48 protein-coding genes and 1 tRNA gene (1 of these 49 running past the window's edge) are annotated in these 57,671 nt (G+C 59.1%); 42 read left to right on the forward strand and 7 right to left on the reverse strand.

The annotated features are described in order from the left end of the window. Window positions 1-134 precede the first annotated feature (134 nt). The 3 genes from OHD62_RS29465 (at window position 135) to OHD62_RS29475 (ending at window position 5,538) form a co-directional block, all read left to right on the forward strand. Window positions 135-857 (forward strand): DsbA family protein, encoded by a 723-nt coding sequence (locus tag OHD62_RS29465; RefSeq protein ID WP_263790398.1) that lies wholly within the window; start codon window positions 135-137, stop codon window positions 855-857. 123 nt (window positions 858-980) lie between these two features. Further along, window positions 981-4,439: a chromosome segregation protein SMC gene (gene smc / locus OHD62_RS29470; protein WP_263790399.1), complete on the forward strand. Its 3,459-nt coding sequence runs from the start codon at window positions 981-983 to the stop codon at window positions 4,437-4,439. Window positions 4,440-4,548: 109 nt separating this feature from the next. After that, complete coding sequence (locus OHD62_RS29475; RefSeq protein WP_263790401.1) at window positions 4,549-5,538, forward strand: NAD-dependent epimerase/dehydratase family protein; 990 nt, start codon at window positions 4,549-4,551, stop codon at window positions 5,536-5,538. Window positions 5,539-5,849: 311 nt separating this feature from the next. Here OHD62_RS29475 and OHD62_RS29480 read toward each other — a convergent pair. Together OHD62_RS29480 and OHD62_RS29485 are read right to left on the reverse strand one after the other, a co-directional pair. Next, window positions 5,850-5,924, reverse strand: a tRNA-Gln gene (locus OHD62_RS29480). A gap of 142 nt (window positions 5,925-6,066) precedes the next feature. Further along, window positions 6,067-6,411, reverse strand: coding sequence for a VOC family protein (locus OHD62_RS29485; protein ID WP_263790403.1), 345 nt, complete (start codon window positions 6,409-6,411; stop codon window positions 6,067-6,069). 209 nt (window positions 6,412-6,620) lie between these two features. Here OHD62_RS29485 and ppdK point away from each other — a divergent pair, with 209 nt between their 5' ends. From ppdK to OHD62_RS29500, 3 genes are all read left to right on the forward strand, one after another. Next, window positions 6,621-9,299, forward strand: coding sequence for a pyruvate, phosphate dikinase (gene ppdK, locus OHD62_RS29490; protein WP_263790405.1), 2,679 nt, complete (start codon window positions 6,621-6,623; stop codon window positions 9,297-9,299). 160 nt (window positions 9,300-9,459) lie between these two features. Next, window positions 9,460-10,557, forward strand: coding sequence for a glycosyltransferase family 9 protein (locus tag OHD62_RS29495; protein ID WP_412177436.1), 1,098 nt, complete (start codon window positions 9,460-9,462; stop codon window positions 10,555-10,557). Window positions 10,558-10,632: 75 nt separating this feature from the next. After that, window positions 10,633-11,373, forward strand: coding sequence for a polysaccharide deacetylase family protein (locus tag OHD62_RS29500; protein WP_263790409.1), 741 nt, complete (start codon window positions 10,633-10,635; stop codon window positions 11,371-11,373). Between the two features lie 25 nt (window positions 11,374-11,398). Here the strand turns inward: OHD62_RS29500 and OHD62_RS29505 are convergent, their stop codons facing one another. Both OHD62_RS29505 and OHD62_RS29510 read right to left on the reverse strand, forming a co-directional pair. Continuing rightward, on the reverse strand, window positions 11,399-11,788 hold the full coding sequence (locus OHD62_RS29505) for a DUF427 domain-containing protein (protein ID WP_263790411.1): 390 nt from the start codon (window positions 11,786-11,788) through the stop codon (window positions 11,399-11,401). Between the two features lie 155 nt (window positions 11,789-11,943). Beyond that, the gene (locus OHD62_RS29510; RefSeq protein WP_263790412.1) at window positions 11,944-12,297 is read right to left on the reverse strand and encodes a hypothetical protein; all 354 of its coding nucleotides are present in this window, start codon (window positions 12,295-12,297) and stop codon (window positions 11,944-11,946) included. Between the two features lie 177 nt (window positions 12,298-12,474). Here OHD62_RS29510 and OHD62_RS29515 point away from each other — a divergent pair, with 177 nt between their 5' ends. Further along, entirely contained in the window at window positions 12,475-14,103 is a 1,629-nt protein-coding gene (locus OHD62_RS29515; protein WP_263790414.1) for a fatty-acid--CoA ligase, read from the forward strand. Window positions 14,104-14,281: 178 nt separating this feature from the next. Further along, entirely contained in the window at window positions 14,282-15,061 is a 780-nt protein-coding gene (locus tag OHD62_RS29520) for a DUF1499 domain-containing protein (RefSeq protein WP_263790416.1), read from the forward strand. A gap of 48 nt (window positions 15,062-15,109) precedes the next feature. On the opposite strand, the gene OHD62_RS29525 is transcribed toward OHD62_RS29520, so the two are convergent. Next, a complete protein-coding gene (locus OHD62_RS29525; RefSeq protein WP_263790418.1) occupies window positions 15,110-16,108 on the reverse strand; it encodes a LacI family DNA-binding transcriptional regulator in 999 nt (332 codons plus the stop codon). Window positions 16,109-16,321: 213 nt separating this feature from the next. Between OHD62_RS29525 and OHD62_RS29530 the strand changes: the two genes are divergently transcribed. The 5 genes from OHD62_RS29530 to OHD62_RS29550 are packed head-to-tail and all read left to right on the forward strand — an operon-like array spanning window position 16,322 to window position 21,026. Then, on the forward strand, window positions 16,322-17,365 hold the full coding sequence (locus OHD62_RS29530) for an ABC transporter substrate-binding protein (protein ID WP_263790420.1): 1,044 nt from the start codon (window positions 16,322-16,324) through the stop codon (window positions 17,363-17,365). Between the two features lie 29 nt (window positions 17,366-17,394). Next, complete coding sequence (locus OHD62_RS29535) at window positions 17,395-18,432, forward strand: ABC transporter ATP-binding protein (RefSeq protein ID WP_263790421.1); 1,038 nt, start codon at window positions 17,395-17,397, stop codon at window positions 18,430-18,432. Window positions 18,433-18,434: 2 nt separating this feature from the next. Further along, window positions 18,435-19,319 (forward strand): ABC transporter permease, encoded by an 885-nt coding sequence (locus OHD62_RS29540; protein ID WP_412177437.1) that lies wholly within the window; start codon window positions 18,435-18,437, stop codon window positions 19,317-19,319. Then, window positions 19,312-20,103, forward strand: coding sequence for an ABC transporter permease (locus OHD62_RS29545; RefSeq protein WP_263790426.1), 792 nt, complete (start codon window positions 19,312-19,314; stop codon window positions 20,101-20,103). Before OHD62_RS29540 ends, OHD62_RS29545 begins: the two co-directional genes overlap by 8 nt. Before the next feature lie 14 nt (window positions 20,104-20,117). Further along, window positions 20,118-21,026 carry a 5'-methylthioadenosine phosphorylase gene (locus OHD62_RS29550; protein ID WP_263790428.1) on the forward strand — a complete coding sequence of 303 codons (909 nt, stop codon included), beginning with the start codon at window positions 20,118-20,120 and terminating at the stop codon, window positions 21,024-21,026. 36 nt (window positions 21,027-21,062) lie between these two features. On the opposite strand, the gene OHD62_RS29555 is transcribed toward OHD62_RS29550, so the two are convergent. Then, window positions 21,063-21,971 carry an MBL fold metallo-hydrolase gene (locus tag OHD62_RS29555; protein WP_263790430.1) on the reverse strand — a complete coding sequence of 303 codons (909 nt, stop codon included), beginning with the start codon at window positions 21,969-21,971 and terminating at the stop codon, window positions 21,063-21,065. 115 nt (window positions 21,972-22,086) lie between these two features. Between OHD62_RS29555 and OHD62_RS29560 the strand changes: the two genes are divergently transcribed. The 12 genes from OHD62_RS29560 (at window position 22,087) to OHD62_RS29615 (ending at window position 34,820) form a co-directional block, all read left to right on the forward strand. Then, the gene (locus OHD62_RS29560) at window positions 22,087-22,677 is read left to right on the forward strand and encodes a biotin transporter BioY (protein ID WP_263790701.1); all 591 of its coding nucleotides are present in this window, start codon (window positions 22,087-22,089) and stop codon (window positions 22,675-22,677) included. A 378-nt stretch (window positions 22,678-23,055) separates the two neighbouring features. Next, complete coding sequence (gene nusG / locus OHD62_RS29565; protein WP_263790432.1) at window positions 23,056-23,658, forward strand: transcription termination/antitermination protein NusG; 603 nt, start codon at window positions 23,056-23,058, stop codon at window positions 23,656-23,658. Between the two features lie 121 nt (window positions 23,659-23,779). Then, window positions 23,780-25,216, forward strand: coding sequence for a sugar transferase (locus tag OHD62_RS29570; RefSeq protein WP_263790434.1), 1,437 nt, complete (start codon window positions 23,780-23,782; stop codon window positions 25,214-25,216). Between the two features lie 123 nt (window positions 25,217-25,339). Next, window positions 25,340-26,434 (forward strand): GDP-mannose 4,6-dehydratase, encoded by a 1,095-nt coding sequence (gene gmd / locus OHD62_RS29575; RefSeq protein ID WP_263790435.1) that lies wholly within the window; start codon window positions 25,340-25,342, stop codon window positions 26,432-26,434. 21 nt (window positions 26,435-26,455) lie between these two features. Then, window positions 26,456-27,229, forward strand: coding sequence for a glycosyltransferase family 2 protein (locus OHD62_RS29580; protein WP_263790437.1), 774 nt, complete (start codon window positions 26,456-26,458; stop codon window positions 27,227-27,229). Between the two features lie 125 nt (window positions 27,230-27,354). After that, on the forward strand, window positions 27,355-27,972 hold the full coding sequence (locus OHD62_RS29585; protein WP_263790438.1) for an rRNA adenine N-6-methyltransferase family protein: 618 nt from the start codon (window positions 27,355-27,357) through the stop codon (window positions 27,970-27,972). Then, window positions 27,920-29,326: a lipopolysaccharide biosynthesis protein gene (locus OHD62_RS29590; protein ID WP_263790440.1), complete on the forward strand. Its 1,407-nt coding sequence runs from the start codon at window positions 27,920-27,922 to the stop codon at window positions 29,324-29,326. Before OHD62_RS29585 ends, OHD62_RS29590 begins: the two co-directional genes overlap by 53 nt. Next, window positions 29,323-30,057 carry an FkbM family methyltransferase gene (locus OHD62_RS29595; RefSeq protein ID WP_263790442.1) on the forward strand — a complete coding sequence of 245 codons (735 nt, stop codon included), beginning with the start codon at window positions 29,323-29,325 and terminating at the stop codon, window positions 30,055-30,057. The genes OHD62_RS29590 and OHD62_RS29595 overlap by 4 nt, the downstream gene beginning before the upstream one ends. A 32-nt stretch (window positions 30,058-30,089) precedes the next feature. Beyond that, complete coding sequence (locus OHD62_RS29600; RefSeq protein WP_263790444.1) at window positions 30,090-31,004, forward strand: hypothetical protein; 915 nt, start codon at window positions 30,090-30,092, stop codon at window positions 31,002-31,004. A gap of 63 nt (window positions 31,005-31,067) precedes the next feature. After that, entirely contained in the window at window positions 31,068-31,808 is a 741-nt protein-coding gene (locus tag OHD62_RS29605) for a class I SAM-dependent methyltransferase (protein ID WP_263790446.1), read from the forward strand. A 13-nt stretch (window positions 31,809-31,821) separates the two neighbouring features. Further along, window positions 31,822-32,898, forward strand: coding sequence for a glycosyltransferase (locus OHD62_RS29610; RefSeq protein ID WP_263790447.1), 1,077 nt, complete (start codon window positions 31,822-31,824; stop codon window positions 32,896-32,898). A 557-nt stretch (window positions 32,899-33,455) separates the two neighbouring features. Then, window positions 33,456-34,820: a hypothetical protein gene (locus OHD62_RS29615; protein ID WP_263790449.1), complete on the forward strand. Its 1,365-nt coding sequence runs from the start codon at window positions 33,456-33,458 to the stop codon at window positions 34,818-34,820. A 75-nt stretch (window positions 34,821-34,895) separates the two neighbouring features. On the opposite strand, the gene OHD62_RS29620 is transcribed toward OHD62_RS29615, so the two are convergent. Next, window positions 34,896-36,707, reverse strand: coding sequence for a right-handed parallel beta-helix repeat-containing protein (locus OHD62_RS29620; protein WP_263790452.1), 1,812 nt, complete (start codon window positions 36,705-36,707; stop codon window positions 34,896-34,898). Between the two features lie 640 nt (window positions 36,708-37,347). Between OHD62_RS29620 and OHD62_RS29625 the strand changes: the two genes are divergently transcribed. The 17 genes from OHD62_RS29625 to OHD62_RS29705 all read left to right on the forward strand — a co-directional run. Beyond that, a complete protein-coding gene (locus OHD62_RS29625; protein WP_263790454.1) occupies window positions 37,348-38,187 on the forward strand; it encodes a class I SAM-dependent methyltransferase in 840 nt (279 codons plus the stop codon). A gap of 4 nt (window positions 38,188-38,191) precedes the next feature. Beyond that, window positions 38,192-39,166, forward strand: coding sequence for an NAD-dependent epimerase/dehydratase family protein (locus tag OHD62_RS29630; RefSeq protein WP_263790455.1), 975 nt, complete (start codon window positions 38,192-38,194; stop codon window positions 39,164-39,166). Beyond that, entirely contained in the window at window positions 39,163-40,338 is a 1,176-nt protein-coding gene (locus tag OHD62_RS29635; RefSeq protein ID WP_263790457.1) for a glycosyltransferase family 4 protein, read from the forward strand. Before OHD62_RS29630 ends, OHD62_RS29635 begins: the two co-directional genes overlap by 4 nt. Then, window positions 40,335-42,584, forward strand: coding sequence for a mannose-1-phosphate guanylyltransferase/mannose-6-phosphate isomerase (locus tag OHD62_RS29640; protein ID WP_263790459.1), 2,250 nt, complete (start codon window positions 40,335-40,337; stop codon window positions 42,582-42,584). The genes OHD62_RS29635 and OHD62_RS29640 overlap by 4 nt, the downstream gene beginning before the upstream one ends. Before the next feature lie 42 nt (window positions 42,585-42,626). Then, window positions 42,627-43,100 carry a hypothetical protein gene (locus tag OHD62_RS29645; RefSeq protein WP_263790461.1) on the forward strand — a complete coding sequence of 158 codons (474 nt, stop codon included), beginning with the start codon at window positions 42,627-42,629 and terminating at the stop codon, window positions 43,098-43,100. A 445-nt stretch (window positions 43,101-43,545) separates the two neighbouring features. Continuing rightward, entirely contained in the window at window positions 43,546-44,055 is a 510-nt protein-coding gene (locus tag OHD62_RS29650) for a hypothetical protein (protein ID WP_263790463.1), read from the forward strand. 310 nt (window positions 44,056-44,365) lie between these two features. Next, on the forward strand, window positions 44,366-45,175 hold the full coding sequence (locus OHD62_RS29655) for a tyrosine-protein phosphatase (protein ID WP_263790465.1): 810 nt from the start codon (window positions 44,366-44,368) through the stop codon (window positions 45,173-45,175). Continuing rightward, window positions 45,175-45,963 (forward strand): polysaccharide biosynthesis/export family protein, encoded by a 789-nt coding sequence (locus tag OHD62_RS29660; RefSeq protein ID WP_263790467.1) that lies wholly within the window; start codon window positions 45,175-45,177, stop codon window positions 45,961-45,963. The genes OHD62_RS29655 and OHD62_RS29660 overlap by 1 nt, the downstream gene beginning before the upstream one ends. A gap of 51 nt (window positions 45,964-46,014) precedes the next feature. Next, window positions 46,015-48,387, forward strand: a complete 2,373-nt coding sequence (locus OHD62_RS29665; protein ID WP_263790469.1) for a GumC family protein — start codon at window positions 46,015-46,017, stop codon at window positions 48,385-48,387. After that, on the forward strand, window positions 48,275-49,528 hold the full coding sequence (locus tag OHD62_RS29670; protein ID WP_263790470.1) for a tetratricopeptide repeat protein: 1,254 nt from the start codon (window positions 48,275-48,277) through the stop codon (window positions 49,526-49,528). Before OHD62_RS29665 ends, OHD62_RS29670 begins: the two co-directional genes overlap by 113 nt. Continuing rightward, window positions 49,525-50,844 (forward strand): O-antigen ligase family protein, encoded by a 1,320-nt coding sequence (locus tag OHD62_RS29675; protein WP_263790472.1) that lies wholly within the window; start codon window positions 49,525-49,527, stop codon window positions 50,842-50,844. Before OHD62_RS29670 ends, OHD62_RS29675 begins: the two co-directional genes overlap by 4 nt. A 165-nt stretch (window positions 50,845-51,009) precedes the next feature. After that, window positions 51,010-51,891: a glucose-1-phosphate thymidylyltransferase RfbA gene (gene rfbA, locus OHD62_RS29680; RefSeq protein WP_263790474.1), complete on the forward strand. Its 882-nt coding sequence runs from the start codon at window positions 51,010-51,012 to the stop codon at window positions 51,889-51,891. Continuing rightward, window positions 51,892-52,446 carry a dTDP-4-dehydrorhamnose 3,5-epimerase gene (gene rfbC, locus OHD62_RS29685; protein WP_263790476.1) on the forward strand — a complete coding sequence of 185 codons (555 nt, stop codon included), beginning with the start codon at window positions 51,892-51,894 and terminating at the stop codon, window positions 52,444-52,446. It begins immediately after the preceding gene. Window positions 52,447-52,456: 10 nt separating this feature from the next. Continuing rightward, the gene (gene rfbB, locus OHD62_RS29690) at window positions 52,457-53,527 is read left to right on the forward strand and encodes a dTDP-glucose 4,6-dehydratase (RefSeq protein WP_263790478.1); all 1,071 of its coding nucleotides are present in this window, start codon (window positions 52,457-52,459) and stop codon (window positions 53,525-53,527) included. After that, window positions 53,524-54,432, forward strand: a complete 909-nt coding sequence (gene rfbD, locus OHD62_RS29695; RefSeq protein ID WP_263790479.1) for a dTDP-4-dehydrorhamnose reductase — start codon at window positions 53,524-53,526, stop codon at window positions 54,430-54,432. The genes rfbB and rfbD overlap by 4 nt, the downstream gene beginning before the upstream one ends. After that, window positions 54,429-55,358 (forward strand): class I SAM-dependent methyltransferase, encoded by a 930-nt coding sequence (locus OHD62_RS29700; protein ID WP_263790480.1) that lies wholly within the window; start codon window positions 54,429-54,431, stop codon window positions 55,356-55,358. Before rfbD ends, OHD62_RS29700 begins: the two co-directional genes overlap by 4 nt. Window positions 55,359-55,491: 133 nt before the next feature. Further along, on the forward strand, window positions 55,492-57,671 hold the beginning of the coding sequence (locus OHD62_RS29705) for a glycosyltransferase (RefSeq protein ID WP_263790481.1). The gene runs 2,425 nt beyond the window's last position; only the first 2,180 of its 4,605 coding nucleotides appear in the window; the start codon lies at window positions 55,492-55,494; the stop codon falls past the right edge of the window.

Here is a 57,671-nt window from a genome sequence, read left to right on the forward strand (position 1 = left end):
TCAATCTCGCGTATTCGTGATCGCATCCTAAAAGTTTGGCGATTGGAATGGGGACGGCGATGCCTTAATTCGCGCCAACTCTCGCCTTTTCTAGCCTTTGCATTGCAAAATCCAACCGATATCAGGTGATTCGTATGACCCGTGCCTTGTCCCGCAGAAACCTCCTGTCTTCGCTGGCCGCCGTTCCAGCCGTGGTTCTGCTCGCCGCATGCAGCGACTCGGGCGAGAAAGCCGAGGCGGAGGTTGTGAAGCCTGCGGCTCCCGCCGATCCGGCGAAGCCGGCCACTGCCGCGAAGGCGCCTGAAGCTCAAGGCACGGTGGATATGGCGGCATTGCTGAAGCCGGGCGCGCTGCCCGACGAGCAGCTTGGCAAGGACGACGCGAAAGTCACCATCGTCGAATATGCCTCGATGACCTGCCCGCATTGCGCGCATTTCGCCGCAACCACCTTCCCGGAGCTGAAGACGAAGTACATCGACACCGGCAAGGCTCGCTATATCCTGCGCGAATTTCCGTTCGACCCCAGCGCCGAGGCCGGCTTCATGCTGGCGCGCTGCGCCAAGGACAATTATTTCCCGATGGTGGATGTTCTGTTCAAGCAGCAGGCGAACTGGGTGGGCGTGAACAATACCAAGGACGCGCTGCTGCAAATCTCCAAGCTGGCCGGTTTTACACAGGAGTCGTTCGAAGCCTGCTTGACGGACCAGAAACTTCTGGACGATGTGAGATCGGTCCAGAAGCGCGGCGCCGATGAATTCAAGGTCGACTCGACGCCGACCTTCTTTATCAACGGAAAGACTTACAAAGGGGCGCTGTCGATTGAGGAAATGTCGGCCATCATCGACCCTCTGCTTTGACGCTCCAGCAGCGCCGAGGCGACCGCGCTTCGGCGTGCGTGCCACTTTGTCTTGCCGCGCGCCACGCGCCCTGTCGCAAAACCGCGCAACATTTTTGCGGAACTCGCCTGTGGGGCAGCGCGAATGAAGTTTTCGCGCCTTCGCCTGCTCGGTTTCAAATCCTTTGTCGAACCCGGTGAGTTCGTCATCGAACGCGGCCTGACCGGCGTCGTCGGGCCGAATGGCTGCGGCAAGTCGAACCTTGTCGAGGCGCTGCGCTGGGTGATGGGCGAAAGCTCGTACAAGAACATGCGCGCGTCGGGCATGGACGATGTGATCTTTTCCGGTTCGGGCACGCGGCCAGCCCGCAACACCGCCGAAGTCACGCTCTTCCTCGACAATACCGACCGCAGCGCACCCGCCGCCTTCAACGACGCCGACGAGCTGCAGGTCTCGCGCCGCATCGAGCGCGAGGCGGGCTCACTCTACCGCATCAACGGCAAGGAAGCCCGCGCCAAGGACGTGCAGCTTCTGTTCGCCGACCAGTCGACCGGCGCACGCTCGCCCTCGATGGTCGGACAGGGCCGCATCGGCGAACTGATCCAGGCCAAGCCGCAGGCGCGGCGCGCGCTGCTCGAAGAGGCGGCCGGCATCTCCGGCCTGCACACGCGTCGCCATGAGGCCGAGCTGCGGCTCAAGGCAGCCGAACAGAATCTCGAGCGGCTGGAAGACGTCGTCGGCGAGCTCGAAAGCCAGATCGAAAGCCTGAAGCGCCAGGCCCGTCAGGCCTCACGCTTCAAGAACCTGTCGGCCGATATTCGCAAGGCCGAAGCGACGCTGCTGCATCTGCGCTGGACGCTGGCCAAGACGCAGGAAGGCGAGGCGCGCTCGGCCCTGGCGGTTGCCACCGCCCTTGTCGGCGATCGCGCCTCCGCTCAAATGGCTGCCGCCAAGGAGCAAGGGATCGGGGCGCACCGGCTGCCGGATCTGCGCGACGCGGAAGCCGCCGCTGCCGCCGCCTTCCAGCGCCTGTCGATCGCCAAGGCGCAGATCGAGGAGGAGGCCGGCCGCATCCGTGCCCGCCAGGCCGAACTCGACCGCCGGCTCCAGCAGCTCGACGGCGACATCGCCCGCGAGGAGCGGATGGTGCGCGACAACGCCGACATTCTCGAACGCCTGCGCACGGAAGAAGCCGAGCTGAATTCCGAAAACGCAGGTGCTGGCGAGCGCGAGGCCACCACCCGCGCGGCTTTCGAGCAGGCTGCCGCGACGCTGGCCGCGAGCGAAGCGAAACTCGCCGCACTGACCGCCGAACGGGCAGAGGCGGCCGCCTCGCGCAACCAGATCGAGCGCACGCTGCGCGATACCGCGGAACGCCGCGACCGTTTCGCCCGCCAGCTCGCCGATGTCGACCGGGAACTGTCCGACATCATATCCAGGGTTGCCGGCCTGCCCGATCCGGCCGAAAAGCGGCTTCTGGTCGAAGACGCATTGGCGCTGCTCGAAGAAACCGAGGCGGCCACCATCGCTGCCGAACAGGCGGTCGCCGAGGCGCGCGCGACCGAAAGTGCCGCCCGCCCGCCGGTCCAGGATGCCAAGGCCGAGCTGGCGCGCATCGAGACCGAGGCGCGCACGCTGGCCAAGATCCTGAATGCCGCGAGCGGCGACCTCTTCCCGTCCGTGCTGGAGCAGATCAGCGTCGAGCGCGGTTACGAGACGGCGCTTGGCGCCGCCCTTGGCGAGGACCTTGACGTACCGCTTGACCGCAGCGCGCCAGTGCATTGGGGCGAAAGCGAAATCCAGCCCGGCGACGCTGCTCTGCCCGATGGAATCAGGAGCCTCGCCAGCGTCGTCCGCGCGCCGGCTCAACTCGCGCGCCGGCTGGCGCAGATCGGCATCGTCGAGGCCGGTGATATCAGGCGGCTGCGGGCGCTGCTTGCACCCGGCCAGCGGCTGGTCAGCCGCGAAGGCGCGCTCTGGCGCTGGGATGGCTTCACCGCCAGCGCCGATGCGCCGACCGCGGCGGCACAACGGCTGGCGCAGAAGAACCGGCTGGCCGAGCTCGATGCCGAAGCCGTGCAAGCCACGCTTGTGCTGCGCGAGGCCGAGGCGGCACTTGCGCAAGCCGAACAAGCGCTTGCGCGAAGCAGCGATGCCGAACGCAATGCCAGACAGGCCGGGCGCGATGCCCAGCATGGGCTGGACGCCGCGCGCAACGTGCTGGCCGAGGCCGAGAAGGCCGGCGGCGAGCTCTCGAGCCGGCGCGCCGCATTGGACGAGGCGCGCGCCCGCGTCGTCGACAGCCACGAGGAGACGGCGGCGGCTTTCGTCGAGGCGGAAATGCTGCTGCAAGGCGCGCCCGATCTCGGCGATCTGCAGTTGCAGCTCGAACAGTCCTCAGCCAATGTCGCCCGCGACCGCGCCGCCCTTGCCGATGCGCGCGCCGTTCATGAGGGCCTGAGGCGGGAAGCCGAGGCGCGTATGCGCCGGCTCGAGGCCATTGGGGCGGAACGCCGCAATTGGCTGGAGCGCGCCGAGAACGCATCGACGCAGATTGCCTCACTCGGCGAACGCAAGGCCGAAGCCGAGGCCGAGCGCGAAAGGCTCGCCGACGCCCCCGACGAGATCGACGCCAAGCGGCGCGCTCTTCTCTCGCAGCTTGCCGAGGCGGAAAGCCTGCGTCAGGCGGCCGGCGACCGCCTGCAGGAAGCGGAGAACCGGCAGTCCGAGCTGGACAAGGCCGCGACCGCGGCGATCCAGTCGCTGGCCGAGGCGCGTGAAACGCGCGTCCGTGCCGAAGAGCGGCTGACGGCCGCCGACGAAAGGCGGCTGGAGGTCGAGGCGCGCATCCAGGAAACGCTGAACACGCCACCGCATCTGGTCATCCGCCATACCGGACTGGAGGCCGACAGCCCGATGCCGGAAATGGCCGAGGTCGAGCGCCAACTCGACCGGCTGAAGATCGAGCGCGAGAGGCTCGGCGCCGTCAATTTGCGCGCCGAGGAGGAGCAGAAGGAACTGTCCGACCGGCTGGAGACCATCGTTTCCGAGCGCGAGGACATCATCGAGGCGATCCGCAAGCTCAGGCAAGCTATCCAGAGCCTGAACCGTGAAGGTCGCGAACGGCTGCTCGCCGCCTTCGACGTGGTCAACAGTCATTTCCAGCGGCTGTTCTCGCATCTGTTCGGCGGCGGCACCGCGGAACTGCAACTGATCGAATCCGACGACCCGCTCGAGGCCGGGCTTGAGATCCTTGCCCGGCCTCCTGGCAAGAAGCCGCAGACCATGACGCTGCTGTCCGGCGGCGAGCAGGCATTGACGGCGATGTCGCTGATCTTTGCCGTGTTCCTGACCAATCCGGCGCCGATCTGTGTGCTCGACGAGGTCGACGCGCCGCTCGACGACCACAATGTCGAGCGTTTCTGCAATCTTATGGACGAAATGGCCGCCACCACCGATACGCGCTTCGTCATCATCACGCACAACCCGATCACCATGGCGCGCATGAACCGGCTGTTCGGAGTGACCATGGCCGAGCAGGGGGTCAGCCAGCTCGTGTCGGTCGACCTGCAGGCGGCCGAAGCGATGCGCGAGGCGAGCTGAAGCGCCAGCTTGCCGGTGGCCTCAATTTCGGCTTTCGACTATAGCACCACTGAAAACAGCCAGCTCTCTTCTGGGATGACTGGTTTGGTCGGTGTGTGTGGAGAACCTCGTGCCTGTACTCGTCACCGGAGCTGCGGGGTTCATCGGCAGCCATGTCTGCCATCATCTCCTCAACAGGGGAGAGGTGGTCGTCGGCGTCGACAACATGAACGACTATTACGACCTGGCGCTCAAGAAGGGACGGCTCGCCCGCCTTCTGCCCCACCGGGATTTTTCATTTCACCAGCTCGACATTGCCGAACCGGGCGCGCTCACCACCGCCTTGGCCGGCAAAGGCATCGTCAGGATCGTTCACCTCGCCGCGCAGGCGGGCGTGCGCCATTCCCTCGACAATCCGCGGCTCTATGTCCGCTCCAACGTCATGGGCCATCTCGAAGTGCTCGAATTCTGCCGCGCCGAGCCCGCATTCGAGCATCTGGTCTATGCCTCGTCGAGCTCCGTCTATGGCGGCAACCGCGCAGTGCCGTTCAGTGAGGCCGACCAGGTCGACAAGCCTGTGTCGCTCTATGCCGCCACCAAGAAGTCGGATGAGTTGATGAGCCATACCTACGCCCATCTCTTCGGCATCCCGCAGACCGGTCTGCGGTTTTTCACCGTCTATGGTCCCTGGGGCCGGCCCGACATGGCCTATTGGATGTTCACCGAGGCGATGCTCGAGGGCAGGTCGATCCGGGTATTCAACAATGGCGAGATGTGGCGCGATTTCACCTATGTTGACGATGTGGTGAAGGCCGTCGTCGCCGTGCTCGACAAGCCCCCCACGGACAGTCCGCCGAACAGGCTTTACAATGTCGGCAACAACCGGCCGGTGCGGCTGGGCGATTTCATCGACATTCTGGAAAAGCTGCTCGGTGTCGCGGCGATCCGCAAGAACGAGCCGATGCAGACGAGCGATGTGGAGCGAACCTATGCCGACATCGCGGCGCTGGAGCGCGATTTCGGCTTCAGGCCGAGCGTTTCGATAGAAGATGGCTTGAAGAAGTTTGTCGACTGGTACCGGTCGGAATGGATGGCGCCGTCCGCAACAAGCCGACGGTAACCAGGATTGCTGCACGCGACGGCATAGGTGTGGAAAAAAACGCGCCGCATGAATCCATCACACGGCGCGTTTTAGGCGAACAAGCCGAATCTGGAGCTGGTTTTCCAGGCGGTTTGAAGTCGGGTCGAGCCTTGAAAGCAGAAAATCACGCCGGGAATGGCGTTTCCGGCTGCGGGCCGAAATCGTGGATAATCCGCCTTGCGCCCATGCCTGGCTCAGCCAGGCGATGTCAGAAAACAGCGTACTGTGTGACCTCGACAACGACCGTGCACGGTGGTCGTAAAATATTGATTTTATTGAAAAAAATCCATTGGCTGGGGCGCCAGGATTCGAACCTGGGAATGTCGGTACCAAAAACCGATGCCTTACCACTTGGCGACGCCCCAGCAGCACGGAACGTGCCCGCTGCGCGCGGCTTATAGGACGAGCCGATGGAAAGCTCAATGCCGAGATGGCGACTGCGCTGAACTGATCCACCGGTTCCCGCAAACAGGCTTTCGCATATCCCCTGATGTCAGGCGATGGCGCTTATTCGCCCCAAACCGCCATTTCATTGCCGGCCGGATCGACGAAATGGAACCGCCTGCCGCCGGGGAATGAAAAAATCGGCTTGACGATCGTGCCGCCGGCATTTTCGACGGCGTCCAGGGTTTCTTCCAGGTCCTCGGAATAAAGCACCGGCAGCGGCTTGGCCGGCGCTTCCGCGCCATCGGCCTGAAAGCCGCCGTCGAGCCCCTCGGCAAAGGCCGCATAAGTCGGTCCGTAGTCGGTGAACGACCATGAAAAGGCGGCAGCGTAGAAGGCCTTCACCCTGTCCAGCGTTCCGCCGGTCGCCGGCATTTCGAGATAATCGAGTTTTCCGGTCAGTTTCATCATGCCACCTAGTGTTCTTGTTATGTTCTACATCTGAAGCGCCTGATCCGCAAGTCTTTTTGCCGTCGCTTTTTCTTAATCGATTGTAGAGGGCGGCTGGCTTTGCCGACGCCTTGCCTTTCGCAGTGCAGCATCATATCGCTCGAACAGGACACGGCGAAATTTCGGCTTCGTCAATCTTTTCAATCTCCTGCGAGTGGAGAGCAAGCATGACCAAATGGGTCTACACCTTTGGCGACGGCGCTGCGGAAGGCCGTGCCGGCGACAGGAACCTCTTGGGCGGCAAGGGCGCCAATCTGGCCGAAATGTGCAGCCTGGGCCTGCCGGTGCCGCCTGGCTTCACCATCACCACCGAGGTCTGCAATGCCTACTACGCCAACGCGCGCTGCTACCCGGCGTCCCTGGAAGCCGATGTCGCGGTCGCCCTTGACCATATCGGCCGGCTGACCGGGCGCCGCTTCGGCGACCCGTCGAAACTGCTGCTGGTGTCCGTGCGTTCAGGAGCCCGCGCCTCGATGCCTGGCATGATGGACACCGTGCTCAATCTCGGCCTCAACGACGAGACCGTCGAGGCATTGGCCGCCGATTCCGGCGATGCCCGCTTTGCCTATGACAGCTACCGTCGTTTCATCCAGATGTATTCCGATGTCGTCATGGGTCTCGACCATGAGGTGTTCGAGGAAATCCTCGAAGACCAAAAGGGCGGGCTCGGCCATGAGCTCGACACCGAGCTGACGGCTATCGAATGGCAGGGCGTGATCGCGCTCTACAAGGCCAAGGTCGAGGAGGAACTCGGCAAGCCATTTCCGCAGGATCCGCACGAGCAGCTCTGGGGCGCGATCGGCGCCGTGTTTTCGAGCTGGATGAACAACCGCGCCATCACCTATCGGCGCCTGCACGATATTCCCGAAAGCTGGGGCACGGCGGTGAACGTCCAGGCCATGGTCTTCGGCAATATGGGTGACACCTCTGCCACCGGCGTCGCCTTCACCCGCAACCCTTCGACCGGCGAAAAGATGCTCTATGGCGAGTTCCTGGTGAATGCGCAGGGTGAGGATGTCGTCGCCGGCATTCGCACGCCACAGAACATCACCGAGGCGGCGCGCATTGCCGCCGGCTCCGACAAGCCGTCGCTGCAGAAGCTGATGCCGGACGCCTTCCAGTCTTTCGTCACCATCTCCGACAGCCTGGAAAAGCACTACCGCGACATGCAGGATCTCGAATTCACCATCGAGCGCGGCAAATTGTGGATGCTGCAGACGAGGTCCGGCAAGCGCACTGCAAAGGCTGCGCTCAAGATCGCCGTCGAGATGGCGCGCGACAAGCTCATTTCGAAGGAAGAGGCCGTCGCCCGCATCGATCCGGCCTCGCTCGACCAGTTGCTGCATCCGACCATCGATCCGAAGGCCGCGCGCGACGTGATCGGCGTCGGCCTGCCAGCCTCTCCGGGTGCTGCCACCGGCGAGATCGTGTTTTCCTCCAACGATGCCGAGGAAGCAAAGGCGCAAGGCCGCAAGGCGATCCTGGTGCGCATCGAGACCAGTCCTGAAGACATTCACGGCATGCATGCGGCGGAAGGCATCCTGACCACGCGCGGCGGCATGACCAGCCACGCCGCGGTGGTGGCGCGCGGCATGGGCAAGCCTTGCGTGTCGGGCGCCGGCTCGCTGCGCGTCGATTACCGGACCGGCACGCTGATGGCGATGGGCTCGACCTTCCGCAAGGGCGACATCATCACTATCGACGGCGCCAACGGCCAGGTGCTGAAAGGCGCTGTCCCGATGCTGCAGCCGGAACTTTCCGGCGACTTCGCCGCCATCATGGAATGGGCCGATGCCGCGCGCCGCATGAAGGTGCGCACCAATGCCGAAACGCCGCTCGACGCCCGCATGGCACGCTCCTTCGGTGCCGAGGGCATCGGGCTTTGCCGCACCGAGCACATGTTCTTCGATGGCGATCGCATCATCGCCATGCGCGAGATGATCCTGGCCGATACGGAAAAGGACCGGCGCACGGCCCTTGCCAAGCTTTTGCCCATGCAGCGTTCGGATTTCCTCGAACTGTTCGAGATCATGGCCGGCCTGCCGGTAACGATCCGCCTGCTCGATCCGCCCCTGCATGAATTCCTGCCCAAGACCGAGGAAGAGGTGGCCGAGGTCGCCGCCGCCATGAAGGTATCGCCGGACAAGCTCAGGCAGCGCACCGAGGCGCTGCATGAATTCAACCCGATGCTCGGCCACCGCGGCTGCCGTCTCGCCGTTTCCTATCCCGAAATCGCCGAGATGCAGGCGCGCGCCATTTTCGAGGCCGCCGTCGAGGCCGGCCGAAAGGCCGGCGCGCTGGTGGTTCCCGAGATCATGGTGCCGCTGGTCGGTCTGGTGAAAGAGCTCGACTACGTCAAGGCGCGGATCGACGCCGTCGCCAGGAGCGTCATGGAAGAGACCGGCGTCAAGATCGACTATCTCACCGGCACGATGATCGAACTTCCGCGCGCCGCGATCCGCGCCCACGTCATCGCCGAGACAGCCGAATTCTTCTCTTTCGGCACCAACGATCTAACCCAGACCACGTTCGGCATCTCGCGCGATGATGCGGCGTCATTCCTGGAAACCTATCGGCGGAAGGGCATCATAGAGCAGGATCCGTTCGTGTCGCTCGACATCGAAGGCGTCGGCGAACTGGTGCGGATGGCGGCCGAGAAGGGCAGGGCGACAAGGCCGACCATCAAGCTCGGCATTTGCGGCGAACATGGCGGCGATCCGGCGTCGATCCATTTCTGCGAAAAGGTCGGGCTCGACTACGTGTCCTGCTCGCCCTACCGCGTGCCGATCGCCAGGCTGGCTGCCGCCCAGGCGGCGGTGCAAGTCGCCAAGATTGATCGCGGGTGACGTTCTCGGACCAATCGATGATGTCGATTGGTCCTGACCGTCCGATTTAAGATTACGATTTTGTAATTGAGTTCACGCGAATTTGCGCGTGGCAGCTCCCAATCTCGACATCGTTTCTGCCCAATTTGCGGCCTCCCAACCGCTCCGGTGTCAGAAACAGATGCCCCAGATTTTGCCCGTCCGCTCGATCCTGATCATCCAGACGAAGTTCATCGGCGATATCGTTCTTGCCTCCGCGCTCGCCAAGAACCTGCGGCTCGAATATCCCGAGGCCAGGATCGTGTTTCTCTGCGAGGCCCGCTTCGAACACTTCCTGACCGCCCACGGCATAGCCTCTGACGTCGTGACGTTCAGGCGTGCCCGCATGCGCGGCACACCGCTTGAGCGCGGACACGAACTTTACACGATGGTGCGAACGCTGCGCCGGTTTCGCTTTGATCTGTCGATCGACCTGACCGATTCAAAGACCTCGCGGATCATCACCCGGTTCGTCAATGCCAGGACCCGGGTGGGCTACGACCCTCCCGAGAGGCCTTTGCGCTGGCACGAGCCGCAGCCTGCCAACGTCCTGGCCAAGCCGTTTGGCTTTGGCGAGCGGCACTTCCTTTACCGTTATCTTTCGCCGCTCGAGGCGCTTGGCGTCGATCTGCGTGTGCCGGTGCCGTCCATTCAACCACTGCCGTTGGAAACTGCCAAAGCACTGGCGTTGCTGGACAGACATCATCTTCGGCGCAACGCCTTCATCGCCGTGCATGCGGGTGCGAGTTTCGAAGGACGGCGATGGCAACCGGAACGCTTTGCCATCGCAATCGACGAGATTTCGCGGGAGACCGGGCTGGACTTCGTGCTTGTCGGCGGTCCGGATGAACGGGTGTCCGCCGAGCGCATTGTCGCCAAGACGGTTTCGCCCGTGGTGAATCTCGTTGGCACGATGCCGCTTGAAACACTGCTCGCCGTCCTGAAACAGGCACGGCTCTTCCTTGGCAATGAAAGCGGCCCGATGCATATGGCGGCGGCAGCGGGAACTCCGGTTGTCGGACTTTACGGCCTGACCAATCCAGCCCAATGGGGTCCTGCCGGTGTGCCCAGCATCGCCCTCCAGCCTCCCATGCCATGCGCATGCGTTGCCAGGGAACTGTGCCGTTGGCCGGATCCGAGCAAGGCTTGCTGTGTCTGGCGCCTGGAGGTCAAGCCGGTCGTCGCCGCGGTCCGCGAAGTCCTTTCACGCACGGTTAAGGACGTGGAGCACGCACACTGATGCCGCACTTGCCAAAGGTGGACGCGGCGATCAAAACTGCCGCGTCTTGATGGCGCCGGCTTGGAAAACCTAACTATGCACCTGTTCCAAAAGCATTTTTGCGCGATCGCGATGTCGATGTGGGCGGTATCCGCGGCCTGTGCCGCGCCACTGGTCGAGCCGACGCTGCATATCAAGCCGGAAGCCGGCGGCAACGGTCGTGTCGCGCTCACGCTCGATGCCTGTGGCGGGCGGACCGACACAAGGATCCTTTCGGCGCTGGTGGAAAACAAGATCCCGGCGACCATCTTTGTCACCGGCATCTGGCTGAAACGCAACGCCGCCGCCGTCGAGATCATGCGAGCGCATCCTGATCTGTTCGAGTTGGAAAACCATGGCGGCCGCCACGTCCCGGCAGTCGACACACCGCAGAAGATCTACGGCATCCGCGCCGCCGGCAGCCCGGCCGCGGTCCTGGCCGAGGTCGAGTCGGGCGCCGCCGCCCTTGCCGGGACCGGCGGGCCGGCGCCGAAATGGTTTCGCGGCGCAACCGCCGAATACAGCCCTTCGGCTATCGCCATGATACGCAAGCTCGGCTTCAAGATCGCCGGCTTCTCGATAAACGGCGACGGCGGTTCATTGTTGGGGGCAAAAGAGACCGCACGCCGCATTGCCGCGGCAAAGGACGGCGATGTCATCATCGCCCATATCAATCAGCCAACCCATGCCGCCGGCGAAGGCGTGGTGCAAGGTCTCCTGGCGTTGAAAGATAAGGGTCTCACCTTCGTGCGGCTCGATGAGGCCGACGGTGTCGGCAATAACGGCACCACCGACTGACCGCGAAGTTTTCCAGTAGCCCTACTTAGTCCGGCGCGGCTTCGATCGTCACCTTGTTGGCATAGAATGCGCCATGATCGCGGATTTCGACCATCTCGTCGAAAGGCTGCTCATACGCCCACATCGCATCCTTGCCCACCTCGGCGGCAGGCAGCACGCTCCAATAACTCGCATCGCCCTTGTAAGGGCAATGAGTCGAGAATTCCGTCTTGCGAAGCTGGCCGAAATCGATGTCCGCAAACGGAATATAGAAGACTGAAGGGTAGGGGGACTCGGTCAGGAGCTTTGCATTGGTTGACGAGGCGATAACCGTTTCGCCGCTGCGCACCGTGACAGTACCGTCATAGGGCTCGATGGTGATGACCTTGCCGGGATTGCGTTGAAAGCCTGGTGCGGGATTTGCGATCTGGTCCATTGGCGGGGTTCTCCTTGTTTGGCATGCGGCGCCCCGGAATAGGTGTGGCGAGCGAGCGCATTGCGCAAGGCCACCCTTCGACAATGACGCATAGCCAGCCATGCGGCTCAGGTTCAGGCCTGATCTCCCGTCAAACCGGTCTTTCCCTGGAACGATCAGGCAGCAGCCTGAAATGCATCCATCAGCCCGGCATAAGCGGCGGCAATGCCAGCCACCGGATTGGTGCTTCTCGACACGGTCTCGACCTTGAGCGCGCCACCGGCGGTCGGCAAGGTGAGAAGCAGGAACTGGCGGTTGCCGCCGTCGCCCACGCATGCCGCGGCAACATGTTCGCCTTCGCCTTCGTTCTGGACGCACATCTTGAACAGCAGGGTGCCGCCAACGGCCTCAAGGGCGCCGCCGACGACTTCGGCAAATTCGTCTTCGGAAACGGTTTTGGTATCCGGCATCATGTCGGCCAAGCTTTCGGCAAGCGTAGTTTCGAGTCCGTCGTCAACCTGCGCGTCCATGCGAACCTCTTTCATTCGCCAATCGCGCCCCACCGTTAATGAAGATTAACGGCGACGATGGCCGGATTGTGGCGGTTTTTCGTGTGTTTTCGAGCAATGCACCGCTTCCACGCCGGCATGACTGGACAATCCACAGGTTCATCTCACAATGGAACAAAAAACCTATGGGAGGAACGAATGCTCGGACTGATGCAGGAATGGCCGCTGCTCTGCCATAAGCTTATTGACAATGCAGCCGTGCAGCACGGCAACCGCGAGATCGTGTCGCGCTCGATCGAAGGTCCAATCGTCCGGGCCACTTATGCCGACATTCGTCGCCGCGCCTTGCGGGTCGCCGAGCGGCTCGAGCGCGACGGATTCGGGCTTGGCGACCGCATCGCCACATTGGCCTGGAACACGGCGCGCCATATCGAAGCCTGGTACGGCATCATGGGCGTCGGAGCTATTTATCATACGCTCAATCCGCGCCTCTTTCCCGAGCAGGTCGTCTGGATCATGAACAATGCCGAAGACAAGGCGGTCTTCGTCGATCTGACATTCATGCCGCTGCTCGAAAAGATCGCCGGCGCGGTCAAATCGCTGAAAAAAGTGATCGTGCTGACCGACAAGGCACATATGCCGCAAACGGCGCTGCCGGACGTCGTTGCCTACGAGGAATGGCTCGACGAAGCCGACGGTGCGTTCGCCTGGAAGACGTTCGATGAAAACACCGCCGCCGGCATGTGCTACACCTCGGGTACCACGGGCGAGCCGAAAGGCGTCCTCTACAGTCACCGCTCGAACGTGCTGCACGCCATGATCGCCGCCATGCCCGACGCGATGGGCATATCCGCGCGGGACGTGATTCTCCCGGTGGTGCCGATGTTTCACGCCAATGCCTGGGGCCTTGGCCAGAGCGCACCGATGGTCGGCGCTAAGCTGGTCATGCCTGGCTGCAAGATGGACGGTGCCTCGGTCTATGAATTGCTCGACACCGAGAAAGTGACCTTCAGCGCCGCGGTGCCGACCGTGTGGATGATGCTGCTCCAGCATCTGGAGGAGACCGGCAAGACACTTCCCTATCTGAAGCGGGTTGTCATCGGCGGCTCATCCTGCCCGCGCGCGCTCACGACAAAATTCCAGGACAATTACGATGTCCAGGTCATCCATGCCTGGGGCATGACCGAGATGTCGCCGCTCGGCACGCTGTGCACAATGAAGCCGGACTATGCCGGGCTCGGCGGCGAAGCCCGGCTCGATGTCCAGAGCAAACAGGGCTATCCGCCCTTCGGCGTCGAAATGAAGGTGACGGATGACGACAACAACGCGCTGCCCTGGGACGGCAAGACATTCGGGCGGCTGAAAGTGCGCGGGCCGGCTGTCGCCGGCGCCTATTATGGCGGCGTGGGTTCCGAACAGTTCGACGCAGAAGGCTGGTTCGATACCGGCGACGTCGCCCATATCGATCCAGGCGGCTACATGCAGATCACGGACCGCGCCAAGGACGTCATCAAGTCGGGCGGTGAATGGATTTCGACCATCGACCTCGAGAATCTCGCGGTCGGTCATCCGGATGTGGCGGAGGCCGCAGCCATCGGCGTTCCTCATTCGAAATGGGGTGAGCGGCCCTTGCTTGTCGTCGTCCGCAAGCCGGGCAGGGAACCTGCCAAGACCGATATCCTTGCTTTCATGAATGGCAAGGTGGCGAAGTGGTGGATGCCGGATGACGTCGCCTTTGTCGGTGAAATCCCCCACACCGCCACCGGCAAGATCCAGAAAACCACCTTGCGCGAGCAATTCAGGGATTATCGCCTGCCAACGGATTGACGGGAGGGCTTTCGCCTTCAAGCCGCCACCAAAGGCTCTAATGCATGTCGCGCAAAAGTGTGCAGCGGTTTTGCGATAACGACATGCATGAAAACAAGAACTTAAAGCGCGCCGCATGAATCCGTTCAAACGCGACGCGCTTTAAATATCCGTTCGGGTAGGGTCAGTGCAGAAAACGATGGAAATTGCCGAGCGACAGACGTCGAAGGCTGCCGGCTGGTCGCGGCGAACGGGCGCCTTTTCGGTGGTGCTGCTTCTGACTGCTCTGATCGGCCATCGGTATGATCTCGTTGAAACACCGGCTTTCCTTTGGGTGCTCGCCCTTGTCGCGCTGCTTGCCGCCTTCGCGCTCCTGTTCGCCGGATTTGCCTTTTCAAGACTGTGGAATTTCGGCGATCGCGGCGGTCGCGACCTCGCCGTCGGCGCCTTGCTGGCGCTTCTGGTGCTCGCTCCTTATAGTGTTGTCGCCTACCGGGCGGCGACCTATCCGCCGCTAAGCGACATCTCGACCGATTTTGACGATCCGCCGGCGCTCGCCGCCGCCCGGACGGGCGACATGAATACGCTTTCGCCGCCGACCCCCGGCGAGCAGCGCTTGCAAACCGAGACCTATCCGCTGGTCACCGGGCGCAGCTACGATCTGCCTTTCGATAGCGTCCTCGAAGCAGTCGAAACCGTGCTCGATCGGCGGGATTGGCGGCTGGCAGTGCCGTTTCCCGACGCGAGAGGGCAAAGCGAAGTGACCATCGATGCCTTGGCCAAAAGCTTTGTGCTCAGCCTACCCGCCGATGTCGCCATCCGTGTCGCCGATGATGGCGATGCGGTCATCGTCGACATGCGCTCGGCCTCCCGCTACGGCCGCTACGACCTTGGCGACAACGCGGCCCGCATCGTGGATTTCCTGGCCGAGCTTGATCAAGAAGTCGCTGGCCAGGTGGGTACGGTCCCGACCGAGTGATATCGCCTGGTCCCGCAAAAATGCGGCTTGAGAGTCCGCGCGGGTAGACTATTCAGCCGGGTCGAATCTGCCTTGCAACAAGACTCTCGCGACCGGCCCGAGGGGATTGGCTATCCGGCCCTCCAGGACCTCGATAAGTTTGTGCCCGACATCTGCCATGTCTACGGAATGAACGCCGATCTTAGCCGGCAGGAAGCGCGCCAGACGGGTGTTGTCACGGGTGACGATGTGGATGTCGCGACCCGGCGCAAGACCCCGCCTGCCTAGAGCGTGCAGCGCTCCCAGAAGGCCCAGTTCGTTGGCGCATGCCAAGCCCGTCGGCGGATCTGCCGACGCCAGCAAGCGTTCGAACCAGGCCGCGCTCGATTCCATCGTGAACGTGCCGTCACCGATCAGCGATTGGTCGATCGGAATACCGGCCTCGGCCATCGCCCTTCCATAGCCGGCAAGACGCATGGCGCTCGCCTGATCCTTCTGCACAAGAAGTTGTAGCGCAATGCGTCGACAGCCTTTGTCCATGAGCCGCTGGGTCGCGTCATAGGCAATCTGCTCATTGTCGATATCGACATAGGGATACGCGATGTCCAGGTCGGTTCTTCCAAATGCGACGAACGGCACGTGTTGATCCAGCAGCAGCTTGACGCGCGGATCGCTCGAGACCATGCGCGTGATGATCAGTCCGTCTGCGCTGCGCGCCTGAAGCAGGCGCTGCACACTTTCGACGGGATCGTCGTCGGGGGTGGTGGAATAGATGGACAGACTATAGCCTGCCTGCCGCGCCGCCAGCGTCATGCCTTCGATCAAAGGAAGTTTCGCCAGATCGGACAGGTAGTCGCGTGTTTCCATCGGCAGCACCGCCGTCAGCGTCAGGGTTTGTCCGGTCTTGAGCGCGCGGCCGTAATGGTTCGGGACATAGCCGACCCGCTTGGCCACCTCCTTGACGCGCGCCACGGTCGATGCATGCACTTCCGGCCCGTCCTTCAGAGCGCGCGATACCGTGGTCACCGAAAGGGAAAGTTCCGCCGCGATCTGTTTTAGATTGGCCATGTCGCCCGACTTGATTTGCGAAAGCGCCGGCTGATTTTGCTGAGCATCGTAACGTTACCGGATTCGACCAGAGGGTCAAATCCAGGCCCCCGAAGCTGAACGACTCCGCCTGAAAGTCGCTTGACTCCGGAGCATTTCACGATAATCGTAACGTTACGATTGAAAAAAAAGCCTTCCTAAGGCGATATTTCGACGAATCCTGGAGGAGAACCCATGTCTCGGTTACTACGTATTTCGCTGACAGCGATCGCAGTCTCGGCTGCCGTGCCCGTCTATGCCCAATCAGTCACCATCACGACCGCGGGCGGCGATTATGGCAACGCCATGAAGGAGGCCATGTGGGCCCCCGCTGCCAAGGAGCTTGGCTATGATGTCCGCGAGGAGACGCAGAGCGACGGCCTGGCTGCACTGAAGATGCAGGTCACCGCGGGCGCGGTCACCACCGACATCATCCATCTCGGCTCATCCGAAGGCGCGCAGGCGGCCGCACAGTCGCTGCTGGAGCCGCTCGACTACAAGATCATCGATCCCAACTCCGTGCCGGCCGGCGCAAAGTCCGACTACTGCTATCCGTTCGACTCCTATGGTACCGTCATGTCGTGGAACACCAAGACCTATGGCGAGAATCCGCCGAAGACCTGGGCTGAGTTCTGGGACGTTGCCAAATTCTCGGGCCGTCGCGCGCTGCGCGCCAATGCGCAAGACTTGATCGAAATTGCGCTCCTCTCCGATGGCGTGGCGCCGGCGGACGTCTATCCCGTGCTCAGCACGCCGGAGGGTCTGGAGCGGGCTATCAAGCGACTTGAAGCGATCAAACCAAATGTCTCGGTCTGGTGGACCTCGGGGGCCCAATCCGCACAGTTGCTGAAAGACGGCGAGGCGGATTTGGTCGTTACCTGGAACGGACGGGCGCAGACCGTGAAAGCAGACAGCGGTGCGGTTGACTACACGTTCAAGGGTTCCGTCATCGGCACGGACTGCCTTGGGGTGCCGAAGGGAGCGCCGAACAAGGAAGCGGCCATGAAGCTGATCGCGGCGATGACGCAGCCCGCGCGGGTCGCGAAGCTGACCGATTTCATCGCCTATGGTCCGGTCAATCCTGCTGCCTATGAGGGTGGCCTGATCCCAAAAGACCGCCTGAAGACCCTGGCGACCGCGCCTGAAAATGCCGGCACTTCAGTATTTTCGAATGCTGACTGGTGGGTCAAGAACGGCGAGGCTGCCCAAAAGGCCTTCGATGAGATGATGAACCGCTGAGTCTCGAATTCATCCGCTCTGAGCACATGATGAAGTCGCTCCCGATCACCATCGACAGCGTGCGGAAGGCCTATGGGTCCTACGTCGCGCTGGACGATGTCTCGCTCGACGTTCAGGCTGGCGAATTCCTCACCCTGCTGGGGCCGTCCGGGTCGGGTAAGACCACGCTGCTCATGGCTCTGGCCGGTTTTGTCCGGCCCGATTCCGGTAAGCTCTTATTGGGCAATCGCGACATTACCCGCTTGGCCCCCAACAAGCGGGACATCGGCATAGTATTCCAGAATTACGCGCTGTTTCCCCACATGAACGTGCTGGCGAATGTCGAGTATCCGCTGGCGCTGCGCAAGACGCCGAAAGCGCAGGCCCGTCAGCAGGCGCTTGACACTTTGGCCCGCGTGAAGCTGGAGGGTCTGGCGAAGCGCAACATTGCCGCACTGTCCGGCGGCCAGCGCCAGCGGGTGGCGCTGGCGCGAGCCATCGTCTTTGAACCACGCGTCATGTTGATGGACGAGCCGCTGTCGGCGCTCGACAGGAACCTGCGCGAAACCATGCAGTACGAGATCCGGCGTCTGCACGATGATCTGGGGATCACCACGATCTATGTGACGCATGACCAGCGCGAAGCGCTGACCATGTCCGACCGGGTTGCGGTGATGAATTCCGGCCGCATCCAGCAGATCGACACGCCGCAGCAAATTTATGATCGTCCATCGACCCGCTTCGTCGCTGAGTTCATGGGCGAGGCCAATATTCTGGCCCCGGGATCGGCGCGCACAATCGACGGCGGCGATGCCTCACGCGAGACCCTGATGATCCGCGCGGAAAGCTTCCATCTTGATGCGAAGCTCGTCGGGCGAGACGGAGTGGCGCTCGAAGCAAGACTGTGCGCCAAGGCGTTTCGCGGCGAGAACTGGCTTTTGACGCTGGCGCTTGACGATGGTCAGGAGGTTCTTGTCTGCATTCCGGCGGCGCTGGCCAGCGGCTGCGCCGAGCTTGCCGCCGGTCAGCGGGTGACCGCATATGCGCCGGCAGAGAAGGTTCACGCGATACCGGGAGCGATAGCGTGACCGTGACCGCTGTCGATCCTGGTCTCGCCGCCGATGCGCGACGCGAGCGACGGTTCTTCCTTGCGCTTTCGCTGCCAGCGCTTTTCATCGTTGGATTGGCAGCGATGCTGCCCATCCTTTGGATCATCCGGCAATCCTTCCTGACCACGGGTGGTGAATATACCGTCGGCAATTACGAGAAGGTGCTTTCGAGCGGACTGACATGGTCGGCACTCATAACAACCGTTGAGCTGTCCTTGGGGACGCTGGCGGTCTGCATCCTTCTCGGCACCCCCCTGGCACTCGCTCTGGCCAGCGCCAGACCAAGGATGGCCAATTTGCTGATGGCCTTTGTCATGCTGCCGTTGTGGACCTCCATTCTGGTGCGCACCTATGGCTGGCTCGTGCTCTTGCGGCGCGAAGGCCTGGTCAACGCGGCTTTGACAGGTTCGGGCCTGACCGCGGAGCCATTGCCGCTGGTCTACAACTTCACGGGAACGCTGATCGGCATGATTCACTACATGCTGCCGCTCTTTCTGCTGCCCGTTTATGCCGCGATGCGCGATATCGACGCAAACCTTGTTCGCGCGGCGGCGAGCATGGGAGCCACTCTCGGGCAAGTGATCCGCACAGTCGTTCTGCCCCTTTCGGCCGGCGGCATCTTCTCGGGTTCGACGATCGTCTTCATCTACACCATAGGTTTTTTCATCACGCCGGCGGTGCTTGGCGGCGGCAAGGTAAACCCTCTCTCCATCCGGATCGAGCGCACGCTGTCGACCTTTCAGGACTGGGGTTCGGCGAGCGTCTTGGGCATTCTGCTCCTCGTTCTTATGGCGCTGATCGGTGTGATGTTCCTGGCGGCGCGGCGACTGATGGCGCGCAACAAAGTCGGCGCGGCCCATGCTTGAAGCCTATCCGGACAACAGGCTGGCCCGCATCCTCCTGTGGGGTTTCTCTGCACTGGTAATGGCGTTCTTGATGCTGCCGACGCTGGTGGTCGTGCCGCTCTCCTTTTCGGTGTCCGATCTTCTCGAATTTCCGCCGCGCGCATACTCATTGCGCTGGTACGAGAACTTCTTCGGCTCAGCGACATGGATGGCCGGGCTCAGGACGAGCCTGATCCTTGGGACATTGACGGCGATGGTCGCGGTGCCCCTGGCGCTGCTGGCTTGCATCTCTATGAACCGGCTCGGCGGAAAGGCTGCCTCAGCCATTCAAGGCGTTCTGCTCGCCCCCTCCATCGTGCCGGGAATCCTGCTTGCGATCGGCCTCTTCTTCGTGCTGGCGGCGCAAGGCCTGGTCGGAACGCTGTTCGGTGTGCTGGTTGGACATGTGGTACTGGCCATCCCGGTCGCGTGCATCGTGTTGTTGCCCGCTCTGGCCCGCTTTGACTGGAACCAGGTCCAGGCGGCGCGTAGCCTTGGCGCAGGCTGGGCAACAGCCGTTGGCGGAATAATAGTTCCGCAACTTCGGATCAGCTTCTTGTCGGCGACATTGATGGCCTTTCTGACATCGCTCGACGAGTCTGTCATTTCGATCTTCGTCGCAAGCGGCCACAACAGCACGCTGCCGAAGCTCATGTTCCTGTCGCTGCGCGATCAGATCGATCCGACCATTGCGGCGATCTCAACATTGTGGACCGCCATCGTCGTGGTCGTCGTCCTGATCGTGACCCTTCGCCAAAAATCCTGACCGAGATTGGAAACATGCCTGCCATTCATCACGCAGCCGACGATCTGACGAACATACCCCAGGTGGGATTGGCGATCATCACCGGGTCGGCGAACTGGGGGCTTGCCTTCCCGGAGGATGTCGAAGTCGATGGCGTGCGCACCTTGCGGCGGGACATGAGTTTTGAAACGCCTTTCGGTCGCACTGACAACTGGAAGCTGCTCGAGTTCGATGCGTCGATTACCGCTGAGGGCAAAACGAAACATGCCTTGTGCATGTATTCGCACGGCAATCCCCGCGACCATATCGACCATTCCTGCCATCGCCGCGCGTTCTGGGTATTGATGAGGGCGGGTGTGCGGCAGGTCCTGGCCTGCTCGACCATTGGCGCCGTCAACAAGGCGATCAAGCCCGGCGACATGGTGGTGAACGCCGATATCATCGAACTGACGCAGACCCCATTTTCACTGCTTCCTGGCCGCCAGAGCTTCGACTGCTCGGGCAAGCAGATCGTATGTCCAAGATGTGCGGCGGTTCTCGCCGAAACCGCCCGCCGTCATTGGCCAGCCGAATGCCGCGTTCACGGCATCGAACAGCAACTGGTCGCGGCCCATTGTTACGGGCCGCGACTGACGACCCCGGCCGAAGCCTTGGCGTTTCGAAACATGGGGGCGGATGTGCTCAACCATTCGATCGCCCCTGAGGCTACCTTGTCGCGCGAGATCGGCGCATGTTTCGTGCCCTGCGCGTTCGTGACGGCAGGCTTCAACGACTATATGGACCGCAATCGCCAGAAATTGCTGCAGGAGAACGTATTGCCGAACCTCTCCATGACAGCCTCGCGGGTCGCGCTGGAAACCGCCGCACGACTTTCGGCCAATCCGGAGTGCTCCTGCCAGGATTTGAAGTCGCCTCAACCAGAAGAACGTTCAAGCCGTTTCTGAGCTATCAGGCGCGCAGTGCGAGCCCGTGGCGGGATCTTAGCCAGGCAGCCTGAATATGCCGTCGATGGCCGGGTCGCCATCGGTGCTCACCAGACCGCGCGCCACCAGATCTTCCAGATGGGCAAGCACGGACAGGCCGGCGGCGCCATGCAGGCGCGGGTCGGTGTCGCGATAGATAGCCTTGACCATGTCCTTGATTGTGCGGTCACCACCTTTGATCCGCTCCAGGATCGCGCGTTCGCGCATCTTGCGGTGGGTCTTCAATCCGCGCATGAAATTGCGCGGCGCGGTCACCGGCCCGCCATGACCGGGCAGCAGCACGCGGTCGCCGCGCGCGATCAGCCGATCGAGCGACATCATGTAATCGGCCATGGCGCCATCCGGCGGTGCGACGATCGAAGTCGACCACGCCATGACGTGATCGGCGGAAAACAGGACACCGGTTCCCTCCAGCGCAAAGGCCGCATGATTGGCCGTATGGCCCGGCGTCAGCACGGTTCTGATCGCCCAGCCGTCGCCTTCTATCACCGCATCGTCGGGCAGCGCGATGTCGGGCGCGAAGGCGATGTCAGCGCTGGCGTCGAGCGGATTGACCTCATATGTGCGCAAGGGCCTCGCCGGCCGATGCGGCCCTTCGGCGAGCACGATCGCGCCGGTGTGCTGCTTGAGCCGGGCTGCCAGCGGAGAATGGTCGCGATGCGTGTGGCTGACGAAAATGTGGCTGACCGGCCTGTTTGCGATCACCCCGAGCAGTGTCTTGAGATGCGCGTCGTCATCCGGCCCCGGATCGATGACCGCCAGCGTCTCGCGCCCGACGACATAGCTGTTGGTGCCGTGGAAGGTGAACGGGCTGGGATTGGGGGCGGTAACACGGAGCACGTCAGGCGCAACGGTCACGCCCTGGCCGTAGGACGGGTCGAAGCGTGTGTCGAATTCCAGCGCCATGCGAGTGTCGTGACCTTTATTGGGGGGAAGGCAAAACCGATTGCCGCATAACACGGAAGCCAATATAGGAAAACGCATGGCCGCGTTCGGCGGTAATCCGAAAATGGGGAAGACCATGGCAATTGCAACGACGATGCGTCCGCTTGTTTCTCTCGCTCTGCCCGAAAAGGGCGCGACCCGCCTTGCGACGCAGCTTTTGCTGGCGATCGCCGGAACGCTGGTGCTGACGCTCGCGGCCAAGACGAAAGTTCTGCTCGGCCCGGTCGACATCTCGATGCAAACCTTAGCCGTCTTTCTGATCGCCGCGGCGTTCGGCATGCGCCTCGGCGTCGCCACGCTGCTTCTCTATATGGCCGAGGGCGCCATGGGCTTCCCGGTCTTCCAGAGCACACCGGAAAAGGGCATCGGCGTCGCCTACATGCTGGGGTCCACCGGCGGTTATCTTGCCGGCTTCGTAGTCATGGCGGCGATCGTCGGCTGGGCTGCCGATCGCGGTTGGGATCGCCATCCGATCAAGCTCTTCAACGCCATGCTGGTTGCCGAAATCGTCATGATGGCAATGGGCTTTGCCTGGCTGGCGCTGCTGATCGGTGCGGAAAAGTCGTGGCAGTTCGGCGTCCTGCCCTTCATCATTGGCGACCTGATCAAGGTTGCCTTGGCGGCGAGCCTGGTGCCGGCCGCGTGGTCGCTGCTGAGGCGTTCCTGATCTCTGGGTCAACCGGATCGGATGATGAAGCACCGGGCCAGAGATAGGCGCCGGGGCTTCTACGACGGCGGGGTTGGCGGCGTTCCCGGGGTTTGACGGGCTTCCGCCACGCAACGACAGTCCACGACACCGTCACACTATCTTCAAGTCAGCGACTTAAGGAGAGGACAACCAGCGATACGTCGTGGCCAACGTAACCAGACAGCTATACATCGGCGCATTGCCCAACACTGTTCCTCATACAGCTAAAAAAGAAAGCGGCCCGATGACTTCTTAGGCACGGCTAAAGTCTATGCGCATTCGCGGGAATTTTTTCGACGAACCACCTTGATTCTCGCGACATAGTTGCTTGCTGGTATCCTCACGCTGTCGTAACCCTTGACGCTGACCATGCCGAACCCGTCGAAAGCGAGTCGCGTGATTAGTTCGGAAAAAACAATGGACAAGACGAATATATCGTCGCAACGGCCCGCTGTCAGTCCAGCAACACGCTGGTATGCGGCCAGTGTATTTCCGGGAAAGGAGAGCATTGCCGAATGGCATCTCCAGAGGCAGGGATTTCACTCGTTTGTGCCTCGCTACGAGAAGACCACACGTCATGCCCGGCGCCTCGAAACGCGCTCAGCGGCATATTTCCCGGGTTACATGTTCGTCGCGCTCGATGTCGCGCTGCAGCGTTGGCGCTCGGTCAATGGAACTTTGGGGGTGCGCGCGCTGGTCATGCAGGGTGATCGGCCGTTGCCGGTCCCCTCAGGGCTGGTGGAACGGTTCATTGCGCTGACCGGCAAGGACGGCCTGCTGGATTTTCGCGGCGGCCTCGCTGCGGGCGTCTCGGTCCAGATCCTTTCTGGACCTTTCGCCGAGATGATCGGCCGCCTCGATCGGCTTGATCCAGCCGGAAGGGCTCGGGTTCTTGTTGCCATCATGAATGGCGAAGTCCCTGTCGATTTGGACGCTAGGGATCTCGTCGCGATCGCATAACTGGGGAGCGTTGCTGCTCGGTCATGCGATGCAAGCTGTGGCAAGTCGTGGCTCTCGGGTTTTCACCCGGGAGTGCGGTAGCCATTGTTGTGGCCGGCGGACGCCGGTATAACGAAGGTGTTTGCTGCCGCTTATAGGGGTTCGTTCCGCGCTGGGCCTGATTGGCATCGTGTGGTCGCCTTATGCTGAACGAATACTGAGCCCTACGTTTTTGCGTTTTGCATTGAATGCACGACGGTTCACAGCCTGTTTCGGCAGCCCATCAGAGAGCGCTTTGCAGTTGAATGCTCCCATTATAAAACCGCGAAATCAACGACACCTGCTGCATCGTGTCAGGTTTCAGCTTCTTGGCGGATTGTCTTTTGCAATTTTTGCCCCCGCGTTAATCCGCATGGCTATTGACCCTCAAGTATTTTATTATTCCAATCTGCGGATTACCATTTTTGCTGGTATTGTAGCGCACACTGCCGGATTTTTCTCCTTCCGTCGAATTGGCAATTTTCCCGGTGTCGCCGCCGCTGGTTATATTTTCCCAACGTTTTCATTGTGCTACGGATTCGTATATTTGGCCATCTTCTTGTTTCGAATTGATTATAGCGCTTTCCAAGCGGTCAGCAGTTTGACTTTATCTATTCTTTGGTATTTCGGGTTGAGCATCTTGAGTCGGCGTTTGGACCCTTACAGTCTCGCCGTGATCCCGGGTGGGGCCGTCGGTCGTCTTGCAGAAGTTGGCGGCGTCAACTGGCACTGGCTTACCTCCACCGACACTGTTGTTGACCGCGTGAGTGGCGTGGTGGCTGACCTTCGTGCCGATATGTCCGACGAATGGGAGCGCTATATCGCCGATCGCGCTCTTTCTGGAACGCCCGTCTACCACGTCAAACAGATCAGCGAGTCGTTGACAGGACGGGTGGAGATCGAGCACCTCTCTGAAAATACCCTCGGCTCGCTAAATCCAAATCAGGCCTACTTGAAAATAAAACAGGCGATTGATTGGGCCGGAGCATTGGTCATTTTGATAATTTTTTTACCATTGTTTGGATTGGTCGCTCTCGCAATCAAGGTCGATTCTAGTGGCCCTGTTTTGTTTCGACAGAACAGAATGGGCTATAGGGGAAGTGTCTACAAAGTTTATAAGTTTAGAACGATGAAAATCAGTACTGTTGCAGGGGATGAGAAGGAAGATGCCATTACAAAGGCCGACGACGCACGTATCACGCGCCTTGGCCAGTTCCTGAGAAAATCCAGAATCGACGAGTTGCCGCAGGCTCTGAATATCTTGCGCGGCGAGATGAGTTGGATTGGACCACGGCCCGAAGCGCTCGTGCTTTCGAAATGGTATGAGGCGGAACTGCCTTTCTATCGATATCGGCACATTGTTCGACCTGGCATTACCGGATGGGCGCAGGTCAACCAGGGTCACGTTGCGGCCGTGGACGACGTTTTGGAAAAACTTCACTACGACTTCTACTATATCAAGAACTTCTCGCCTTGGCTCGACGTGCTGATTGTGTTTCGGACCATCCGGACCATGCTGACAGGGTTTGGTGCTCGTTGAATGAAGCAGCAGGGACTGGTGGTTGATTGTAAGAGCCGAGTTTGGCGCGTCGCCGGGCATTATCATGTCTAAAGTTAAACTGAACAGCGTTGAGAATATCGTTGTCGACTCCGGAGAAGTACAATGACTAAGAAGATCGCGCTCATTACGGGCATCACCGGCCAAGATGGCGCCTATCTGGCGGAATTACTCCTGGCGAAGGGGTATGATGTCCACGGCATCAAGCGGCGGTCGTCGTCGTTCAACACCGGTCGCATCGACAATCTCTATCAGGATCCGCACGAGAAGAACGTCAGGCTGTCGCTCCACTATGGCGACATGACCGACGCCACGAATCTCATCCGCATAGTCCAGGAGGTGCAGCCTGATGAAATTTACAATCTGGCCGCTCAGTCACACGTCCAAGTGAGTTTCGAGACCGCTGAATACACCGGGAACGCCGATGCCCTGGGGACGCTGCGTCTCTTGGAAGCGGTTCGACTGCTCGGCTTGGCCAAGAAGACGAGATTCTATCAGGCATCGACATCCGAACTCTATGGCAAGGTTCAAGAGGTTCCACAAAAGGAAACGACACCGTTTTATCCGCGATCGCCTTACGCCGCAGCCAAGATTTATGCGTACTGGATCACGGTGAACTACCGCGAGGCCTACGACATCCATGCTTCCAACGGAATTCTTTTCAACCACGAAAGTCCAATGCGGGGCGAAACCTTTGTGACGCGTAAGATCACACGCGCGGCTGCCGCGATCAGTTTGGGTCTCCAGGACAAACTCTATCTGGGCAATCTGTCTGCAGAGCGCGATTGGGGCCATGCCCGCGACTATGTCGAAGGCATGTGGAGAATTCTTCAGCGGGATGTGCCCGACGACTATGTGCTTGCCACCGGGGTGAAAAACTCGGTTCGCCGTTTTGTCGAGCTTGCCTTCGGTGAGGTCGGGATCGATATCCAATGGGTCGGTTCGGGTGTCGACGAAAAAGGCATCGACGCAAAATCCGGCACCATTCTGGTCGAGGTGGATCCGCGGTACTTCAGACCCACGGAAGTTGAGCTTCTGATAGGCGATCCATCGAAAGCAGAGCGCATCCTCGGATGGAAAGCCAAAACGTCGCTGGCCGCGATGGTGCGCGAAATGGTCCAGTCCGACCTCGAAACGGTAAGACGGGAATCCGAGCATCGTCGTCTGGACGAGGACCGCATTCGCATTGCGGCACAGTAAGGAACGTTGGGCCGAGCTGACATGAAAATCTCGGTTTTGACAGTCTGCTGGAACTCGGCGGCAACGATCAGGCATACGGTCGACAGCTTCTTTGCTCAGGATCATGATGCCAAGGAGTTGGTGGTCGTCGATGGCGGATCGTCGGACGAAACGCTTGCAATCGTCCGGTCCTACCCCCAGGACCGGATCCAACTGATCAGCGAACCCGACAGCGGGATGTATGATGCCTTGAACAAAGGATTGCGTCTCTACACCGGAGACGCAGTAGGCGTGCTGAATTCCGATGATTGTTTTCACGACCACACCGTGCTGAGGCGAATTTCGGCTTCGCTCGAACAGGCCGATATCGTGCATGGAGATCTGGATTTTGTTGAAGATCATCTCAACAAGCGTGTCGTAAGGCGCTGGCGGGCTGTTCGCAGGCCCGCCAAGGGTTTTCGGACCGGCTGGATGCCAGCCCATCCAACGTTCTACGTCAGGCGGAAGGTGGCGGAGGCGGTCGGTGCGTTCGACCTCGATCTCAAAGTCGCATCAGATTACGATTGGATGCTGAGAGCGGTTGAACTTCATGGATTCGAATCTGTCACCACCAACCACATATTGGTGGATATGATGGTTGGCGGGGCCAGCACACGCAGCCTGGGTTCTTATATCGGGCACAATTTGGAAGCGTTGCGATCGCGTCGCCAATGGCTGAGTGCCGGTCCGATCGACTATGCGCTTGTTGCCAAGCCGGTGCGCAAGCTGGGGCAGTTTCTATCGAAAATGCACCGAAGCAACGGTCCTCTCGCTTGAGGCAGGCAAATCGGGCGGTGCCTGGCGGATAGTTCCCGAGATATATATGCATCGAGCGTTGCGTCCTTTGGACGACCGAGCACTATAAAGAATCAACAACAATCCCAAGCTGCAGAGCCCTGACGATGAATGACCCAAAGAGCATTTTGGAGCCGATCGGAGGTTATGTCCTCGACCTCGTCGCGAAGCTGCGCAACCGGCAGTTTGTCCCGCATTCGCTGACGAAGCTGCACAATATGAAAACGTGCCGGGATATGACTGGCGCGACGACCGCGGTGGAGATTGGTTCTTACAAAGGCGTCACGACAAAGCGGATGTCTCGCCTGTTTGAGAAGGTGATCTCAGTCGAGATTGACGAGGCACTATATCGTCAAGCCAGCCAGCGCTGTGCGGGACGCGAGAATGTGGAATTGCTGCTCGGCGACGGTTCCAAGCTGCTGCCGGAAATTGCCACGCGGGTGGACAAGGCCCTCATCTTTCTGGACGGTCATTTCAGCGGTGGTATCACCGGTCAAGGCGATGAACCCGAACCTGTGCTGAAGGAGCTTGATCTTATCCAGGCAAACCTGGACCGCTTCTGCGCGGTCATCGTAGATGACTTTCGCCTGTTTGGCGTCGAGCCGGGATGGCCGCGGAAGGCCGAAGTGATGGAGAAGTTGGAAGACGTTTTGCCTGCGCCAGAATGGGTTCATGGCGTTCTCAACGATCAGTTCATTGCGGTTCGCAAAAGAACGGCAAAATGAACGAACACCACGTGCGCTGCGCTCCTGCTGCGGTCAGGTTACAGGCGAAAATTGCCATGGCTTTCATATCTGGCGATTTGGCATGTTCCGAAGCATCCTGACCGTCCTCTCGGGGTCGGTGATTGCGCAGATCATTGCAGTTGCCGTTCTTCCCATCCTGACACGGCTCTATGATGCTGAAGCGTTCGGCCGGTATCAGATCTATGTTTCGATACTGAACGTAGCGGTCATGTTCGTGGCATTTCGCTACGAGGTAGCGCTTCTAAGCGCGCGGCCGGGAAGGGTTTATGAAAATCTGCTAAAATTGACATTTCGGCTCTGTATCTGGACCAGCATGGTCGCGCTTCTTGTCGCCGGCGCTGTCGATTTGTTGATACCGGGTGTCCTGTCATCCTTGCGTGGCATTGTCTTCTTTCTACCCGTTGCGATGGCCGTCGCGGGAATCTACCAGATGCTCACCTTCTTGCCGATCCGCGACCGCAACTATGGCCTGAGCGCACGGTCTAAAATCTTGCAATCGGTAGGGTTCTCCTTTGGCGCGCTTGGGTTTGCCTTTCTTCCTGTCATCGGCGTTGGTCTCGTTCTGGCCGATGTATTCGGCCGGGCCTTCGGGGCCATCAGTGTGCTCTTCGAGAGTGGCAAGCTCTGGCGCACTTTGATCTCTCCGCTCTCTTTTTCGGAGATGAAGTTTACGGCAATTCGTTTCCAGAAATATGGGCTTCTCACCTTTCCGGGAACCCTTCTGTCAGCTCTTAGCGCCGCGGTCGCGCCCTTCGCCTTTCTTGCGATGTTCAACCTGGAAGTCGCAGGACAGTATGCCCTCATCGAGCGATTTGTCCTCATGCCTGTCGGCATCGTCGCGGTTGCTGTCTCGCAGGTCTTCACCGGTGAGTTTTCGACTTTGTATCGTACTGACAAGAGAGGGTTGAACGGAGCATTTCGACGTTCGCTCTTGCAGCTTCTTGCCGTCGGTCTGCTGCCGACAATGCTTGGAATGATACTTTCACCGAGCATCGTTCCCCTGCTCTTTGGCCCCGATTGGACCATGGCCGGTAAACTTTGTGCCATCGCGTTTCCGATCGCGTACATGCGATTTGTCGCCACAGCATTGACAATGACTCTTATCATTGTCGACCGCCAGTCGCTTCAGTTTACCTGGGAAATAGGACGGTTCCTTTTCACTCTATGCGTCTTCGGCTGGCTCGGTTGGGTAGGTGTCGACAATCCAACGACCGTTATGGTTTGGTACGGATTGGCGACTGGTGTCACCTATGCTCTCCAACTTACATTGGCTGACCATGCAACGAAGATAGTCAATCTGCGGGCAAGGGAAAGCGAAGGAATCATTTCATGACAATGAGCTTGGCGTTCGCCGCACAGCGAATTTTCGGCATGTTCGGCTACCATTTGAGAAAGCTCGATCACGGCGTTCGAATCGATGACTCGTTCGAGGAGCAATTGCGTCTCGCGGGTGATGTAGCGACAATCTTCGAGGTAGGAGCTGCCGACGGGCGGGATGCGCGCACCTATGCCAACAGGTGTCCGAAGGCGATCATTCATGCTTTCGAACCTCTGCCAGAAAACTTTGCCAAGCTCCGCACTGTTGCCGAAAGCGAGTCGCGAGTCGTTCCGGTCAACGCGGCGGTCTCTTCGAAAGTTGGAACCGCTTCCTTCCATGTCGCAGCCCTTCCCGACGCCAGCTCCTTGTTCAGTCCGCGGCGCACTGGTTCAAGATTTGATAAATATATGTCGGAAAATGAGGTAATAGAGGTTAATGTTACAACAATAAGTGATTATTGTGGGAAAAATGATATAACGAGCATAGATCTATTTAAGATGGATGCGCAGGGATCCGAGTTGAATATTTTAAAAGGAGCTGAAGATCTAGTTAGAAAGAAACGCATAAGGGTTATATACTCTGAAGTTCTATTTATGAAGATATACGATGGATGCTGCCAATTCCACGAGGTGACGGCTTATCTCGATCAATTTAACTACCGGCTTCACGCAATTTACAACCAGCATCATAACGAGTCCGGCCGACTGGCCTGGGCCGATGCGATCTATCTTCCTGATATTGATTGATTTTCGCTAGTTCGATAGGGAGACAGGCGCTCATGGCACATCTCTATGGCTATCCCGATATCGGCCGTTTCGGTCTCGGTCACAGCATGCTTGCCTGGGCGCGCTGCGAGATATGGTGTCGAAATAATGATGCGCGGATGCTCGGGCCGCGTTGGTTCCGCCCACGTATCGGTCCCTACTTGCGCCGTGAACGGGACAAGCGCGAGTATTTCAGGCTCTTTAACAATAAGGGCTATGTCGGCGAACCGTGGCGCACCGCACTCCTCGCAACTGCACGAAAGGTTCCGGCAGAGGCCGTCCCAGCCGCCGCACAGGACGGCGGGAACACGGTCGTTGTCTTCAGGAACACCGTGGCGTCAAACTTCGAAAAACATTTCCATGAGGTTCGCGGTCACGGTCCGGTGCTGTATGACGCGTTTCGTCGGATCACCCGCAAAAAATACCTGCCGGAAGTCCCGGTCGCGCCGTTCCTTGCTGTCCATGTGCGCCTTGGCGACTTCTCCCGTTTCGACGTAAGCCAGGTGGAGGCGAAGACGCACAACCAGCGGCTTCCGATCGAATGGTATTGCGACAGCCTTGTCGCCCTTCGTGAGGCACTGGGTACGAACATGCCGGCCCGCGTCTTTTCCGATGGAGATGATGCTGACCTTGTTCCCCTGCTTGGTCTTCCGAACGTACGCCGGGCCAATGACGCGGAATCGGTCACGCACATGCTGGAAATGGCCCAGGCAAGCGTGATCATCGGAGCTGGCTCGAACTTCAACCTGTGGGCTGCCTTTTTTGGACAGGTGCCGCGCATCACCTATCCAAACCAGGCGATCGTTGCGGTAAACGACGATCCGGCCCGCGAAACGAGCTTCCGTGGCGAGGCGCCACTTCCTGACGTGTTCGTAAAGCAGGTAAGGACACAGTTCACAAAGAGCGAAAAGCAAGGCGAGCTGACCTAGGGCTGGCTGGTGCAACCTATGGCGAGGTCCGGATTTCGCCCGGCTGGCAGGAAGAAGAGTGCGGTGATTCTCAATAGATTTATCGGTTGGAACAGGAACGCAGCAGCATGGCTCGAACACCACTTTCCCCGAGTTTTCGGCGCGCCGTCTTATAAGGCGGAGCTGGAGCGTCGTATCGCTGAGGACGTTGCGCGCCTGAAGCCGTCAGCGATCCTCGAGGTCGGCGGCATTGATCGGCCGCTTATGGAGCGGAGTGCGGATTTCACCTATATCGGTCTCGACATCGAGGAGAAGCCGGACTGCTATCGCATCTACGATCAGTTTGTCGTCCAGTCGATCGAGCGACCGGTTGACGTCGAAGCGGACATGCTCATTTCGATCACATTGATGGAGCATGTGCCTGACAACAAGGCGGCGGCGCGCTCCATGTTCCTGGCGCTGCGGCCAGGTGGTGTGATGCACCACTATATCCCGTCGAAGTGGCATCCCTATTCGGTGGCATTGCGGATCGTCGGACCGGTCATGCAAAAATGGTTGATCCCATACCTCAGGCCTGAGGCGGTCGGCGTTACCGGCTATCCGGCCTTTTTCGACCATTGCTCCCCCGCGGATATGACAAAGCTGTTTCGCCGTCAGGGATTCGAGCAGGTAGACGCCAAGTCGTTTTACCGTGCCAGCGACTATTTTGCTTTCTTCCTGCCGGCCTATCTTTCCGTCGCTCTGTTCGAAAACCTCTGCGCAGCCCTGAACTGGCGCATCTTCTGTTCCGGCTTCGTCATCAGCGCTACAAAACCCACGCAATAGCAAAAACGGAACCATGCGACTTTTTCAGAATTCTGGGATTGCCCCAAGCTATCGACCCCGACTTGCCGGTCTCGTCGCGGGGATCAGCGGTTTCGAGCAGCAGAAGGACGTATTTCTGAATGATCGTTACGGCGCGGCGCATATTCTCTTGCCGGTACTCGGTCGGCATCCCGAAACGTTCTTTACGAACGGTGACGACGAATCGGTGCAGCGAGCGTGGGCTCGCGAAAACGGGCTTGGCGAGGAAACGCCGCTGGCCGATATCCTTCTTGCCCAGATCGAGCATCACAAGACGGACATCTTCTACAATCTCGACCCGTTTCGTTACGACGCTGCTTTTGTCCGCCGCTTGCCTGGGCACGTGAAACGAAAGATTGCCTGGCGTGCCGCGCCGGGCAAGATTGACTTTTCCGGCTACGACCTCGTGCTTTGTAATTTTCCGTCCATGAGAAAGCTTTGGGAAGAACAGGGCGCCAAGACGGCTCACTTCTTCCCCGCTCACGATCCGGAACTTAATAGCGTGGCTGCGAATCGGAACAGGGACATCGATGTCCTTTTCTTCGGCGGCTACAGTCGCCATCATCAGCGGCGGCGAGAGATATTGGAAGCGGTTGCACGTCTTGCTGGCCGCCACCGCGTTGTTTTCCATTTGGATCTGTCACGCTACACGCCGCTCGCCGAGACGCCGCTTGGCTGGTTCGGTCCTCTGAAAGCGGTTCGCCGACCGCCTGCGATCCGCAAGGTCAGCGCGCCTCCCGTGTTCGGTCGCGCCATGTACGCGCAGCTTGGAAGAGCCAAAGTCGTCGTCAATGCCTCGATCGATATGGCCGGCCCGGACCGCGGCAACATGCGCTGTTTCGAAACCATGGGCGCCGGAGCCCTGCTGGTTTCAGACACGGGCATCTACCCTTCACCGATGCGCGACGGGCAAACCATGGCCATCTATGAGCAGCCGCAGGACGCATCGGAAAGAATCGAACGGCAATTGAATGATGGAAGTTGGGACGTGATCGGCTGGGCCGGGCATCACGCAATTCGCGAAGAGTACAGCAAGAAACGACAATTTGAGCGGTTTCTGGAACTGGTGTAGGGGCGCTTCGCTCGTGGTACCTCGCAGAATCGGGTAAGGCCATCGCCAGCAGATATGCTTGGCGCATCTGACACGCGATGTTGCCTTTGCCATGAGCGTAACGATAACCACCAAAGCGGTAAAGCGATGGAACGGGGTCTCGGAGCTATTTGGGTGCCCAGACGAATTGCGATCTAGCCACGACTTGCAAGGCGTGATCAGGCGCGCCCGAAACCAGCTACTGACCTTTGCTCATTCCCGGTCGAGGTCGACGCGACCAACAATGGAACACAGCCTGCGTCTCGCCATCGTCCAGCGTAAAGTCAACAACGACTATCGCGCAATTGGGCAAGGCCGAGGCCGCCGAGCGCACAACTGTCGCAAGTCCCATTCTAGACCGTCCTGAACCGGTTCGCCTGATCGCGGTGAATGGCCTATACCGCGTGGTAATTGCGCCCAGACTGGCTTTTATCTTGCCCGAATAATCGACAGCCTCTATACCACCCCGATGGGCGTATCGGCCTTGAGGCGGACAATTGAAGCACCTAGAGACGGGGAATATCAGCTATCAGAGATTGATGGCTTTGTTCTGGATAACTGTCTATGTCCTCTTTTTTATGCACGCCTATATCACCTGGGGTTCAGTAACATTTTACTATTTCGGCCTGTGGTATAATTACGATATCGACAAGGCGCTGCTCGCTTACGGTATCATAGCCCTATTCGGGTGCATCCTGCCGATATCGATCAATAGATATTCCGAGTTCGCGTGCTGGATAATTTATCTGATCATTTTTATTCCGGCAATACTTTGTGTATCACTTCAAGGGTACACTTCGTTTAGTGATGTAACATTGATGCTGGCGTTGGCAGTATCATTTATGGCTATGGTATACATACCAAGGGTGCTTACATTCCGACAATATTTTGTCATGCGTCGCTTTCAGACCGAGTGGTTCCTTTTTTTCTTTATCGGCATCTATTTCGCTGCGATCGCGTACTATTTTTATGAGTTCCGGGGGATGCTGACCTTCTCCAATTTCGATGACATTTACACCCAGCGCGCGCTATTCGCTGCCGCGGCGCCAAGCGCGCTGGCCGCATATCTGACAGGCTGGCTGACGAATGCGATGAACCCCTACCTGATAGCGGTGGGCCTTTTCGACCGAACCCGGCGATGGGTGCTCCCCATAGCCATTGCGGGTCAGGTCCTCGTCTTCATGGCGTTCGCAGGCAAGGCGATGCTGGTAATGTTGTTTGTGGTAGTCGGGTTCTACCTTTTTGCGCTCAAGGATGGTCGCATAATGGTTGCGCGTCTCGCTCTCGGCGCGGCAACGCTGGCTCTGACCGTTTCGGCACTCCTTGTCGCCACCGATTACCAACCAACCGGGTTGGCCTTGCAAGCGGTGGCCGTCATCTTCCTGAGAACTCTCGCCCTGCAGGGGGCAATGGTGGGTGTTTACGCGGACGTGTTTTCCGACAGCCCTCTCACCTACTGGTCGCACGCCAACATCATCAACCTATTCATCGAGTATCCCTACAAGGCGCCATTGGGTGTTGTCGTCGGCATGCGGGTTGCCGGAGGCGACGGGTTCAACGCGAATTCGAGCTTCTGGGCAAGCGACGGAGTGGCGGCTTACGGCATGACTGGCGTCATTATTGTCGGGATTGTTTTCGGCGTCCTGCTTAGCTTGGCGAATAAACTTGTCACGCCCGAGCGTCTTCCATTCGCGGCAACGATGTCGATTCCGTTTCTGATGGCAGTCGCGAATGTCCCGCTGCTCACCGGCCTCGTTACCGGCGGCGGATTCTTTTTGGTCGTGATGATTGCGTACGGCATGCCGAATCCCAAAATGCGCAGAGTGGGGCGGTCCAGTCGATCGATTGGATCATTCTCCCCGCGACCAGCCGCTGCTCAACTGAAACAGCGTATCGCCAGGTAGCAGCTTGTTGTCGAACTTGCGTTGATAATCGGCGAGCTATCGCAGGCCTTTTTGTGCTGCGCCAGGATCGAGCTGTCACCGACTCCCAACCCACGCCCCGTCCCGCCATCGCCACTCGCGGAGCCCATTCGCTGCCGGAACAAGGTTCTGGATGCGGGCCCCTGGAAAGCCGCGAAATGTCGGTTTGGCCGTCCCTGCCGAAGTGGAGACGGCCAGCGTGGTGGAGTTCTCCCAGTGGACATTCGTCAGGGATCCGACAAAATCCCGCGTGTCCATCGTGGTGCCGACCCTTTGGCCGACGATGGTAAGGCCATCGACGATCATCGTGCCGGCGCTAAAACAGCGGAAGGCGCTGTGCCCTGCGGTTCCGCCACCCGACAGCACTAGCCGCATGTCCTGGATCGTCATCCGCCCCCCGAACTGGTACGCTTGGAACGGCGTCCCGCGTGCGGTGCACGTGACATTGCTGAAGTTCCAGTTTCCAGCCGGCGTGGGCGAGGCTGAAACCTCTACTGCGGTAAGGTATCGTGTGGCGAAATCGCAGTCCGAGATGCGGACATCGTTTACATAAAGAATCTCATCGTTATGCGAATACAACGCCCGCGCCCTCTCGCCGGCATTGACTCGCGCTCCGGTAATTGTCGCACCGCCCACGTTGGCGGCCGATCCTTGCAACCAGATGCCTGTCTTGGACGCCCCGGTACATTCGACGCCCTCGGCGCGGACATTGGCCCCGGTGCCACGGATGCCGAGGTAGAGATCGGTGACGTTGTCGCTGAACGCCCCGCCGGAAATCATCACGTCGCGGACGCTGTTGATTGATATCCCGGCCTTGGGCAGCGTCGCGTCGGCGGTACTGGTCTGACCGCGCACCGTTGCGTTCGTGATAACCAGGCCGGAGCCGTTGACTGCATAGATACCGTTGTCGCGCGGCGAAGTCAGGACGGGATCCGTGATCAGTATGTTGCGGTTGTTGGCGCCATAGACCATCAGGGCGTAGCAGCCGGTGTCGTTTCGCCCCCCCATCAGCCCCGCATTGTGGACCACGGCGCCACGGATCTCGCTGTCGTGGACATTGCTGTAGAAAATTACGCCTTCCTTGATGTGCGTGGCTTCAGCGTAGAAGCCGGTCACGATCGCATCGCGGACGATCGCCCGGTCAGCGTCGGCCGGCTTCGACGACTTACTATTGATGGCGATGACGGCGGCGTTGGTGCCGAGCTTGGCGGGGGCCAGTGAGTTGCCCGGCCGTGAGATGCCCCGCAGCCCGTTGACGCGTATGTGTTGGATCTCAAGATTCGAAGGACTTTCATTGTATACGAGGATCCACCATGGCGCCTTGAAGTTCTGGAGTTCGACGGTGTCCAGCGTAAAGGTGTCGATGCCCCTCGTCGCGGTCGCGCTCAGGGCGAACTTCATGAATGCGCCGTTGTTGTAACCGGTCGCCAGGCCATTACCGACAACCGTCAGATCGGCGATAGTGACCTTGGAGACGTCTATTGCGGTGAAGACATAGGAGATCTGGTCCGATCCGGTGACGTTAATGACCGAGCCATTGCCATCGATGGTGCAGTTGGCCGGGATCGAAATTCCATAGTGCCCCAAGGCCTTCAGGTCGGCAGAGGACCAGTTGTAGATCCCGCGGCGGAACATCAGGGTTCCGCCTCCCATGGATTTTATCCGGGCCAGGGCGCGGATGCAGGCGGCGACGTCCGTCCCATCGTCGCCCAGAACGACAAGGCCGTCGGGGCGCCTCGTGTTTCTGGGTCGGAGGTGCCCGACGACGGGCGAGGCGGTCGATCCGGCGGCGAAGGCAGTCGCAGCCCCAAGTGCCAAGCTTCCTGTCAGCAGACGGCGGCGGGTCAGGGAGAACTTTTCATCAGTCATCAATTTGGGCGTCTCCCGTCGCGACGGTCATGTCGAATGCTTCCACTCGATCGGAAGTCCAGGCCTGCGCTCCAGATCATCCAATCCTCCCAAAGATGGGCATCGCCATCGAGAAACCGAGATTGCGGCGAGGAGAAGGCCAAAGAGTTGCCGCCATTCCTCCGGAAAGGACGTTGACGCGATCCGGCGTTCCGGATTTCCAGGCACCGATCGGTCGCGGATTGGTATTGTTTTGAAAACATGATGCTCGGTATCCAGGGTCGCCAACGAGTGAGTCTCGCGAGAACGAAATTCGTGCGGTTCGAATTCTCATGAACTTGACGAGTCTGGAAACGGTGGCTTAGCTGGACGTCTCGAACAACCTCCTGACTGAAGCGTGATCGACGCGCTGCTGCAAAGTGATAGAGGGCAGTCCTTCTCACCGAGGCTGCAAATTATCCACCTGGAACGGTAGACGTGTGAAGCGCGCACGACTATGACCGAAGCGCGGTCGCACTCGTCAAGCTCAGCCTTGGCGGCTGTCGTGGGCAATCTGACAAATCTGGCGGGGAGATCGAGATCGTCGTGACCAGGAACGTGCCGCCTTATGCAGTTGTTGTCGGAAATCCGGCGCGGATGATACGGCAGATGGTTTCTTCCCATGCCTGAAATGGCCACGAGCTGGGAGGACGCTGTCCGCTGGTGCATGAGCGAGCCTTCGATGAAGGAACTCGCCCGTGCCGCCTATTTCGATGATCCGGTCGTGGCGGCACAGCGCTATCACCAAAGCGCGGAGTTCGGTGCAGTTCGCAGCATGATCCCGCGCAAGGCCGGCCGTGCTCTCGATCTTGGCGCCGGCAACGGCATCCTTTCCTACGCCCTGGCGCGCGAGGGCTGGTCCGTAACCGCTGTTGAACCCGATCCGAGCGCGCTCGTCGGTGCGGCAGCAATCCGTACGCTTGCCGAAAGGACGGGCACGCCCATCGATGTGGTCGAAGCCTTCGGTGAAGCGATCCCTCTATCGGCGGCGGGTTACGATTTGGTCGTCGCGCGGCAGGTGCTTCACCATGCCCATGACCTTCCGGCTTTCTGCCGCGAAATGGCTCGCCTCTCTCGCGACGGGGCGACGCTTCTATCGCTGCGTGACCATGTGATCTCCGGACCACAGCAACTCGAACCTTTTCTGCGCGCTCATCCGCTCCATCACCTCTATGGCGGAGAGAACGCCTTCACGCTGGCGGCCTACCGCGCCGCGATCCAGGAGGCAGGGCTGACAATCGATCGCGAGTTGAACTCGTTCCAGTCCGTCGTGAACTATGACCCAATGACTGAATCTGAGATTCGTGAGAGGCTGGCCAATCTCTTTGGTCCGTTGTCCGGACCTGTTGGCCTGGTTCTTTCGCCTGTGCCTTTCAATGTCATTGCCAGCGCCGCCGCGGCGCTTGACCGCAGGCCCGGGCGCCTGGTCTCTTTCCTTTGCCACAAGCGCGGGAAGGACTGATTTCTTGGCGCAATCAAAGGAAGCAAAGCTTGTCTGGGTGACTGGCGCCGGCGGCTTTATCGGCCGGCATCTCGCTCGTTTCCTTGCCCAGGGAGGCTGCCATGTCATCGGTTTCGGTCGAAACGAAGCACCCGGGTTTGCCGTGGCGACCGGCGGCATATTCTTTTCCGGCGGAGTAACCGTCGAAACAATGGATGCGGCCCTGGCAGCGCATGGCCGCCCGGCAGCCGTGTATCATTTGGCGGGCGGCGCGACGGTTGGCCAGTCGATTGCCGATCCCCTGAAGGATTTTGAGCAAAGCGTCGTTTCCGCGGCTTGTGTCCTCGATTTCCTGCGCCGCCGCGCACCCGATGCACCTGTCGTTCTTGCATCGTCTGCTGCCGTCTATGGCGGTGGACATGTCGGTTCGATCAGGGTCGACGCCGCGCTCGATCCCTATTCCCCCTATGGCTATCACAAACGCATGGTAGAGGAACTGGGCCGGTCATATTGTGCCGCTTACGGCCAGCCGATCTCGGTGGCCCGGCTCTTTTCGGTCTATGGCGAAGGGCTGCGCAAGCAACTGCTCTGGGATCTCTGCGGCCGGCTTGCGGCAGGCGAAACCAACATCGTCCTTGGTGGTATGGGGACGGAAATGCGGGATTGGCATCATGTCTCCGATGTCGTGCGGTTGATCCATCGCATTTTGCCCACCAGCGAACCGCGCTTCACGATCTACAATGGTGGAGCGGGCGCGCCCGCATCCGTCAGCACGATTGCCGGCATGGTCTTGGAGGCTTGGGGAGGGAGCCATCGCCTCTCGTTTTCCGGAAAATCCCGGCCGGGCGATCCCCTCAACCTGATTTCTGATCCGTCCGGCGTGCCGGAAGGACTTCAATTGCGGGTGCCGCTCAGCAAGGGCATTGCCGGCTATGTCAATTGGTATCGCGCCGAGGTTCTCACCGAGCCGGCCGGCCGTTTGCGACGCTCCGCGCCTTGATCACCGTCGGCTTCACACTCATCGGTCGCGGGTCTTGGTCTGGTGGCGAATCCTACCTGCGCAATATGTTGAGCGTCATCGCCTCCGAACTGCGTGGCAAGGTGCAGGCGAAGCTGTTTCTCACGCCTGAGCAGCATTCAAGCCTTGGTACGTCCTTCGATCATATGTTGGCTGCCCCCGCCATTTTCGATGAACGGGTGACAGGCGCCGGGCTTGGCAGGCGAGGGCTGATTGCCCTCGCCGGCGGCATTGACCGCGCTTTCGCCGATCTTGTCGTTGCACAGCGTATCGACGTTGTATTTGAAGTTGCCCAGTGGTTCGGCAACCGGTTTCCGGTGCCGGTCGTTTCCTGGATTCCAGATTTCCAGCACCGTCGACTGCCTCATCTCTTCCCGCGCAGTGCCTGGTGGCGCAGGGACCTCGGCTACCGCCTGCAGACATCAGGCAATCGCGCCATAATGCTCTCGAGCGGGGATGCGCTCGCGGATTGCGAGACATTCTATCCGGCCTCGCGCGGTAAGACCGCCATTGTGCGCTTCGCCATCGATCTCGATCCAGGCCCCATCCTAGCGCGTGCCGATGAGGCGCGCCGGGCGCATGGGTTGTCCGAGCGCTTCTTCTTTCTTCCCAATCAGTTCTGGGTCCACAAGAACCATAGGCTGGTGGTCGAGGCGTTGAGGCATATAAGCCAAATCGGAGCGCTGGCGACCTTGCCGCCAATAATACTCTCTGGGCGCACCACGGATCCGCGCGATCCGACATTTTTCAAGCGCCTTGTGGATCGTGCCGAAATGGATGGACTTGGAAGCCATTTTCGACACCTCGGACTAATTCCCTATGACGACGTTCTCGCCCTGATCGGCGCTGCGGACTATCTCCTCAACCCGTCTCACTTCGAGGGGTGGTCGACCACGGTTGAAGAGGCGAAATCACTGGGCACGCCGATGTTGCTATCCGACATTCCGCTGCATCGCGAGCAAGCGCCGGACGCCCTCTTCTTCGCACCGGACAGCGCGGAATCGCTGGCGCACCATCTCATGGAAGTCGGGCGGCGCTCACGCCCTGTCCGCGAGAATGTCGCCGTGCTGCAGGCTCGGCAACAAAAGCGCCGCCGAGACTACGCGGCAGCGCTCCTTGCAATGTTTGAAAATGTCAGAAGTATCACCCAATGATCGAGAAAATCGTCAGTTTTGTCATGAGCGGCGGCGTCGGCTCGAGGCTGTGGCCGCTGTCGCGCGAGGACAACCCCAAGCAGTTCCATGATTTTTCGGGCGATGGTTCGATGCTGGCCAAGACGCTGCGCCGGCTGACAGCAAGGCCGAAAGGTGAAACGCCGGTTTTCCTGATCGCGTCCGAGCGGCACGCCGATCGCGTCCATGCTGACCTGGCCGGCCTCGACCTTTCCGGCGGCGGCCCCTTGTTCGAGCCGACCGGCCGCAACACCGCCGCTGCTGTTGCCCTGGCGACTTTGCGCACTCTGTCCGACCAAGGCGACAGCCTGGTGCTGGTGGTTCCATCCGACCACGAAATCGCCACAGCACAGCAATTCTGGCAGAGCGTGGAAAGTGGCGCTGCTGCGGCGCGCGCGGGGCGGCTGGTGGTGTTCGGCATCAAGCCCAGCCAGCCGGAGACCGGTTATGGCTATATCGAGGTTGCCGGCGAGCGGGACGGCGTCTGCGATGTTTCGCGTTTCGTCGAAAAACCGGATCTCGCGACCGCGCAGAGCTATCTCGACGCTGGCAATTTCTACTGGAACACTGGCATCTTCCTGTTTCGCGCCAGCGCCATGCGCGACACCTTCATGGCTTTCCAGCCCGAGATATGGACGGCCACCGAGGCTGCCTACCAGGCCGCGACATCGGATCTTTCCGGCCTTTACATGCCTCTCGACCTCTACGCCGCCATTCCCTCGACCTCGATCGACTACGCGATCATGGAGAAGGCGAGTGACATTGCCATGGTGCCGGCCGGCTTTCGCTGGAATGATCTCGGTTCCTGGCAATCTTTGCTGGATGTCAGCCCTTCGGACAAGCAGGGCAATGTCATCATCGGCGACGTCGTCGCCATCGATTGCGAAAACTCCTACATCCGCAGTGATGGCCGTCTGCTGTCGGCCATCGGCGTGGAGAATCTCGCCATCGTCTCGACTGCGGACGCTACCTTCGTCGCTCCAGTCAGCCACAGCCAACACGTCAAGAAGATCGTCGAGCAACTCGAAAAGAGTGGCCGGCTGGAAACCAAATTCACACCCGCGGACGATCGCGTGATCGAAAGCGGCGCCTGGCGCCGCCGCGTATATCACTGGCTGTTTGAAGAGACGGTGCCGCTATGGTCGACAGTCGGGGTCGACGAACGCCATGGCGGCTTCCATGAGGCATTGGGCTTCGACGCCACGCCACTGATGAAGCCCAAGCGCATGCGTACGCAGGCCAGGCAAATCTACGCCTTCGCCGTCGCCAAGGCGCGGGGATGGGACGGCCCGGCCGACCGGTTGATCAGCCACGGCATCGAATTCATGGCCAGGAACGGCCGTACCGACAATGGCGGCTGGGTACGCACGCTCAATGTCGATGGTTCGGTCGCCGACGCCGTCGAGGACGCCTACGATCATTCCTGCGTGCTGCTGGCGCTCGCGCATGCCCATATGTCAGGCAATCCCGATGCATTGCGGCTTGGCGAAGAGACATTTTCTTTTCTCGACGCGCATCTCGAGGACCATCGCATGACCGGTTTTCTCGAAACGTCGGACGGCGTGGGCGAACGCCGTTCCAATCCGCACATGCACCTGCTTGAAGCTTTCCTGGCGTGGCATCAGGCGACCGGCGAGCGTGCCTATCTTCGCCGCGCCGCGCGCATCGTCGATCTGTTTCGCAGCCATTTCTTCGACCCGGAAAGCTGGACGCTTGGCGAATATTTCGATCGCGAATGGAAGCCGGCCAAGGGCGACAAAGGCCTGTGGACGGAACCAGGCCACCATTTCGAATGGGCCTCGTTGCTGATCGATTTCGCCGGGCGCAGCGGCCAGAGCGAACTGAGCGGCTTTGCCAGGAAGCTCTATGCCTCGGCCATCGCCAATGGCCTCAACCGCGCCACAGGCCTTGCCTACGGCGCCGTTTCGCGGCAGGGCCTGCCGCTCGACCGCGTCTCGCGCAGTTGGCCGCAGGCGGAGGCGATCAAGGCGGCGATCGCACTGGACGGCGCGGGCGGACCCGACCTCAAGCCCGAGATCGAAGCGCGGGTCGGTCGCCTGTTCCGTTGGCACATCGACCCAGCGCCGCGCGGTCTGTGGGTCGACCGGATCGACGAACGTGGCCGTTCGTTGGCCGCCGATGTGCCGGCCAGCATCTTCTACCATCTGGTCTGTGCGCTGACGCAGTATCTCGACGGCACTGCAGGCAATCCTCTGCGGAAAGATTGACGGAACAGAAACGCGACGTTTGGCCACGGTGGAGAGAAGGTCTTGCCCTTCAAGAAAACAGGTTTGCTTGCGCTTGTCGCCTTGGCGTTCGCGATTAGCTTCCTGGTCATTATCACCAAAAAAGGAACGGATGTTCGTTCGCAGCCTCCAAAGCCACAAGCGGTACTTCAGTCGTTTGATGGCAAGCTTGCGATTCAATCAATCGACGATCTTAGGGTCGGCGGCCGCAAGGTTCTGTTGTGCGGCGTAGCATTTAAGAAACCCCAGTCCATGCGCGCCATGATCACCGAGGCCGCGCGCCGGGACTATCAAGGGCTCGTCTTGACCTGCAAGCCTGTCGGATCGGGAACGCCTTGCGACGGCAATACCGCGTCAAAGTTCGGTGATGCCACTGTCGTACAGTGCTTTACCTCCGATGGCGCGGATTTGGCCGCCAAGCTTGCCGAAAACGGCATCCTGTGCGGGCAGCCCGCGCAAGCGGGTTCGGCCTACAAATCTTGTCCGCAAGGCTTGTAGGCAAGGGTTCGCCAAACTGCCCTCGTGGTCGTTCCCATGAAACGCGCCCGAATCGCGACTGTCATAAAATGAAAAGCAGAATATGCGACAACGCCTGACGTCAAACCCGGTCGACTGTACATGCACGACGGACCGGCGCGACGGCGGCTTCAAAGACCGTGAAATTGAATCTTAACCCCTCTTACCTACCAATCAACCTGTGCCGGTGAGCATCTTGGCGAAAAGGAACCAATTGCGCTCCCCAATTGTAGTCCGTTGCAGCCGGCAGCAAAAATGGTACATTCAAGCCTTCTAATAAGTGTGTTTTATGAAACACAGCGGAAACCAAAAGACATATCGCATATGCGAAATGGATTGGAATCAAAGATAAAAGCTGTTACGCGCTCTTTAGTACCTTGGTGATCGGGTGGGTCTGAGGTTATGCGGGACAAAAGGATCTGAACGAATGAACCTTACTGTGAAAAGTGCGTTGGCTGGATTGATCGTCTCGATCAGTTTCAGTCCTGTTTCATCGTTCGCTCAGGACGCGTCATGTACCTGCGCGACGGCCTATCAAGGGGCGGCGAGTTCAATCGGATCGATTGGGCATGCCGACGGCGACGTGATGGTTTCGCAGACGGCTGGTTATGGTCCTGCCAAGGCGGGAGCTGCCCTGGATTTCGGCAGCCGCGTGGTGGTTGGCACCAAAGGGTCAGCTTCTGTTCGTGTCGGTGGCTGCAACGTGAAGGTACCGGCGAATTCAAGCCTCGACATTTCCCGTGTCGAGAACAATATCTGCCTGAAAGTCGTGGGCTCTGAACAGACGGCTGCCGTTGGTGTGAGCCCTGAGCATACGGGTCAGATTGCCTCGGGCGGCACCCCGTCCTGGCTGCCACTCGGTCTCTTTGCCGGCATGGCTGGCGCGGCTGGTATCCTTGCTGCAACGCAGGATGACGACAACGGCGTCAGCCAGTAGGCGGATCCTAGGCGGGCAATGGCAGCGGAGGCGTAAGGCGCCTCTGCTGTATATTGTTGCCGGATATCTTGGTCGGCCTTGCTGGCGCCAGGTTTGTTGTTTTTTGCTAAATTTGTTAACCGTGTCGCTCTATTGCTTTGGGCTGGTCTCGACGCGATTCGTTTTGGGCGTACCGTCTTGGTGGTTGGAATCCGACGCTGGCTGTCGTGTTTAAGCTTGGCAGATGCGTCATTTGCCATCCTGCGGCTGACGCAATGGCGTATTGTTGGGACGCAGTCGCTACGTTGCTTCGGTGCAGGTAGAAACGTCAATGATCGACCTGCATTCCCACATCTTGCCCGGTCTTGATGACGGCTCGCCCAGCCTTGCCGAATCGCTGGAAATGGCGCGGTTGGCGGTGGCTGATGGGACGACGCATATGGCGTGTACGCCCCATGTCATGCCAGGCATGTACGAAAACGGATCGGCAAATATCATCCGAGCCGTTCAAGGGTTGGATCAGGCGTTGCGCCGTGCCGCTATACCGCTTGCTCTTTATGTTGGTGCCGATATCCATGTAGCGCCCGACCTTCCGGAGCAATTGGCGCTTGGCAGTGTGCCAACTTTAAACAGATCCCGCTATTTTCTATTTGAACCGCCGCACCACGTTTTACCGCCAAGGCTGGAAGATCTTGCTCTACGCCTCATAAACGCCGGGTTTATTCCGATTCTTACGCATCCCGAGCGTCTGACCTGGATCAAGGCGAATTACGACGTTGTCGAGAGGTTGAATGCAGCGGGGTGTCTTATTCAGCTTACGGCAGACTCGATTGTTGGTGCTTTTGGGCGCACAGCGCTTTATTATTCGGAAAAGCTGATTGACGAAGGTAGGGTAGATATTATCGCATCGGATACCCATGGCGCCACCCGCCGGCGTCCTGGGCTATCGCAGGCAGTTGCCGCTGCTGCAAAGCGATGTGGAGAGGATGAGGCCCGCAATATGGTATTGAAACGTCCAGGCCAGATTCTGGCGAACCGGCCCCTCGAACCGGTCGGAAAGGCACGCGTCAAGAAACCGAGCCCCGGCAACGTTGGCCGCTTTGCCGGACTGGGTCGCTTGTTCAAGGGCGGGACCGCGTGATGGGCGGTTTTCGGTACGCAAAAAGCTTTGCCGGCACAATATGTGTCTTGGTCGCTTCGCTGGCAATGTCTGCCTGCACGAGCACCTCGTCAACGGCGCCATCTTCACCGGCTTCGGTCGATGCGCTGCAACTGACATCATCGTCGACGCCGCTTTCGAGCGGTGGCGCTCTGCAGGTCGTAAAAGACCTGCCTGCGCCGCAAAATACCCAGAACGGCAGCGAGCAGCCTTTGTCTCCGAACGATGTGCTCGAGGTGAATGTGTTCCAGGTCGACAATCTGAACAGAACCGTTCAGGTCGACGCCGGCGGGCAGATTTCGCTTCCGCTTATCGGAACCATGATCGCGGCGGGAAAGAGCGTCCGTCAATTGGAGAAGGAAATCGAAACGGCCTACGGCGCCAAGTATCTGCAGTCGCCCGATGTGTCGGTTTTCGTTAAGGAGTCGGTTGGACAGCGCATTACTGTCGACGGTGAAGTCACCAGGGGTGGTATCTTTCCAGTATCGAGCAACGCCTCTCTCATCGACGCGATCGCCCTTGCTGGAGGGTTCAACACCGTTGGAGATGCAAAAAAGGTCTTTGTCTATCGCAATATCGGCTCAAATACGCTGGTCGCTAATTACAATGTGGAGGAAATTCGTGCCGGCAAGAGCCGCAATCCGCGCATCTATGGCGGCGACAAGGTTGTCGTCTTCGCCTCGAAATCGAAAATTGCGATGAACAATCTCAAGGACGCCCTCGGTGTCGCCTCGAGTGCAGCCCGAATTGCGGTGGTCCCAGGACTATAGCCACAGTCGGTCAGAATTCAGCTACGGACGAACTCAGGATTACCTCGCGCCATGCTCGATCGTAACAGACAGCATCAAATTGCAGGCCCGGGACACGGTCAGGCCTTGTCCGCGGACCTGTATTATGACGGTGCGCAAAACTATAACCCGTACGGTCGTGATCACCCGGAGCAGGACGAGGGCTTTAATCCACTAAAGCTGTTGTTTTACGTTGTTCAGTATCGGTGGCTGATCGTCATGATGGCGGCGGCGGGGCTTGTCGCCGGCGTCATCGTTACCATGATGCAGACGCCAAAATATCAGGCGACAACGCAACTGGAAGTGCTGGTTCCCTCGGCAAAGGTCTTCCAGGACATTGAAGTGGTTTCCGAAAACAGCGACGTGCGAGCTTTTCTAACGGCCCGTGAAAAGCTGAAAAGCCGCGCATTGGCGCAGCGAGTGGTGTTCCAACTGGGTCTCAGCGAAAAGCCGGACTTCCTGTTTCCGAAGCCGAACTTTTCACCTAGCAATATTTTCTATCGTGCGTTCGGAATCGCCAAATCCCCCTCCGTTGAGGAGAAAACCCCTGAGGAACGTGAGACGATCGCGATCGACCGCGTTCTAAAAGACCTCACGGTCAGTCTCGTCACCAATACAAGCCTGCTGTCGATTACGTTTGCCGACCAAAATCCGAAATATGCAACTGACATAGCCAATCAGGTCGCACAAAGCTTTATCGACCAACGCCTCGATCAGACCAGCGAGACATCAGACCTCGCACGGCAATTCATCCAGGAACAGGTTTTGCAGGTAAAGCAAAAGCTCCAGAAATCCGAGGAGGAACTGGTCGCTTATGCAAAGGATGCAGGTATCACGGTAACCGGCGACGACAAATCGCTGATAGGGTCGAACATCGAGGCTCTGAATACCGCGCTGGCAACGGCAATCCAGGAACGTCTCGACGCCGGACGGGTCGTGGAACAAATCGACAAAGGTCGCGGCTCGAGCCTAGGCCCGGTTCTGGAAAGCCCAGGTCTGCAGAAGCTCAGCGAAAAACTGGCTGATTTGACCAGCCAGTATCAGCAGAAGCTGGGCATACTGAAGCCCGGTTTTCCGGAAATGCAACAGCTTCAGTCGCAAATCAAGGAGTTGCAACGGCTCTATAGCAATGGTGTTTTGACGATAACCGATTCCTTGCGGCAGAAATACCAGGAAACTCAGAATAAGGAGGCCGACCTTAAGTCCAAGCTTGCTGAGATGGAGAAGCAGCAGGTTGTCTTCAACGATAAAAACATCAAATACACGATCCTGAAGCGCGAGGTCGATTCGAATCGTTCCCAGTATGACAACCTTATTTCCAAGTTGAATGAAGTTGGTGTGAGTTCCGAGCTCAAGACACAAAGCGCCGCAATCGTTGATTTTGCGACGCCGCCTGAGCGTCCTTATTCTCCGCGCCTGACCATCAATCTTGCGATCGCTTTGGCTCTTTTCATGGCTCTGAGCGCGTCAATAATCTATATTATCGAGTTGTTGAACAACACCTTCACCAACCCCGAGCAGATCGAAAAGGAATTGGGATTGGCGATGCTGGGCATCCTGCCGCTCGTCGATGACCGGGAACTCATAGCCAGCATCACCGATCAGAAGTCAGGACTGTCCGAAGCCTACCGCTCGCTTCGAACATCGTTGCAGTTCTCCGGCGCCGAGGGCGCACCGCGATCACTGCTGGTCACGAGTTCGGAGCCCTCGGAAGGCAAGTCGACCACGTCGTTCAAGCTCGGGCAGGATTTTGCCGCACTTGGTGCAAGAGTTCTCATCGTCGACGGCGATCTTCGCAAGCCCAATCTTCACCGGCTGTTTGGGCTCGACAACACGATTGGGCTCAGCAACCTCCTGACAAACACCGTTCGCAAGGAGGATCTTGCGAGCATTTTCCGGGTGACGAAATATCCGAATGTGACCGTTTTAACGTCCGGAACGATCCCGCCGAACCCCGCGGATCTGCTCTCCTCGCCCAAGATGGCGCTGATCATCACCAATCTCGGCAAGCGCTTCGACCTTGTCATCATCGATGCCCCGCCGGTTGTCGGTCTTTCAGATGCACCTATCCTCAGCCGGCTTGCCGAGGGTACGTTGATGGTCATCTCCACCAATCAGGTCACACGCAAATCGGCCAAGACAGCGTTGAAGCGCCTGCGAGCCGCCGGCGCCAATGTGGTCGGAGCCGCGATGTCGAAATTTGCGGTGAACAAATTCGACTACAACTACGCCTACAAATATATGAACTACCAGTATTACGACTACGGCACCCCGAAACTTGAAGGCAAAGTGGATGACGGAGCAGGCCAGCCCGCTTATGCAAAATCTCCGGCGTTCAAGCGTTTGGTTCGTCGCATCCGTTCTAGTGTTGGCGGCTTCGTCGATCGGTCTAAGTCGGCTTCTTGAGACCGAAACGCCGGCCGTTTCGCTCGCGCTGGATCCGTTGAATATCGACGCGGTGATCGGTGAAATTACCGAAGACCTGAACGACACAAGCAATACTCCTGACCTAAATGCCTTGCTTGCCAAGGCCGAAGGCGCGCTTCGCTTTGATCTGGTTGATGCACGTCTCTACAGCCTGATCGGCGAGATCAAGTACCGTCAAGGTGAAAAAGACCAGGCTTATGAACTTTTCGATCAAGCTCGAAAATTGTCCAAGACAGAGATCCACGCCCTCCAGAGATCCATTGGCCGCTCGATAGAGGCAGGCGATCTGCCGAAGGCTGTGGGCGAGATCGACATATTGCTGCGGCGATGGCCGGATCGGTTTCCTGAAATAGCCGAGGGAATGCCGACTATCCTCTCGAATCCTGATGGATACCAGGCTGTGCTGGCGGCCCTCAAGGTGGATGCGCCTTGGCGAGCCAGTCTTTTCGTCGCTCTCGGCAACGCCCCCCAGGGGCTCGATTTCGCGAATCGGCTGCTGCTCGATTTGATCGGATCAAGCGCACCACCGAGACAAGGCGAGTTGTCCTTCGTAATCAACGGCTATATTCGCCAGAAGCAATATGAGCCAGCATACCGCTTATTTCTTTTCAGCCTTTCTGATGAAGAAAGGAAGTTGGGCGGGTATATTTTCAACAGTACCTTTGAACCGGTGCCTAGCGGTAAGCCTTTCGATTGGCAGGTCCGTGATCAGTCGGGGATGGAAGTTACATTTGCAACATCCCAGAATGCGGTCGAAGGCGAGGGTGGGGCGACGGTCCGTTTCCTAAATACACCGGTCAAGAACTCCGCTCTTCAGCAGTATATTGAGCTCCCGCCGGGATCCTACAAGGTTTCTCTGATTGCATCCGCAAGAAATTTGAAACTTCCAAAGGAGTTATTCTGGTCTCTCAGATGTCCGTCTGGCGAAATTGCACGGTTCAATATTCCAGAGGGTACATTCAATCGTCAGTCCCTGAGTCAGAATTTTTTGATTGGTCCAGACACCTGTCCCATGCAATTGTTGAGGCTGGAGACTGCCACCATTGCTGACAGTTGGCGGTTTCGGTATGTCGGCACACTGGTAATGCACAAATTGAGCATTGAGAGACTTCCATCTTGAGCGGCCGGTCAGCGGAATGGGATAAATATCTCCTCGGGTCGGTTTTGTTCATATCGCTGCTGATCGGTGGCGGGACTGCAAGCGGCCTCTATACGGACACACTGATTGAAGTCCTGGCGATTATCTCGGCGGCAGCTGTCCTTTCACAGCCATCTGGCCAAAGGGCGCCCAAGTCTGTTGTATGGCTGCTCGTGTTCGCCGTGGCATTGGTGATTTTGCAAATCGTCCCGCTGCCGGCCTCCATGTTCAACGGGTTGCGGCCAGAGCTGTTGCTTGCAGATTCCTCGCTCGTTGGAGAAAGCCGATTTCGTTTCGTCAGCCTCGGCGTGGGACGCACGATCGAATGCCTGTTGTACCTGGTGGCTGTGGCAGCGTTTTTCTTGAGCGTGTTGCGGTTGCGAACCGAGCAGGTCCAGGCGCTTCTTCCGTTCTTTTTCATGGGCGTCATCTGCAATGGGTTGGCGGGAGCGATTCAATATTCGCTCTCCGACGACATCGCCATCAAGGGACTGCTGCCGTTTACAATCAACGCCGGGCTGTTTGCCAACCGCAATCACTTTGCAGCCTTGCTTTTTGTCTCTATTCCCTTCGTCGTCTACCACGGGCTGTTTCGCGGAAATCTCTTGTCCGGTTTGCTCGGGCTGGTCACGATTTTGCTGCTTCTCTTGGCAGCCGGTTCGCGCGCCGGTGTCGCGATCGGGCTGGCGATTACCGCATTGTCCGTGGTCTTTCTTTCAGCGCGCTCCAGGGTGAGCGGATGGAGCATCCTGCTGATTTTCATAGGGCTCTCGGTCTACACGATCGGCGCATGGACGAAGATCGATGTCGACGCGATTGATCCGGCTTTCGGGCGAGGGGAATTCGCGCGGACCACTATTGACGGAATCAAGGAGAATTGGGCAACTGGCGTTGGATTTGGGAATTTTCAGAAGGCCTATCAGATATACGAAAAGGAAGGGATGATTTTCAAACAGTTCGTAAATCATGCCCACAATGAGTATCTTGAGATAGCCTTCGAAGGTGGGATCCTCGCCGTTCTGCTGATGGCATTTTATTTTGTGTTGCTTCTTGTTTCATTTGCCAGAATCCGCCGCGATCCGCTTCAGAAAGCAGCGTTTCTCTCAGTGTCTTTTCTTCTCATACATTCGCTGGTTGATTATCCGCTGCGCACCGCTGCGCTTGCAATGACCTTCGCCTATATGAACGCCGTCATCTTTCACAAGGGATTTGCAGGTCGCTTGCGCCAGAAGAGCGAAATGATGGAGATCGACCACAATGGTGACAAATTGCTTGTTCCCATTGGAAATTCGTCGTGATGCAGGGCCTGCAGGAGCTGACGTCGCGATATCATTTGACAGGTTGATGCCCTCTATCTTGCTCTACCACAGGGTGCAGCAGTGATTGACAAGCCGCGGTTCAAAACCTAAGCACGCTCAAATCGCGCCGGTCGGGGGGCGAAGGGCAGTTTTTAGGAGAGCTTGTTGAAAGGCATCATCCTGGCTGGGGGCAGCGGAACCCGGCTCTATCCGCTGACACTGGCGGTTTCCAAGCAAATCCTGCCGATATACGACAAGCCGATGATCTACTATCCGCTGAGCGTATTGATGCTCGCGGGTATTCGTGAGATTCTGGTTATCTCGACCCCGCGCGACCTGCCGGTTTTTCGGGATTTGCTCGGCGACGGTTCGGAGTTCGGGCTGAACATGTCCTATGCCGAACAGCCGCATCCCAACGGCCTTGCCGAGGCTTTCATCATCGGCCGCGACTTCATCGGCAATGACAGCGTCTCGATGATCCTCGGCGACAACATCTATTTCGGCGAAGGACTGTCGCAGCTCTGCCGCAAGGCGGCTTCGTGCGAAAGCGGTGCCTCGGTGTTCGCCTATCATGTCGAGGATCCGCAGCGCTATGGCGTGGTTTCGTTCGACAAGGTCAGCGGCTCTGCCTTGACGATCGAGGAAAAGCCGCAAGCGCCGAAGTCGAATTGGGCTATCACCGGTCTCTATTTCTACGACAATGATGTCGTGAATATAGCCCCGACGATCCGGCCCTCGGAGCGTGGCGAGCTCGAGATCACAGCGGTCAACAACGTCTACCTCGAACGCGGGCAGTTGCAGGTCCATCAACTTGGCCGAGGCTATGCCTGGCTCGACACCGGCACCCATGACAGCCTGCATGAAGCCTCCTCCTTCGTGCGCACCATCGAACATCGCCAGGGCATCAAGGTCGCCTGTCCAGAGGAGATTGCTTTCGAACAGGGCTGGCTGACGGCGGACAAGGTGTTGCAGCGCGCCGACCGGCTGGGAAAAAATGAATATGCCGCCTATTTGCGCAGGCGCGTCGTCGAATTGACGGAGAGCTAGGTGCTGGAGATCAGGCCACTTGGTCTCGACCGCGTACTGGAGATCGTCCCGAAACGATTCGGCGACGCCCGGGGGTTCTTTGTCGAGACCTACAATGAAGAGCGGTTTTCAGACGCAGGCATCGACTTGCGTTTTGTCCAGGACAATCATTCCTATTCTGCCGCGACGGGTATTTTGCGGGGGCTTCACTATCAACTTCCCCCACGTGCCCAGGACAAGCTGCTGCGCGTTGTGCGGGGCAGGGTTTTTGACGTCGCGGTCGATATACGCCGCAGCTCGACGACATTCGGAAAATGGGTCGCCCTCGAGATTTCCGCCGAAAAGGGCAATCAAATTTTGGTACCGAAAGGCTTTGCGCACGGTTTCGTCACGCTCGTGCCGGACACTGAGGTGCTGTATAAGGTCACCGACACCTATTCGCCGCAGCATGATCGATCGATCCGTTTCGACGATCCCGCCATTGGCATCGAGTGGCCATCGCTATCTGGCGGGTTCCAGCTTTCGGACAAGGACCTCAATGCGCCGCCGCTGGCCGCCGCTGAGGTATTTGCGTGAGGAGAGCAGCATGAATTTTCTGGTGACAGGAGGTGCCGGCTTCATCGGCTCGGCCGTGTGCCGCCATTTGTGCGCCAATCCGGCCTACCGCGTGACCAATCTCGACAAGCTCACCTATGCCGGGAACCTCGCCTCGCTGCGGTCGATCGAGAACGCGCACAATTACAGATTCGAACACGCCGACATCTGTGACGACAGGACGATCCTGGAGGTGCTGCATCGCGACGATATAGACATCGTCATGCATCTTGCCGCCGAAAGCCATGTTGACCGGTCGATCGACGGGCCGGGGGCATTTATCGAGACCAATATCGTCGGCACCTACCGAATGCTCAATTCGGCCCTGGAATATTGGCGCAGGCTCCCTGATACCAAGAAAAGCCAATTTCGTTTCCATCACGTTTCAACCGATGAGGTGTTCGGCGACCTGCCCTTCGACAGCGGCATCTTCACCGAACAGACGCCCTATGCGCCATCTTCGCCTTATTCGGCGTCGAAGGCCGCGTCCGATCATTTGGTGCGTGCATGGCATGACACCTACGGCCTGCCGGTTGTCCTGTCGAACTGTTCGAACAATTACGGTCCGTTCCATTTCCCCGAAAAACTGATCCCGCTTGTCATTTTGAACGCGCTCGACGAAAAGCCGTTGCCGGTCTATGGCGCCGGCGCGAATGTGCGCGACTGGCTTTTCGTCGAAGATCATGCGCGCGCCCTGGCCACGGTCGCGACGCGCGGTGCGGTTGGCGAGAGCTACAATGTCGGCGGCGGTTCGGAACGCACCAATCTGGCGGTTGTCGAGGCGATCTGCGATCGTCTCGACAACAGGCGGCCGCGCTCCGCCGGCCGGCGCTATCGCGATCTCATCACCTTCGTTGCCGACCGCCCGGGCCATGACCGGCGCTACGCGATTGACGCCTCGAAGATCGAGCGCGATCTCGGCTGGACGCCACGCGAGAGCTTCGACAGCGGTCTCGCCAGGACAGTCGACTGGTATCTCGAGAACGAGTGGTGGTGGGGCCCGATCCGCCGCGAGCGTTACGCCGGCGAGCGGCTGGGTGAAGCCCGCAAGGGTGCCGCATGAGGCTTGTCGTCACCGGACGCGAGGGCCAGGTCGCCAGGAGCCTTGGAGCGCGCGCGCATGCGCACCCGGCTGTCGAGATCGTTTTCCTAGGCAGGCCTGAACTCGACCTGGCGAAGCCGGAGACCATCGCACCGGCGTTGGCAGGTGCCCAGCCGGACCTGGTCGTGTCCGCCGCCGCCTACACTGCCGTCGATCAGGCCGAGGACGAACCGGAGCTTGCCTTTGCCGTCAACGGCGCTGGCGCCGGCCATGTCGCCGAAGCCGCGGCAAGGCTTGGCGTTCCCGTCATCCATCTGTCGACCGATTATGTCTTCGACGGAAGCGGCGAGGGGGCCTACACGGAAGATGACAAACCTGCCCCGCGCAGCGTCTATGGCGCCTCGAAACTCGCCGGCGAGCACGCGGTCGCCAGGGCCAACCCGCGGCACCTCATTCTGCGCACGGCATGGGTCTACAGCCCGTTCGGCAGGAATTTCGTCAAGACGATGCTGAAGCTAGCAGCGGATCGCGACGAGATAGCTGTGGTCGCCGACCAGTGGGGAAATCCCACGTCCGCCCTTGATATTGCCGACGCGATCCTGCATTTGGCGGCGATGCTGCATGGCAACAAGGGCTTTGCTTCCTTCGGCGTCTATCATCTGGCGGGGACCGGCGAGACCAACTGGAGTGGATTCGCCCGCCACATCCTCGACACAAGCCAGGCGCTTGGTGGCCCCTATGCGCGGGTGCGGGATATCGCCACTGTGGATTATCCGACCAAGGCGCAGCGCCCCAGTAATTCGCGGCTGTCGACGGCGAAGGTTGCATCCGTGTTCGGATGGACGGCGCCGGACTGGCGGAAGTCGACGCAACAGGTAGTGCACCATTTCCTGAGCGGAGAGGCCAGACAGGTATTGACCGCATGAACGAGCATTTTTTGGAAGACTTAGATACTTCTGTCTTTTCAGTTGAATCTGCGACCTCCGAGAACGACAAGCGTTCCCTTCTGAGGCTGCAAAAAATGATCAGCGGATCAGTGGCCCAGTACAACTATCTTGAGATCGGGTCGGACCAAGGGGGAAGCTTGGTTCCTATTCTCCGTGATCCAAATTGTGCACGCGCCATCTCCGTTGATCTTCGTCCGGAAAAACAGCCTGATGAAAGGGGGATTAGTTTTTACTATCCGTTGGATGGCGAAGCTCGGATGCTCGATAACCTGCAAAGATTTCTGCCGCCGGATAAACTTGATCGCCTCACAATTTTCGGCTGCGACATCCGTGATGTCGATGTAGCCGACGTACCAAACATCGATCTGGCTCTCGTTGACGGAGAACACACAAACACCGCCTGCTTCTCCGATGCTGATCGCATGCTGGACTTAGTCAAGGACGATTCGGTCATTGCGTTTCACGATTCGAATCTTATCGACGACGCTATCCAAAACTTCGAGAGGATGCTGGCGCGGTTGAAGATCGAGCACTCGACGGTACTCCTGCCTGATAACGTCGGAGCGATCGGTCTTGGGAGATTTGCGAAAATCATAACGGATCAACTGGGCCCTCTTTCTGCATCTCGTTCCGAATTCTTTGCAGACGCTCAGCTAAAGAGATGGATCTCGGTAGCGAATTCCATCAGAAATCGTGGTCTGCTCCCAGATCGAACCGAAGAATTGAAACTGGAGATCTCCGATCTGCGATTTCAACTGGTTGAGGAAAAACGAACGTCAGAGAAATTGCAGCGAGAACTGGAAGCCGCACGTCGACAGGTTGGTATGCTCCTGCAAAGTACTTCGTGGAAGGTAACAGCGCCCTTGCGATACGGTGCTGGTTTGTTCAAACGGACCAGAAGATAGTGGATCCGGTACGACACGCTTTCTGTGGAGAAGTTCGCGGCTCGCATCGGCTGGCGGGACACCGGTTTGTCGGGCCTCGGTGGAGAATATTGATGCGCCTTGTAAGCGTTCGGGTGTGTCGAGAGGATCCGGCATGAGCGGAGCAACTAACAGGCGCAAGAGCGGGGTTCGCAAGACGCTTCGCGAGTTGCATGCCCAACATGACGGCAAGGTTTCGGACAAGTGGTCGCTCTATCTCGAAACCTACGAGCAGCTCTTTTCGGCCTTTCGCGACAAGCCCGTCCGGCTTCTTGAAATTGGAGTTCAGAACGGCGGTTCACTGGAAATCTGGCGGCAGTATTTCCCGCAGGCAGAGCTTATTCTTGGCTGCGATATCAACACGGCCTGCAGCAAGCTGACCTTCGACGATAAGAGGATCGCGGTTGTCGTCGGCGATGCCAATACCGAGGAAGTCGAATGCAACATTGTCGCCCGGTCGTCAAAATTCGACATCATCATTGATGACGGCTCGCACAGTTCATCGGACATAATACGTTCATTCGTCCGCTATTTCCCTCATGTTTCCGAGGGGGGGATGTACATAGTTGAGGATTTGCACTGCAGTTATTGGCAGGAGTTCGAGGGTGGTCTCTACGATCCCTTTTCATCGATGTCATTCTTCAAACGTCTGGTTGACGTGGTCAACTATGAACATTGGGGACAGGACCGACGTCGACTGGATGCCTTGGCCGCTTTCGCCGAAAGGCACAAGCTCGCATTTGAGGAAGCCTCCGTTGAGTCGATCCATGCCATTGAGTTCCTGAACTCGCTTTGCGTTGTAACGAAACGTCCAATTCAGGAAAATGTCCTGGGGAACCGACGTGTGGCAGGCAGCACTGCGCTCGTTGACGAACGTGTGATGTCCCTGGATGGCGAGGTGAACAAGCCAGCAGATCAAACCGGAAATCCGTGGTCGCTGCAATCGGCGACCATGGAAGAGGAAATTGAAACCAACCGGGAGTTGGTCAAACGTCAGGAAGTACGCATAGAGGCGCTCTCTGGTGAGATCGCCAAAGCGCGCGAACGGATCCGCAGTGTCGAAGACGCAATCGCGCAGGCGAGGGAGCAGGCCAGCCGGGAGCGCGAGGAAGCGCGTGAACGGATCGCCGAGCTTTCGGCGGCGCGCGAGATGATTAGTACACGCGGTGCCGAGATCGCGGCTATGGTGGATCAAGCCAATTTGCAGAAGCGAAGGATCGCGGGGCTAAGTCGCGAAATCGAAGCCATCCGCGCTAGCCGACTGTGGCGCTACGGAATGTTCCTGCGGCGGCTCATCTCTTCGGCGACCTCCACGACGCTGTACCTTGGCCGCGGCATTGCCCTAAGGCCCCTCAAAGACCTCGACCGAGCTGGCGTCGGCAAGTCTGGTTTGAAGTGGATCATGACTGGCATAGATCCCCAGTTCGAGATGCGTTTGCGCTGGTCGCATTTCTTCCCCGCTGGCCACTATCGGCTGCGGCTCTCCATTGAATCCGAGGATACGGTTCGTCCCGTACTCTTCTTCGATTCAGGCAAGGGTTTCAACAATGCGACGAAGATCGAGCTAGGCGAGACAAGCGGCAAAGCGTCCCTGCGGCATACGTTCTCGCTCCCTGCACGCGCTTTAAGGATGCGATTTGATCCGAGCGAACAGCCCGGTGGAATCACCGTTGGATCGTTCAAGTTCCGCCGAATGAGCCGCTTGGAATATTACGGCCGCCTGGCTGTGAGGCTGTTGGCGCCGCGTCTGCGTGATCGCCAATGGCTGGCCCGCGCGTTTCGCGCTGCATTAGGAACGATACGGGTAGGTGGCGTGCGGGGTCTCGCTGCCGCTATCAGATCTTTTGCGACTGCAGATCTGAGGGAGAACAGACAAACGACGTGGAGAGCGCTGCTCGCCAAACCTCAGGAAGTTGAGGACGCCGCCTTTGTCGAAAGCCTTCGCCAACGCTTCAATTCCTCACTCGACCAGTTCAATGTCACCAAAGTTTCGGTGGTCATGCCTGCGTATAATCGCGCGCATACGATCGCCGCCGCCATCCGGTCGGTCCAGGAGCAGACCCATACAAACTGGGAGCTTCTAGTCGTGGACGACGGAAGCATGGATCGGACGAAGGAGGTTCTTCGCGAGTTCGCAAAGGACGAGCGCATCGTTCTCATCGAAGAAGATCATCAAGGCGTCAGCGCCGCCCGAAACGCCGGCTTGCGCCAGGCTTCAGGGGAACTGGTCGCCTATCTGGACTCGGACAACGCGTGGCGCCCCGACTACCTGAGGAACATGGTCGTCTTTATGAA

The sequence above is a fragment of the Mesorhizobium sp. YC-39 genome, assembly GCF_025753795.1.
GTDB lineage: Bacteria > Pseudomonadota > Alphaproteobacteria > Rhizobiales > Rhizobiaceae > Mesorhizobium.

Bases quoted from the DNA above. Each gene is read 5' to 3' on its own strand.
- OHD62_RS29465 (WP_263790398.1), top strand. From the start codon at position 135: ATGACCCGTGCCTTGTCCCGCAGAAACCTCCTGTCTTCGCTGGCCGCC.
- smc (WP_263790399.1), top strand. From the start codon at position 981: ATGAAGTTTTCGCGCCTTCGCCTGCTCGGTTTCAAATCCTTTGTCGAA.
- OHD62_RS29485 (WP_263790403.1), bottom strand. From the start codon at position 6,411: ATGAAACTGACCGGAAAACTCGATTATCTCGAAATGCCGGCGACCGGC.
- ppdK (WP_263790405.1), top strand. From the start codon at position 6,621: ATGACCAAATGGGTCTACACCTTTGGCGACGGCGCTGCGGAAGGCCGT.
- OHD62_RS29495 (WP_412177436.1), top strand. From the start codon at position 9,460: ATGCCCCAGATTTTGCCCGTCCGCTCGATCCTGATCATCCAGACGAAG.
- OHD62_RS29500 (WP_263790409.1), top strand. From the start codon at position 10,633: ATGCACCTGTTCCAAAAGCATTTTTGCGCGATCGCGATGTCGATGTGG.
- OHD62_RS29505 (WP_263790411.1), bottom strand. From the start codon at position 11,788: ATGGACCAGATCGCAAATCCCGCACCAGGCTTTCAACGCAATCCCGGC.
- OHD62_RS29510 (WP_263790412.1), bottom strand. From the start codon at position 12,297: ATGGACGCGCAGGTTGACGACGGACTCGAAACTACGCTTGCCGAAAGC.
- OHD62_RS29515 (WP_263790414.1), top strand. From the start codon at position 12,475: ATGCTCGGACTGATGCAGGAATGGCCGCTGCTCTGCCATAAGCTTATT.
- OHD62_RS29520 (WP_263790416.1), top strand. From the start codon at position 14,282: ATGGAAATTGCCGAGCGACAGACGTCGAAGGCTGCCGGCTGGTCGCGG.
- OHD62_RS29525 (WP_263790418.1), bottom strand. From the start codon at position 16,108: ATGGCCAATCTAAAACAGATCGCGGCGGAACTTTCCCTTTCGGTGACC.
- OHD62_RS29530 (WP_263790420.1), top strand. From the start codon at position 16,322: ATGTCTCGGTTACTACGTATTTCGCTGACAGCGATCGCAGTCTCGGCT.
- OHD62_RS29535 (WP_263790421.1), top strand. From the start codon at position 17,395: ATGAAGTCGCTCCCGATCACCATCGACAGCGTGCGGAAGGCCTATGGG.
- OHD62_RS29545 (WP_263790426.1), top strand. From the start codon at position 19,312: ATGCTTGAAGCCTATCCGGACAACAGGCTGGCCCGCATCCTCCTGTGG.
- OHD62_RS29550 (WP_263790428.1), top strand. From the start codon at position 20,118: ATGCCTGCCATTCATCACGCAGCCGACGATCTGACGAACATACCCCAG.
- OHD62_RS29555 (WP_263790430.1), bottom strand. From the start codon at position 21,971: ATGGCGCTGGAATTCGACACACGCTTCGACCCGTCCTACGGCCAGGGC.
- OHD62_RS29560 (WP_263790701.1), top strand. From the start codon at position 22,087: ATGGCAATTGCAACGACGATGCGTCCGCTTGTTTCTCTCGCTCTGCCC.
- gmd (WP_263790435.1), top strand. From the start codon at position 25,340: ATGACTAAGAAGATCGCGCTCATTACGGGCATCACCGGCCAAGATGGC.
- OHD62_RS29580 (WP_263790437.1), top strand. From the start codon at position 26,456: ATGAAAATCTCGGTTTTGACAGTCTGCTGGAACTCGGCGGCAACGATC.
- OHD62_RS29585 (WP_263790438.1), top strand. From the start codon at position 27,355: ATGAATGACCCAAAGAGCATTTTGGAGCCGATCGGAGGTTATGTCCTC.
- OHD62_RS29590 (WP_263790440.1), top strand. From the start codon at position 27,920: ATGGCGTTCTCAACGATCAGTTCATTGCGGTTCGCAAAAGAACGGCAA.
- OHD62_RS29595 (WP_263790442.1), top strand. From the start codon at position 29,323: ATGACAATGAGCTTGGCGTTCGCCGCACAGCGAATTTTCGGCATGTTC.
- OHD62_RS29600 (WP_263790444.1), top strand. From the start codon at position 30,090: ATGGCACATCTCTATGGCTATCCCGATATCGGCCGTTTCGGTCTCGGT.
- OHD62_RS29610 (WP_263790447.1), top strand. From the start codon at position 31,822: ATGCGACTTTTTCAGAATTCTGGGATTGCCCCAAGCTATCGACCCCGA.
- OHD62_RS29615 (WP_263790449.1), top strand. From the start codon at position 33,456: ATGGCTTTGTTCTGGATAACTGTCTATGTCCTCTTTTTTATGCACGCC.
- OHD62_RS29620 (WP_263790452.1), bottom strand. From the start codon at position 36,707: ATGACTGATGAAAAGTTCTCCCTGACCCGCCGCCGTCTGCTGACAGGA.
- OHD62_RS29625 (WP_263790454.1), top strand. From the start codon at position 37,348: ATGCCTGAAATGGCCACGAGCTGGGAGGACGCTGTCCGCTGGTGCATG.
- OHD62_RS29640 (WP_263790459.1), top strand. From the start codon at position 40,335: ATGATCGAGAAAATCGTCAGTTTTGTCATGAGCGGCGGCGTCGGCTCG.
- OHD62_RS29650 (WP_263790463.1), top strand. From the start codon at position 43,546: ATGAACCTTACTGTGAAAAGTGCGTTGGCTGGATTGATCGTCTCGATC.
- OHD62_RS29655 (WP_263790465.1), top strand. From the start codon at position 44,366: ATGATCGACCTGCATTCCCACATCTTGCCCGGTCTTGATGACGGCTCG.
- OHD62_RS29660 (WP_263790467.1), top strand. From the start codon at position 45,175: ATGGGCGGTTTTCGGTACGCAAAAAGCTTTGCCGGCACAATATGTGTC.
- OHD62_RS29665 (WP_263790469.1), top strand. From the start codon at position 46,015: ATGCTCGATCGTAACAGACAGCATCAAATTGCAGGCCCGGGACACGGT.
- OHD62_RS29670 (WP_263790470.1), top strand. From the start codon at position 48,275: ATGACGGAGCAGGCCAGCCCGCTTATGCAAAATCTCCGGCGTTCAAGC.
- rfbB (WP_263790478.1), top strand. From the start codon at position 52,457: ATGAATTTTCTGGTGACAGGAGGTGCCGGCTTCATCGGCTCGGCCGTG.
- rfbD (WP_263790479.1), top strand. From the start codon at position 53,524: ATGAGGCTTGTCGTCACCGGACGCGAGGGCCAGGTCGCCAGGAGCCTT.
- OHD62_RS29700 (WP_263790480.1), top strand. From the start codon at position 54,429: ATGAACGAGCATTTTTTGGAAGACTTAGATACTTCTGTCTTTTCAGTT.